Below are 52069 nucleotides of genomic sequence, written 5' to 3' on the forward strand. Positions count from 1 at the left end.
CAGTTGCATCGTCGTCGTCCCGTTGCGTCTGTGCGATTGTCGCAGGATCAGGCGGAGTTGTTCAGAGTTTCCTTAGGCTTTTCCAGCGAGCTTTGCGATGCATCCAGCTGCGTAAGTCGCTGAAGTTATTGCCTCGATTCACCCCTGGACGGGACACGTCTCATAAACGATAGATGCACCACATTTGGATGATTCCGAAAGCATTGACCAAGATTCGGCAAGCGCTCTACCTTTTTCGCACCGCATACCTGCGGCAATCAAAAAACGACAGATAGGGGAAGCTATATGGGAAAGTTTACGGAGACCGCTCGCAACATCCTCGCCGGCGCACTTGCGCGTTTCGGACTGGAGGTTTTCACGGAGCACGCGACTCCATGGCAGGAAGGCTTCTGGATCGACCGGGAGCCGGGGCGCTTCCTTTGCATCGGCATGGGGCGCCGAGTGCTGTGGATTGCACCGCTAGTGTCCGTCAGCGCTGCTCCGTGAGCCCTGCATCCGTCGCCTCTTTAGGCAATTAGCTACCAGAAGGAGCTACGTCTATGGCTCCTCGGTTTGCGGACCTGGCATCTGGCGGCGCTATGCCGCCTTCGTCTTGAATGGGACCACCACGGCGCCAGTATCTGCACGCAATCCATCCAGATAATCAGCCCAGCCCTGCATCATCTTTCGGCGTTCTGCGAGGTGCGCGGTACGATTGTAAGCGCGGCCGTTGGGGTCTCGTACTGCGTGCGCCAGCTGATGCTCAATGAAGTCGGGTCGGTAGCCCAAGGTTTCGTCCAACAGAGTGCGAGCAGTTGCTCGAAAGCCGTAGACGGTCATCGTGTCGCCGTCGTATCCCATACGGCGCAGGGCGGCTGTGAGGGCGTTGTTGCTCAACGGGCGGCGAGGGGAGTTGCCGCCTTTGAAGACGTACTGCAGGTGTCCGGTAAGCGGGTGAAGATTCCGCAGAATCGCGACTGCCTGGCTGCAAAGGGGCACTAGATGCGGCTGGCGCATCTTCATTTTCTCGGCAGGGATGTTCCACTCGGCCCGATCCAAATCAATCTCTGACCACTCGGCATGTCGTAGTTCTCCCGGGCGCACGAATAGCAGCGGAGCAAGGCCGAGGGCTGCCCGAGTCGTCGCATCGCCCGTGTAAGCGTCGATTGCCCGCAGTAGTGCGCCCACGTCCTTGGGGTCGATGATGGCCGCGTGGTGCCTCCCCTGCGGGGATGCGAGTGCACCCCTTAGGTCTGCCACTGGATTTCGGTCAGCACGGCCGGTGGCGATGGCGTAGCGCATGACCTGACCGCAATTCTGCATGATGCGGTGGGCCGACTCGACGGCGCCTCGTTCCTCGATCCTATGGGCCACTTTTAGGAACTCTGGTGCGGTCAGTTCTGCGACCGGGCGTGAACCGATCCACGGGAAAACGTCATTGCCCATCCATGCGATGACTTTGACCCGATAGCTCTCAACCCATTTTTGCTTACCCAGCCATTCACGCGCGACGATCTCAAAGCTGTTTGCTGCTCGCTCACCGGCTGCGGCCTTGGTGGCCTGTCGCTGCGCGCTGGGATCGATGCCTCCGGCAACCAGTCGCCGGGCCTCCTCTCGGCGTTCGCGAGCGGCCGCCAGAGTGACATCTGGGTACACGCCCAGGCTGATGGTCCGGCGCACGCCTGCGATGCGGTAATCCAGGCGCCAGCCGTGACGTCTGCCTTCCCCAATCAAGAGATAGAGGCCGCCACCGTCCCGCATCGCCTTGTCGCCGGGTTTGGCCTTACGGATCAATAGATCGGTGAGGGGCTTAGCGATAGAGCGGGCCATGACAGTAGGCGAATCTAGAGCAAGGGAGTTACTGTCAACCCTACTGTCACCTACTATCGGACTTCAAGAGGTCGTGTCGGACGATGCTGGACACAAAAAAGGCCGGAACCTTTGATTTCTCTAGGGTTTCCAGCCTTTGTTGTACGTCGCTGGACGTATAGATGGTGGAGGTGGGCTCTACCGCAGATTCGACCTAACGTGTTGAAATTACAAGCGTTGGCCTATCCGATTACGGCCAGATGCCCCCACAGATACCCCCAGCTCAAGCCGCCTTGTCCCGCTGGGCGATTTGCTGGTTGATCCAGTCGGCGACCTCGGACTCCACCCATACCGACGAAGTGCCAAGGTGGAGGGGCTGCGGGAAGGTCTTATCTCGGATGCGGCTGTAAAGGGTGGACTTGGACATGCCGACGCGCTCAAGCACATCGCGCAGCCGGAGAAGCCGCTGGGTGGTGGTTGGGGTGTTGCTCATCGGGTCGTCTCCGGTTGATTGGTGTTGCAGATAGGGCAGGGGTGCCCACGGCGGGCTTCGGTGTCGTTCTCGAAGGACATCCAGTCGCCGCAGTGGCCACACTTAGGGCAGACCATGTGGGCCAAGGTGATGTGGCCGTCATAGCCGAAGTCGTCGCCGTGCATCATCACGCGCGGCTTTGCCCGGGCAGGCTTGGTGCCGGGGAAGAGGTCAGCCATTGCAGCCTCCCAGCACTCCCCGCTCTGCGCTGCGCAGTGCTCGCGCCAGCTTTGGCGCCCACCAGGCCGGCCTGCCGATGATGGTGCCAGCGGGCATCTCACGCTCAAGCCATTGCACGAACAGCTCCGGCACGCCCGCGGCAGCAGGGGCTGCCTGCAGCTCGGAGAGGGCTTCCAGCATCTCGATCCAGTTGCGGATAGCGACCGGCGCATGGCCTTGCGTGACTTCGCAATCCTCTGCGACGCCAGCATAGTTGCGCATCGACGCGATGATGTCGGACAGAGTCGGCGTCTCGGGGGTGATGGTCGGGGTCATGCTGCTTTCTCCTGTTTCGCCAGCGCGGCGCGAAGCTGCTCGGCCTGGCCCTGGCATGTGTTGATGGCTTCTGCGCAGATGGCGCGCAGAGCCTGGTTCTCGGCGGTGACCCGCTCGATGTGGTCGGCGGCCATGGCCAGCTGCTGCCGGAGCAGATCCTTGGCCGGCTGTTTCATCCGGCGGGGCTCGCGCGGGAAGAGCTGGGGCTTCATGCGGCCCGGTCCTGAGGCTGCGGTTCCATCGTTGCAAACAGATCCGGCATCGCCATTTCGCGCTCGGCGGCCTGCAGGTACTTCACCCCGTCCATGAAATAGGCCGTGGACAGCTCGGCGGCGCGCCCCTGGCGGCCCAGCTTCAGTGCGCGATATGGCACGGTGAACAGACCACCGAACGGATCGAACACCAGCTCGCCGGTGTTGCTGAAGCGCTGGATCAGCCGGTCGACGATGTCGAACTGCAGCGGGCAGATGTGGTTTTCCAGGCCGCGCCGGGTCTGCTCGCCGTTGAGCGTCAGCATGCGGTTGACGTCGTGCCAGACGTCCGGGTCATGGCTGCCAGGCGCCAGCGACATGAAGGTCGACGGCAGCGCGCCGCGCGCTTCCAGTTCCTCGCCGATGCGCACATGCGTCTCGTAGTCGTAGACCTCGCGCAGCGAGTACTCGGTAAACAGCTTGGCCAGCTTGTCCGGGCCGAGCTGCGCCAGCTCGTCGGCGGTCAGCTGCCGGCGGCCGCTTGAGCGCCAGAACGCATGCGCATCGACCTGCCAGCGCGCCCGCGTGTAATCCGCCTTGTGCTTGCGCACCGGCTCGTCGGCGTAGCCGCGGCTGCGATCGGTCTGCGGCTTGTGCAGCAGCACGATGTACTCCGGCGAGCCGACGCCCATCTTCGTGCCGTCCTTGCACTGCTCCGACCAGCCCAGGCGATAGGTCTGGTTGTTCTCGCGCACCACGTCGGTCACAACCGTGATCAGGCCCATGTAGTCGAAGCCGTGCGAGCGGTAGTGGAAGATCGCCTCGGCGTGGAACGGGCTGACCGTCGGCACGCCGGCGCCGGTCACCGCGCCGAACTGGATACGGTCTTTCACGTGGATGGCGGCGATGCGGCCGGGCTTGAGGATCCGCAGCAGCTGCGTGCTGAGGTGGTCCATCTGCGCCCAGAAGTGCGCGTTGTCGTCGGTGTGCCCGAAGTCGTTGTAGCTCGGGCTGTACTCGTAGTGGTTGGCGAACGGGATCGAGGTCACGATCAGGTCGACGCTGTCGTCGGCCATGCCGCGCGTCTCCACCACGCAGTCGTTGTTCGCGACGGTCCAGCCGGTACCGCTGGCTTCGATCCGCTCCACGCCGATCGAGCGCTGAAGTACTTGCGCCATGGCGGCCTTGCTCAGGCCGTATTCCCTGATGATCTCGCTCATTTTCTCTACCATCTCATCGTGGCGCGCCCACTTCGCTTGCAGGTTGGCCAGCACCTCGCGCTCGCTCTCGGCGTAGACGATCCACACCTCTACCGGGTGAGCCTGCTGGTACCGCTGGATGCGGTGAATGGACTGGATGAAGTCGTTGAACTTGAAGCCGATGCCGGCATAGACCGACAGGTGGCAATGCCGCTGGAAGTTGCAGCCGCTGCCGGCGATGACTGGCTTGGCCGATAGGATCGGGATCAATCCTTCGCTGAAGTCGATGACCGCCTGTTCGCGCTCGTCGAGATCCTGGTCGCCATAGATGCTTACCGCTGCCGGGATGGCCGCCTGCAGCGCATGCCGCTCGGCTTCCAGGTCGTGCCAGATCAGCCAGTGATCATTGGGTCGCGCGGCGATGACCTGCTGCACCGCCTGCACGCGCGCGGCCAGCGTGTCGCGCTTTTCCTTCGCAGCATCCTTCAGGCCCATCGCGGCATCTCGGAACAGCTTGCCCTGGCCGTCTCGCTCGGCACCGGCGCTGGCGTGGTCCACCGGCACCTCAACGTAGTGCACGGTCAGTTCCGGCAGGTCATAGCCCTCATCGCTGTAGCCCAGGTCCGATGGCTTCTGCAGGAACAGCCCCCAGCTCGCGACCCATAGCCAGAACTCCCGCTCCTTGTGCGGGTACAGCGTCAGGTTGTTGGCCTGAGTGCTGTCGCGCTTGAACCAGCGGGTAAGGGCCTGGCCGGTGTCCATCACGCCCAGGAAGCCGGCGTAATGGATCAACTCTTTGTACCGGTTCGGGCTGGGCGTAGCAGTCGCGACGAACCGGTACCGGACGTCATCGAACAGCGTCAGGAACTGCTGGTAGGTCTTCGACCCGAAGCTGCGCAGCACCGACGCCTCGTCCAGGCTAGCGGCGGTGAAGAGGTTGGGATCGAGCTTGCCGTCTCGCACGCTCTCGTAATTGGTCAGGTGGATGCCATCGAAGGCAGGATCCACTTCGGCGCTTGTGCGCACGAAGCGCGTCTGCAGGCCCAGCTTGCCGGCGTCGCGGCGGAACTCTTGCCGCACGCCCAGCGGCACCACGATGCCAACGGCGCCGCCGGCATGTGCGTGCGCCAGCCGCATGATCTCCAACTGCTGCATGCTCTTGCCGAGGCCGAAACGCTCGAATAGGGCGCGCCGTCCGCCGGAGCATGCCCATACGACGCTATCGCGCTGGTGCGGCTTGAGGATCGGGTGCACCTCGTCTGGCGACACGTCGAAGCCGAGCGAGGGGGCTACGCGCACCTTGCGCTCGAGGAACTCGCGGTAGGGGTCAGTCATGCCGCGAGCTCCTGCTGGGCCCAGGTGTGCGCCCGCTGGATGCTTTCGCCGATCCAGCGGATCACCGGCACGGCGAAGCTGTTGCCCAGCATCTTGTAACGCGGGCCATCGGCCATCAGCAGGGACCAGCTCCCGTCCTCTTCCTGGCGCCAGCGCGACTCCGGCCGATCCTTGGTGATTTTGCGGGCTTTGTGCCGGCCAGGCAGCGGCACCAGCGTCCAGTCGTCCTCAGCGCCCTGCAGGCGCTCGCACTCGCGCGGGGTGAGCCGGCGAACCTGCATGCCAACGAGGGCGCCATTGTGTCTGCGCGGACCATTGTTGGCATCCAGAGTAGCGTGCACTTCGTCGATGCGGACGCCAGATTGCGACGACTGGAATGCGACTGCCACCTGTCCGCCAGCGTTCGCATGGCTGTTGGCATGTCCCATGGCGCGCAGTGTTGGCGCAACATCATCTGAAACGCTGCGTGCTGGGTCGCTGTCCTTGCAGCCGAATGCCGTGACCGGGATCAGTGGCGTGCCGCGCCCAGTTCCATCTTCGCTTGCATCGAAGCCTTCAGCCCGAAGTGTGTGCGCAACCTCCTGCACGAGGAACGTCTCGCTTTCGAAGTCGAGCCGACCGCTGGCGCTGGCGCAAGCATTCAAGCATGTGCCAACGTCGATGGGGCCGGACGTGTTGTTACCACCGAATGCAATCAGCTGGCCGCGCTCTGGGTCGTTGACCCCGCCACGGCGGCCAGCGCTTGCCGTAAGGCTTCCGGCAACGCTTTGCCGCGCTTCCCGGCTCGGCGCAGAATCCCCTCGCAAGCTGTCGCGCTCAAGAAGTACTGGTGGCCGACCGGCCCAATCTCCAGTATCGAGGACAGCGAACACGCGACGGCGCCGCTGCGCCACTCCGAACCACTGCGCATCAAGCACGGACCACTCGACGAGGCCGTTGTCGCCCAGTGCCACGCCTTCGTTGCTCCAGCCGTCGGCGGGGACAGTGAGCTCGGATCCTGCCAGCGCGCCAACCACGACAGCAAAGTCTCGGCCCTTGTTACTGCTGAAGGCGCCTGGGACGTTCTCCCAGACCAGCCAACGGGCGCCGCAAAGATGTCGAACTGCATTGAAGATCCTGAGTTGATGGTGGAACAGGCCGGACCGGGCGCCGCCCAAGCCCGCACGTTTGCCGGCCACTGAAAGGTCCTGGCATGGGCTGCCGCCGATCACGACATCCAGCGGACCCAGGGCCCGGACCTGTTCGTCGGTGATGTCGGTGACGCTGCCCAAGTTGGGAACGTGCGGCAGGCGGTGGCGCAGCAGTGCGCACGCAGCCGGATCAATCTCGGCGACACCCTTGCAGCGCCAGCCGAGCGGCGACCACGCGAGGTGCGCGGCCTCCATTCCCGAAAAGAGCGACAGGTAGTTCATCCGCCCCGAGCCTCCCGCTGCGCTTCGTCGCGCAGTTCTTGCAGAGCGGGCACGTGCGTCAGCCGCACCAGCTCGTCGGTCTTGCCGGCCTCGCGGGCACGGGCCAGCGCCCATTCCAGAGCAGCAAGGCGGTCATTTGGATGCATGGTCATGCGGTAACTCCCATGGCGGCCAGGTCGATCTCGTCCACGCGGTCGCGCAGTTGCCGGCGAGCGCGGCGCAGCTGCTTCGCGACGTGGGCCGGCTCATCCTTGGCGGTGAAGGTCAGCGCATGCATGTGCAACGCGCTGGTGTGATCGCGGCGGAACATGCGCCAGGTGACGAATGCACCGTCGCTGGTCGGGAAGCGGCCCCAGGAAAAGCCGCCGTTGCGCTTCGGCGCGCGGCGCGTGAGGTGGCGGGTCATACGGTCGTTCCTTGCGCCTGCGCGATGGCGGCGCGCAGCGAATCGACCGCCGCGGCGTAGCGTTCGCTGTAGGTGGCTTGCTCTGGCGAGCCGAAGACGGTTTGCTCGACCTCAATCATGGCGGTCGCTGCGGCGAGCAAAGCCGGCGCGGCGGCGATCAGGTTGGCGTCTGCAATGGTCTCGAGATCACTTTCCCGAGAAACCAAAAACAGAACACGTCCACAAGGCGCTTCGACGGAAACTTCGTGAGTCATCACGTGGGCTGCCCAAGGCCCGGCAGTGTGCTTCGCAGTGCTCATGCAGCATTCCTCAGCAGGTGAGTGCGCTGCACCGGGCCATGCCACAGCGCAGCGACGTTGTTGAGCCGGATCTGCTCGGGATCACGGCGGATCGGCGCGAGCTTGGTCTGCGCCCGCTTGATGTCGTTCCGGCAGAGCACGCACACGTTGACCACGCGCCCGTTCTGCACCGGAAACTCGGAATCGCTGAGCGACCTTTCACAGCTGGAGCAGACGCGCGACATCAGGCGGCCTGTCTGTAGCTTTCGGCGGCCGCGCGCGCGAACACCTGCTGCATCGCGGAGAACATGGCCGGCAGTTCTGCCGCGTCGTACAGCTTCGAGGCTCGTTCGACGGTCAACGGTAGGAAGCCGAGCTGCGCCAAGCCATCGGCGGTGATCGTCAGCGGTGCGATCTTCGCGTTGATGTCGCCAAGCTTGATGCGCACGACCTGGGCCGGTGCCGGCGCGGCCAATGACTTGACCGCTTGAGCGAGGGCAGGGGACAGGGCAGCGGGAGCCGCCACCACCGGTGCCGACGCGACCACCGGGGCGGGCGCAGCAACAGCGGCGGGCGCCCGCGCAGCAGCAACACGCGCTACCTCGGCCTGGGCGTCGGCGCGACGCTGCGCTTCCTCGCGCTCCTGCTGCTCGCGCGCCAGCTTGGCCGCTTCCTCCTGACGGATCTTCTCGCGCTGCGCTTCCAGGCGCTGCTCGTCGACACGCTTCTGCTCCGTGATGCGCATGGTGATCAGGTTGCGCAGATCCTCCGGCGACTTAGTGGCGCACAGCTGCACGCGGTCATGGAACAGGCCGGCGAAGGTGCCCATCTCCATTTCCAGCACGCGCACGTTCGCGCGCACGCGCTCGGCCTGCTGGCTGGCGGCGATCTTGGCGTTGGCGGCAGCGGTACCGACGGCATCCTGCATGCTGCTGATCGACTTCTTGCCCTTGATCACCGCGCCGATGTCGGCCTGCAGCGAAGCCGGTACCGTCAGCGCATGCGCATCGAGTCCCGCGTTGATGGACGCGTAGTGATCCCGCACCGCCTGCACGCCGTTGGCGACGATCTGGGTGCGGCGGTTGTCCTTCTCGACCTTGACCAGCTTGTCCAGCTCCAGGCGAACGCGGCGCGCTTCGGCGGCGACGTCGTCCATGGTCCGGAACACCGCGTCGATGTCGGCGGTCTGGCCGAGGATCTGCTGCTTCGTTGCCTCCAGCCGCTCTTCGACGCCCTTGCACCACTTCACCGTCTGCTCGGCGTCGGCGAAGTCCTCATCCGTCTGCAGATCGCGGTTGATGCGCGAAAGCACAGACATTGCCGAGCCACGGAACTCGGCCAGGTTGGAGGCCGTGACCATGCCGGTCACCGCGATGTGCAGCGCGGGGAGATGCTGGGGAGCGCGGCCGACGGCAGGCGCAATGGCCGGCTTGTCTTCGTAGGAGCAGACGTCCCGCTCGAACTGATCCCAACCGGCCACGATGCGCTGGCGCAACTCGAGGTTTGGCACGTACCAGCAGTGGCGTTCTTCGACCAGGTTGCCGTCGGCGTCCCATTCCGACGCCATGAACAGCACCCGCTCGCCGCCGGATACCGCCAGTTGCTGTTCCATCTGGATCTGGTGGTAGATCGGCAGGTCGGCGCCGGTGCAGCCTTCGGTCATGCAAGCGCGCAGCGTGGCGTTCAACATCTTGTGCTCGAAGAGCGCGTCGCCCAGCAGCGTGAGTCCGTCAAACGACGCGGATAGCTTCCCATCCACGCCGACGCACGGATACAGGTCTTCGCCAACAATCGCCTCTGCCAGCGGTCGCGCGAGCGCCTCGAAGCGATGGCCATCATCGAAGATCTGCTGCAGGAACCAGCTGATTTCCGATTCAACGCCGGTCGCGCGAACCTTGAGGAGCTCGCTGCGGGTGACGGACGGGAACTCGCCCAGCATCACCGGCGCCTCGCTGGCGTTTAGGTGGGTAGCACGGTGGGCATGCCATTCCGGCGTGCCCTGGATCAGGTTGACGGTCTTCATGCTCAACGCTCCTTCGGGGCTTCGATGGCCACGTTCACGCTCCACTTGGACGTGAGGCTGCTAATAAGGCTGTCCACCAGCACCTGCGCTATCGCCGTGTGCTTGGTCTTCAGTTGCTTCTCAATGGCTTCCTTGATCTTCGGGCGCATGCCCTCAGCCATCTGCCCTACAACGTCGCGCGTGATCTCCTGGATCTTGTTGCGAGCGATGACCTCGACCAACTGGTGCGTGTTGTAGGACGAGTAGGAGTCGACCTTGCCCTCGGAATTGACCTTCTGAGAGAGCGCTTGCTGCACAGCCATCTCAACGAGCTTTGCACCGTCGCCGAGCGCGGCCGTTATTGCGGTGCTGATCGCCTGCTTTATGTACGGCTCAAGCACACTGTTCGGAATCGGGAATTGCATGTTCTCTGCCATGTTCAGCGCTCCACTGCGGTCTGGGTGATGCCGCCGGCAGCGGCAGCGACGTCGCTCTGCGCCTCACCCTCATCGGTCGGCGGGTTACGGATTTCGTCAAGCTGCTCGGCGGTGAACGTCGCCTTCGTCTGCAGCATCGCGATGAGGTCATCGGCGGTCTTCTTGCCGCTGGCGACGATGTCCCACCACTTAGGCAGGTTCGCGGCGAAGTCCGTTTCCGAGTAGGCGGGCAGCTGCTTTTCGGCCTGGCCCTCGATCGCGGCGCGGCCATGCTCAGCAGCCACTGCACCTGCCTGCGGGATGTCCATGATTTCCTCGGCAATCGCCATGCCGCGCAGCACGTCAGTGAACACGTCACGGAGCGCGAACGCGCGGGCGCGCATCTGGCGCATACGCTTCGGGTACTGCGTCCAGGGGCCTTGCTTGCCGACCAGGCCAGCCTTCTTTGCGTCCTCCATGCTGAAGGTCACCAGAGCTTCCTTCTCGCCCTTCCGCTTCACCTTGCAGTGCGCCGTCTCGTTGACGTCCCATTCCTCCACGAACTCGCACACCGGCGAGTTCCGAACCAGCGCAAGCACCGCATCCCCCCAGAGCGCCGCGCGGCCGTTGATGACAGCGATGTTCTGCAGCGCCTGAAGCGGCTTAAGACCCAGCTCCGCGCCCCACTGCATGGCGATCAGGCAATTCGCCGGCTTGCCCTTGAAGTCCTTCGGCACGAGATCGCTCTCCGCGAGGTAATCGGCGAAGGTGAGCGCCTGCTCAAACGTCTGCGGGCTGAGGTCAAACTGCTGGCGCGGCCGGGCGATCTGCGTGCCCTGCTGCTGTGGAATCGTGGCGACTGCGTTCATGGGCGGTCCTTGGGTGGAGAGGTGCCGGCATGGGCGCCGCCGGCTGGCGATGAATTTGGGTGTCCCGTATCGCCGGGACCACGCGGGCCTTTGCCTACCTAGACAAACCACGGACTCGAACCGCACCTCGTCGCTACCAAGCCGTCGGCCAACCATCCGGAATCGAACCGGCACTTACTGGGTGGAGGGGCCGGTGCTGATCTCCGGCTTTCGTGACCGCCTGCGTGGCCGTCGCCCGCAGTTTTGGTAGCTCGTCACGTCGAGTCCCACGGCGCGCATCAGCCTGCGCATTCCCTCCATTGCGGAGCGGCCTGGTCTTCGATACGCAAGACATGGACGCTCGTTGATCGCAAGCCGCTCCGCGATGGATAGGTGCCGGGTACGTCTCCGGCGCGGGACTCTCACCGCCGTGTTGTCCAGGGAAGGCAAGGCCTATAGCGCCTCGCCAACCGCGTTCCCCTGCTGTGCTTTTACGTCCAACGAAACTACCCAAGGGCTTCCAGACGGCCGGTCTTTCCCGACTGCATAGGCTTGTGGCCTCCCGCTCCTTCTTGCGCACGTATCGGCGGTGCGGGCGGTTCCCTTCCTGCCTTTAACGTCTGACCTTCGAGGGTCAATGCGCGGTGCGATCGCGTCCGTGGACACCTGCCACGGATCAGGGTTCGGGATCAGGCCGCGTCGGCGAGCGGGCGGTCTTCGACCTTGCGGTAGGGCCAGCGCACCGGGTCGGCCTTGATCACCTTGTTGAAGTGGCCACCCTTAGACTCGGCCGCCTGCAGCGCGGCGTAGTCCTCGGCGGTCACGTTGTCGTAGTGGTAGAGCGAGGTGATGTCGCCCTTCCAGTTCTTGAAGCGCACGGCGAGGGTCTGGCTGTCAGCGTCGTGGCCGATCGCCGCGATCTGGCGGCTCTCGACATCGATCAGCGGAATGCGGGCGGGCGCGTTCATGCGGCAGCCTTCTGGCCGGCTTCGGCCAGGCGTGCGACTTCAGCAGCGGCCGCGGCGGCGTCCTGTGCATCCAGCGTGTCGCTACCTTCGGTCAGATCCTCGGCAACGGCGCCGGCGCGCTTCGGTGCGATCAACGTCAGCAGCACGTCTTCGCGGATCAGCGCTTCCGACAGCTCGGCCAGTTCCTGCGGCTCCACCTCGGCCGATGCGGTGAACGACATGGCCAGGCTGCCGCCTTCCTTCGGCTCGATCACAAAGCGCTTGAGCTTCACGTCGACCAGCACAATCGGCTCACCGGCTTGCAGCAGGCCGGCCAGGTGCATCTCGAAGCCGGTGAACTCGTGGCTCAGCTTCAACGGCTCCAGCGCCGGATGCTTCACCGCGGTCAGACCATCGCCGCCGATCTGCGGCAGATCCTGCTGCTCGCCCTTCGCCGGCTTGCGGAACAGGTCGTGCCGCAGCGTCGAGTCGAACGAATCGAGCGCTTCATTGCTGACGCTCAGGACGAACTTGATGTCGGCGGCCAGCTGGCGCTCTTCGCCGTGCCGCTGGATGCGTTGGTTGACGTTGGCGATGGACGCCTCGTGCCTTTCGAGCTGAAACATTGGATACCTCGTCGGTGGTGCCGGCGGACCGGCGGGGATCAGCGGATGCCGCGGCGCGGCTGTTCGGGGAAATCAGGTGAGGGGTCGGCAACTGGCAGCGGCTCAGCGCGGTGCGCACGTGCCCTGGCATTGCTCCAGCTCTGCGGCAGGTGCAGCGACAGCACGAAGCCGACAACCAGCACCGCTGAGCAGATCGCGTGCGCTCCCTGTTCGTAGGCAAAGATCGCCAGCGCGGCCAAGAACAAAATCGACTCGCCGAGGAACAGGAAGCGGTAGTAGTGGCGGCCGGTCACGAGAACACCGCCTGGGCCAGCAGCGTCAGAACCGCGCCGATGAGCATGCAGATCAGGGCAAACGGCACGTCCTCGCACAGCATGTGCCGCTGAAATTCCTTCTCGTCCATTTTGTCCATCACGCGGCCTCCGGGCCGTCGCCGATCATGGTTGCCGACTCGCCGGGCTCGCGGACGTGCTGCGATGCCTGCACGCGCAGGGAGCGCACGTTGTCTGGGCGGAAGGTCCGAGCCAGCTGGCCGGCGACCACCGGGCCGTACCCGCGCTCCGTAGCGATCGCGCGCACCAAGTCGGCGCCGCGCGCAGCGGTGGGGAAGGGGATGACGGCACTCATGCGGCACCGCCTACGCGGGCCAGGGCAGCGGTAAGCCGATCAACTGCAGCTCGGTAATCCTTGAGTGGGGCAGCTGCCAATCGCGCAAGCCCCTCAATCCCTGAGGCTGCGGCGATCAACTCGGCAATGGCGGCATCTGCTTCAAGCAGGTTCTCTACCATCCCGGTGTCGCCGCTGGCGCGCAGGTCGGCGATCGTGGCGGCGATCACGCCGCGGACATCGACAGGGGCGCTCATGCCGCCACCCGCCACGGCATTACGGCGACCGGCGCCGGCTTGGCTTCGTACACCGTCAGGTAGTGCTGCACCGCCTCGACGCGCGAGCAGTCCACGTCGTCCATGCGGCCGTTGATCAGCTGCGACAGATAGTCGGTCACGGCGTTGCGCAGGATCTCGGCAGCGCCTTCGTCGTTGCCTTGGGCCAGGTGGCCGGCGATCAGGGCCAGCTGCTCGGTCGTCAGCTCGCCCAGCGCCTCGCTCAGTACGCTGCCATCGCGGTGCAGGGCCAGCGCCAGAACGTCGGCGCGCTCGTCGGACAGCTCATGCCGACTGCAGGTCGCGCAGCCGCATTGCGGGTGGTACGGGTGGCGATTGACCATGGCTCAGGCCTCCCCACGCTGGGCGGACTGGCCGCTATGATCTGAAGGCGAATTCGCGCCAATGGAGGAAGCGCTATGCCTGTCTGGGCACAATGGGTCACGTTCGCGGCTGCCGTTATCGGCTGCGCGGTCGCTGTCTCGAACTTGGCTATCAACTACGTGCGAGGGGCTCGTAGCCTTCGAATCAGCATAAAGATTCAGCCACGCCAAGATGAAGTTAGCCGACTTCAAATCAAGGTCGTAAACCGTGGCGGTGTGGCGGTGACCATCGCGGATATAAGCGTGGTAGGCCGCGGGCGCGGGAAGCGCAAAGCCTATGGCTTGTGGGTCGAGTACGGGGATAAGTTTGCAGGTGCCGTCATCGAAAAGGGCACCGCACGCACTTTCCGCATCGATCCCGAAGCGCTGAACGAACCACTGGACGTCGGTGCAAACGTGGTCCAAGTCACCACTGCGGATGAGCGCGTCTACAGTTGCCGCTTCAGGGAGCTGCTTGACCTCAAGCACGAGCTGCAATGCGTAGTCGTGGAGAACCCCAACGTGCCGTGGCAAGGAAGACGTGTGGTCCGGCGCGACTCGCCTATGAGCAAACCAGCCGACGCAACCGGCAGCCGCTGCAGTGATGGCATGCGGCAGTACGGTGAGCAGTGAAATTGCATTGGACATCCTGGGTCTCCAAGCCACTTCCCGGGACGGGGTCCGGGTTCGGTGCGGCGTGGAGAGACAATACAACCTAGGTTGTCAGTTGGCAACAACTAAAGTTGTAAAGATGCAATGAATACTGTGAATCGATTTGAGCCGATCGATAGGTAAAGCGTAAATATCTCCAAGAACATGCGGTTGTGGGCTCGGCCTGCGCCTTGGGCGCCAGGGCCGGCCTTCGACTAGAAGCTACCTCACCTACTTGCAGGCAACGACCGCGTTGCGTCCCTTCTTGAAGTTAGCGACGTTTAAATCGTTCTGCTGTCGGTACTGAACCCGAGAACCCGATGCTTGTCCCGTCACGTGGACTGTCACCGGGACGTTTCCGCCGACAGGCACCATGACCACCGAAGCAGTTCCATCGCGCATCGTTTTTGATTGCGGCCAGATCTCTGCAAAAGCAGGCTCTAAACAGCCTAGATAGGTCGCTGGATCTTTATCTGAGGTGATGTCGATCAGGGGAGGGCGCTCTGTCGTGCTGCTGTAGGTAGAGCAACCCGATACGCCTAAAGACACTGCACTCAGCAACACAAAGAACTTTGCACGCATATTCCCTTTCTCCCTAACCGTAGCGCGACCTGAGCAGGCCCGCGTCCTCAAATGCAATCCCCTCGCGCATGCAATCCTGCGCGCGCTCAAGGTCCCTGTGAAGCTGCACCAGCGCATCATCCCCCAGACTCTCTAGTCCAGAGATTCCAAAACAGGCCTGGTCGATTAAGACCTGCATGGGGAAACCCCAACGACGTCGAATATGTCTAATCATCCTGCGATGCGACTCGCGCTCGAGTGCATCCATCTCTTTTCCAGGTGAGAGTTCCGTATTGGAGACCACCGCAAATCTAGGTTTGGTGCCGTCCATGGTATGCAGTTCCTTGCTCCTAGCGGCCAGACGCCGCGCCAGATCCTCGAATTGCTTTTTCTCCATCCGTAACTCCCCTCAGTCGCTTCGCCAAAATCTTTGTCAGGTCAAGCACGTTGCTAGGACGGGAAGCGTCCGAGTAAGTGGCGACGACCTGGTAGGCGATCTCGAGTATGACCGGATCCTCGATGAAATCAGGCGGATCGCCTCGAACTTCAAGCAGGTTCCGGGCAACAGAGACCGTTAACGCCATTCTGTCGAAGTCGATTCGCTCAGGCTGAGACGGAGCGATCTGAACAGCGTCGCCCAGCATCGGCCCATCTTCCGAAGCAAGCCACTCGGGCCTGACTCGGCATGCGACGGCTATTTCGGTGAGTTTGCGGGAAGTCTTGGATTGCCCAGAGAGCAGCTTCTGAATTGCTTGCTGGCTGACGTCGACACGCTTGGCTAGCGCGTCCTGAGTGAGCCCTGCGTGCTGCATGGCTTCTGCAATTCGGTCTCTAAGTTCCATCACCGAAGCGTGACAACAGGCGTTGTAGCTCGCAAACAACATTGGTTGTTGACTAATACAACCAGGGTTGTATTCTGGGTGCATGGACACGCCCCCCCTAGAGCGAGCAGTAGAAGCAGCCGGCGGACAAAGCGCCCTGGCCCGACTCCTTTCGACAGACTTGCGCGCCGTGAAGCAGGGCCATGTCTGGGCTTGGATTAATCGAGGCCACGCGGTACCCGCAGAGTTCGTGATGAAGATCGAAGCGGCCACCGGCGTCTCGCGCCACGACCTTCGCCCGGACGTCTTCGGTCCGCCGCCGGCCAACCCCGCAGGGGAGGTGGCCGATGCTGCCTCCCGGCAGGAGGCCGCCTGAGATGTCACCACAGGATCGCAGTGACCTACTCGCCGTCTGCATCGTGGCCTTCGTTGTTGGCACCAACTCTTTCAGCCTCGGCATGGTCGTCCAGAACCATTTGGGACAGCCGCTCTGCGGCGACGAAAGTCGCGCAGAGCGCGAGCATGAACGCGGAAATTCCCATCCAGCTCCAGACAGCGGAGTCAAGAGTGGAGCGTATGGCGTCAACGCCAGCGCTGCCGCCGGCCGTCAGGATTTTCTGGTGGGTTTGGAGATCGGACTTGACCAGCATGTTCGCCGTGCCCAATCCAGCGACACCGAAGACGCTGGCACTCAGGCCTCCGAAGGTGATCCGAATGAAGTAGTCGGAAATGCGCAGACAAACGCGCGGCTTCTTCACCGCCAAGGCCGCCAGTCCTCCCGCGAGCGGGATACAGATGGCCACAGTTAGCTGGATCCAATTCATTTGTCCGTCTCCGGTCGATGTGGTGGTTGGCACCTCGCATCGTACCGGTGGGCGGGCGCCCACCTAGCTTCCCTTCCGTAGCAGCCGAACGTCCATCCGTTCGTTGACCCACCGCAGCGCGAAAACGCTGCCCTTCCATCGAATGATCGTCGTGACATTCGACGCCCGTTTCCTCGCTGCTCTGAGCCGTTTCTGTAGTGCGTCCATGGCGCACATCCTGGCCGGGGCAGGTGTCCTAAACCACGTTCAGGTATCCCGCCCGTGAACATCGCAGATGCAGCACACAAGACCGTTCTGGACTACCCCGGCGGCAGCGTGGCCCTGGCCACCCGCCTCATTTCAGCGAACGACCGCGGCGAAGAGAAGCCCATGTCCGCCGCCGTGCTCCGCAGCAAGGTCAATCCCAACACGCGCACGCACCATCTCACCCTGGCCGAGGCCAGCGAGATCATGGGACTGACCGGCGACTACCGCATCCTGCACGCGCTGGCAGCCGAGCATGACTTCGTTGTCCAGCGCGCTGACACGCCGGTGGCCGGCGACATGATCGCCGCGCTGCTGAAGGCGTCCTCGCTGAAGGGCATGCTCTCGGCCCTCATCGCAAAGGCCATGTCCGACGGCCGCATCACCCCGAACGAGGCGAAGAGCATCGCAGACCTGTGCGGTGACCTGCAGGCGATGGTGGCCGAGGTCGCGCAGCAGGCCTGGTCGGCGGCCAACCAGAGGGCTGCAGCATGATCCTGCAGCTGATCGAGGACTGGCGCCGGGAGCGCCGCATCCGCCGCTTGGCCGAGCAGCTGAGGAAGGCGCAGGGCGCCGGCAAGAAGGGCCTCGCACGCGCCTACTGGCTCGACATGAAGCGCGAATGCGAGGGCCGTAGCGGGCGGCAGGTGAGGCGCATGGAGCGGGCAAGGGGGATGTCGTGAGTACCGACGCTCGCCTCAGCATCGGTCTGCCAGGTCATCCGAAGACGAAGAAGCTGATCCGCCGTCTCGGACCTGCTGCCGGCTGGTCGCTGGTGTGCCTGATCCTCTGGGCACGCGCAAACCGGCCAGATGGTGACCTCAGCGGGATGTCGGCTGAAGACATCGAGCTTGCCGCAGATTGGGCAGGGGACAACGATGCGTTGGTGCGCGAGCTGGCGTCCGTAGGCTTCCTGGACGGCGAGGCGGACGCCTATCAGCTGCACGATTGGGCAGAGCATCAACCGTGGGCAGCTGGCTCCGAGGCGCGCGCGGAAAAGTCGCGATGGGCTGCGCTGTGCCGCCGCCACGGCCGCACCGAGGCTGCCCGGCTAATGCCCGAGTACGCATCACGTCTGCTACAAGCAGTACCCGAGCATGACGAAGGCGTGCCAGTAGCAGAAGAATACCTGCCACTAGCAGAATCTGGCACTGCCCCGTCTCCGATACCGTCTCCGATACCGTCTCCAAGAGCAGAAGCTTCCTCGCTTCGCTCGGAGTCGTCCGCGTCGCTGACGCTGACCAGCGATCCAGCCGCGCCTGCAGACCTGAAATTCCGGAAGGCGCAGCGGATCCAGCAGATCGCCGAGGAAGCCCAGGCAGCCTACAACCGCCTGCTGGCCAAGCCCAACGGCGAGCTGACCGCATGCACCGTGCTGAACAAGCCGCGGCTCAAGGCCGTCGAGAAGGCCCTGCCGACTGTCCGGGCGATCTGCCGGCAGCTCTACGGCAACGAGCGCGTCACCGCGGAGTTCTGGACAGCGCTGTTCGAGACCGCTGCTGACGACGAGTTCCACTCCGGCCGCAAGCCTGGCGGTGCCGGTCACGAAAGCTGGAAACCCGACTTCGAATATCTGCTGCGCGAGAACGTCATCGCGAAGCTGTTCGATCGAGCGATGACGGAGAACGCAGCGTGAGCATGCACGACGACATCGAGCGCATGGCCGCCGAATATGGCACAGAGCGCGGAGAGCGCGCCGATCAGCTCCAGCAGCTGCGCGTGCCGCCGCACAGCGTGGAAGCCGAGCAGGCTGTGCTCGGTGGTCTGATGCTGGTCAACCGCGCATGGGATGACATTGCCGACCTGGTGGAGGAGGGCGACTTCTACCGCCGCGACCATGTGCTCATCTTCCGCGCTATCCGCGAGATGGCGACCGCAAACCCGCGCCGCCCCTTCGACGTTGTGACGCTGGGCGATTGGTTCGAGGCTCAGGGGCTGCTCGACCAAGTCGGCGAGGGCGCATATCTGATCGAGCTCGCCAACACGACGCCGTCGGCGGCCAACATCCGTGCGTATGCGGAGATCGTGGCGGACAAGGCGCGGCTGCGCCGCCTGATCCAGGTCGGCACCGACATCGCCAACGCAGGGTTCAATCCGGAGGGGCAGAGCAGCATCGAGCTGATCGGCAGCGCGCAGTCGCGCATCGGCGCGCTGATGGACAGCCAGCCGTGCGAGCTGGAATCCGTGGCTCCCGTGATGGATCGCGTGTTCGAACGCCTGGGCGAGCGCTCCCGCGACGGCGGAGGCATCCATGGCATCACCACAAGCATTGACGACCTGGACACGCTGCTGGGGGGGCTGAAGCCGGGCGGCCTGTACGTCCTGGCGGCGCGCCCGAAGATGGGCAAGACCACGCTGGCGCAGAACATCGCCGAGCACGTCGCACTGCACCTGCGCAAAGCGGTTGCGGTCTTCAGCTTCGAGATGCAGGCCGAGGAGCTGGGCGACCGCATGCTGGCGTCGGTCGGCGGCATCGATGGCAACCGGATCCGCTCCGGCGACCTGGACGACGTGGACTGGACCAACGTCACCAGCGCGATGCGCAGGCTGCGCGCCGCGGACATCTTCGTCAGCCGACCGCGGCGGGCAAGGGTGGAGCACGTCAGCTCGCAGGCACGCCGGCAGCACGCGCGCAAGCCGTTGGGGCTGATCGTCATCGACTACCTGCAGCTGATGGAAATCCAAGGAGACAACCGGGCCAGCGGCGTCGGCGATATCAGCCGCGGCCTGAAGCTGCTGGCCGGTGAGCTGGGCGTGCCGGTGCTGCTGCTCTCGCAGCTCAATCGCAAGCTGGAGGACCGCCCCGACAAGCGCCCGCAGCCTGCGGATCTGCGTGACTCCGGATCGATCGAGCAGGACGCCGATGCGGTGATCTTCATCTACCGCGACGAGGTGTACCACCGCGACAGCCGCTGGAAGGGCACCGCCGAGCTGCTGGTTCCGCTGCAGCGCAGTGGCCCGCCTGGCGAGGCGCGCGTGCTCTACATGCCGGAGCGCTTCAAGTTCCAGAACCTGCCCGAGTACTGGGAGCCGGCGCCGCTTGAAAGCGACGACGGCAAGCCGGTCCCGCGCTCGCGCGGCTTCCGCAACCTCAAGCCGCGCACTCCGCGGCAGGACGTGGACGCATGACCATGACCAAAGCCGCGAAAAAGGTACGGGCGAAGCGTGCCGCGCGCCCGATCTACCTGGTGGTGCGCAAGCTGATCGACCCCGACACCGGTGAGCTGGTCGGCGCGCTGGTGCCGGCCAACCAGATCGATAGCCGGCTGCTGCGCGAGCGCCGCTTCAACGTCGGCCGCGAGATCCGCGCGGAACTGAAGCAGCCGCGTAACCCAGCATTCCATCGCATGGTGCATGCGCTCGGGCATCTGATGGTGGACGGCATCGAGGGCTTCGAGACGCTGACCGCGCACGACGCGATCAAGCGCGTGCAGACCGAGGCGGGCGTGTTCTGCGAGCCGTTCGAGATCGACCTGGGGCCGCTGGGCAAGGCGTCCGTCGCGCAGCCGCGCTCCATCGCATTCGACGAGATGGACGAGGGCGAGTTCGGCGAGTTCTTCCGCGGCATCTGCGACCACATCGACAAGCGGTACCTGCCTGGGCTGACCGACACGCTGCGCGCCGAATACCTGCTGATGGCCGGCGAGCAGAGGAGGGCGGCATGAAGGCCGTACAACACCTCGTCAATGTCAGCGGAGGCAAGGACAGCACCGCCACATATCTCAAGGCGATCGAGTCTGGCCGGCCGTTCCGCGCCGTGTTCGCCGATACCGGCAATGAGCACGAGGCCACGCTGGAGTATGTCGCTCGCTTGGCTGACCGAACCGGCGGACCTGCCGTTGAAACGGTGCGGGCCGACTTCACCCGCCAGCTTGCGCAGCACCGCGCCTACATCCTGGAAAAGTGGCCAGCGCAAGGCATCTCGGATGCGATCGTGGAGCAGGCCGCCGCGCTGCATGAGCCTACCGGCAACCCGTTCCTCGACCTGTGTATCTCCAAGGGCCGCTTTCCAAGCCGGATGGCGCAATTCTGCACTGAAGAACTGAAGACCATCCCGATCACCACGCAAGTAGTCGGCGAGATGCTGCGTGCAGGCCCGGTGCTGCAGTGGCTCGGCATCCGTGCGGACGAGAGCCGCAACCGAGCGAAGCAACCACGCTTCAATCGGCACGAGTCCGGCTGCATGGTCTGGCGCCCCATCTTCCGGTGGACGGTGGCCGATGTGTGGGCCCAGCACCGGCGCCACGGCATCCCACCGAATCCGCTTTACGCCCAGGGGATGGGCCGCGTCGGTTGCATGCCGTGCATCAACTGCCGGAAGAGCGAGCTACGCGAAATCGCTTCGCGATTCCCGGATCAGATTGACCGCATCGAGCAATGGGAATCGATCGTGGCCTCGGCGAACAAGCGCCGGTCGGCGACTTTCTTCCCCGCGGTGACGGACCCGACCGACCGCGACCGCCCGGGCGAGTACTCGCGCATTCGCACGCTCGTCGAATGGGCGCAGACCGATCGCGGCGGCCGTCAGTTCGCCATGTTCTTCGATGACCAGGCGGGCGGCGGCTGCACCTCAGACCTTGGCCTGTGCGAATTGGCGGAGGCCGCATGAGGCGCGCAATCAAGCCGGCGACACGCGCCGAGCAGGCCTACCAGGACGCCGCGCGCGCGCTCGGCTGCGTCGTCTGCCGCTGGCGCATCGCCGCCGGCCTGCAGCGCGCCATCCAGTGCGGCCACACGCAGATCCATCACCGCAATCTCGGCGACCTGCATGGCCAGCGCCAGATCGGCCAGCACGCGGTCGTCGCGCTCGGCGCCTGGCACCACGACGGCGACCAGATGCCCGGAATGACCCGCGACCGCATGCGCGAGGTCTTCGGACCCAGTTTCAAGCACCACGCCCGCGAGTTCCGCATCTGGACGTTCGATGTCCTGGGCGGCCGCGGGACTGAAGCCTGGCAGACCTACCAGGACCAACTACTCAACATCACGAGGGCGGCATGAATCAGATCGAATACGAAAGGGCCGTGGACACAGGCCGGCGGGCGCGCCAGGCGGGCAAGAAGCGAGACCAGTTACCTCAGTACGGCGCTGGCAGGGACGGCGAGTTGCTGCGCGATGCATGCCAGGAAGGCTGGGATGCAGAAGAAGAGAGCAGGAGGCAGGCGGCATGAGCATCCAGCAATCAGCGAAGCTGATCTCGAACGGCGATCAGCGCGTGGAGAGTCTGACCAAGCGCGAAGAGTTCGCGAAGGCGGCGATGCAAGGGATCATCGGATGCGCCTATCACCAGGATGGCTACGAACGCGTGTCGCGATACGCCGCGATGCATGATATGCAAGTTATCCACTGGGTCGCGCGCGCATCAGTGGAGCTGGCGGACGCGCTGCTAGCCGAACTGGAGAAGCGGGCATGAACTTGCTCACCGACGAGATCAACGAAGTGACCCGCGCCGTCATGAAGAAGCTGATGGCCGTGAAGGTGAACCATAGGGTGCATGTGGGCTTGGATGGCAATGTGGAAACTAGGCGCGCCGACTGCGTGCGAAACGCCTTGCCGGTGCGGACCTTGCTCGGCACCTACAACCATCGGATCACGCACGCAGAGTTGCGCGACGACCTGCTGGATAGGCGCGCGCAGCTCCAGTTGCAGGTGGCGGCATGACCTTTCGCGTAGTGTTCGGAATTGACCCCGGCATGACCGGCGCCGTTGCCACACTGATCGACGGCGAGGCTGGCCCGATCCTGGACATGCCGGCAATGAGGGTCGGCAAAAAGCAGGAAGTCGATGCGCGTGCGATCGCGGTCTTCATCCGCGAGGTCCGCAGCCAGCACCCCGGCGCGGTGTTCGCCGGATGTGTTGAGCGGGTGCGGGCGATGCCGCCGAAGGACGGCCGGCAGGCGGGCGCGCAGTCGTCGATGAACTTCGGCGAGAGCTACGCCAAGGCGAAGGCGGTGCTCGAGGTGATGGGCATCCCCTTCAGCCTGGCCGAGCCGCAGAGCTGGAAGCGCCATTTCGGGCTGATCGGTCAGGACAAGGACGCATCGCGGCAGCTGGCCATCCGCCGCTTCCCGTCCGCCGCGCCGCAGCTGCAGCGCAAGAAGGATGACGGCCGCGCCGAAGCTCTGCTGCTGGCCCTGTGGCACGAGCAGAAGAACCAGCCTGGAGCCCTCGCTGCATGACGCTCAACCCGACGAACCTGAGCCGGCCTGAGGCCTACTACGAGAAGCTGCTGCGGAAGCGGTACGCGGCGGCAGTGCGCAAGCGCGGGCTGTGCGCGTTCTGCAGCTGCCGCGATCGGACGCTGGGGATCGTGCACTGCCAGGGCAACGAGAGCCGGCAGATGGGGATGTGCCAGGACGACGGCAGGCTGCCGCAGTTCCGGCTGGATGATGAAACGTTGGAGGAATTTCGCCATGCGGCGTAATGAAGATCCGCTGCTCGCTGAGCTGCGCCGGTGGGGATATGCCCACGCAAACCGCTACACCCTCAGCCGCGCCGACCGCAGCCGGCACGTGCTGGAAAACGCCAGGGACTACGCGCCGAAGACGGTGGAACAGGCCTTCTGCGAGCTGGTCGATCGCGATGGCCGGCAGCGGCGGCGATTTATGGCCGAGCAAGCTGGGCTGGCCGGCATCCGCGAGGTGCCGGCCTGGGCAGTCGATCCGGTGCGCGCTCGGAACGATGCCGACCGGCCGCACGACAATCCGGAGATTGCCATCGACATCGGCATCCCCGACGACCTGCGCTGGATCGACCGGGCGCTGGCATCAATGAGCCGGCAATTCCTGCTGCGTTCGATCGTGGTCCGAGTGGAATTCACGGTTGCCGCGAGTCAGGCAATCAAGGCCAGGATGGCCTGCGCCGAGTTCGAACGGGAGATGGCAAAGCGCATAGGTGTGGCCTTGCCAGCCATGCCAATGGGAGGGAAGCCCGCTCTGACAGCGCGCCAGTACCGGCACGAGCTGGATGCCGGTGTCGTATGGATGAGGGGAGCGCAGCAGCTTGCCGCTTGACAGCGGCGGCACATAAATGAAAGATATCGGCACTGTCAATAACTCCCTCTCAAACCCGGCCAAGCGCCGGGTTTTTGCGTTTCTGCGGGTCCGGATCAGCCAAACGGGGGCTGATCTGGGGCAAGCACCGGAACCTGCCGGTGGCCCGCGCCAGTTCGCCAGATCCCCTCGCCAGATCAAGCAATGCGACCCGCTGGAGCGCGGGACGGGCATCTACAACCGGGGCGAGTTGCCAGATGGGCGCTGGGCCGGACTGTAAATCCGGCGTCTGAGACTCGCGTGGTTCGACTCCACGTCGCCCCACCATTTCAAGCCGTAGCGGACTGGGAGTTCCCGGTCGCGGCCTGCCGGCATCGTCGCGAGACGCCCGGGAATCGGCTGTGTAAGGCAGCTGCCGGAGCCGTAACCGGCCAACTATTCACCTGGAGATAGCACATGGCGGTCATCACGCCCGAGCAAGCTGGTGGCGTGATCTATGCGCTGATTGATCCGGTGTCCGGCCATGTCTTCTATGTGGGCCGGACAACGCAGACGCTAGAGAAGAGGCTTTCAAATCACCTTGCTGCTGCAAAGCGCTGCCCAGATCGGCCTGTATGTGCTCGCATCAACGACCTGAGAGGAGAGGGGTTGAGGCCGGCAGCTCGCGTACTTGAGCTGCTCGCGCCGACTTCTGATTGGCAGGCGCGCGAAAAATGGTGGATCGCCTATCACCGAGAAAGGGGGCCGCTTTCTAACCTAACTGATGGTGGGCTTGGCTGGAGCGGTCACAAACATAGCGAGGCAGAGCGACTTCGGATTGGTATTGCTCATCGGGGGAAATGCATTTCCAAGGAGCAGCGTCAGAAGCTCAGCGCTGCGCGCCGCGGTTCTCGGCCCAGCTCAGCGACCCGGGCGAAGCTGTCGAAGGCGTCTCGTGGCCGAGTGGTTTCTGAAGCGACCAAGAAGCGTCTGAGCGAGGCAAAGCGTGGCAAGCCACTCCCCTCGCTTGCCGGTGCAAAAAATCACAGGGCGGTCCTGACAGAGAGCGCAGTTCGGGACATTCGCACCGGTCGGCTTGGCCAAAAGTCAGTAGCAACCCTTTTTGGGGTGTCCCGCTCGCAGTTCTACAGGGTGAAGCGGGGTGAACAATGGAGTTCGATAGTATGACCAGCGCCCCTCAAATCACGCCGGCGGCAGCTGGCGGCACAAATGTATGCGCTTTCCTATCAATGATCGCGTGGTCGGAGGGTACCGATAACGGGCGGCAGCCCACCAAGGACCGCGGCTACGACGTGCTGGTGGGCGGGGGGCTGTTCCAGGGCTACGCCGATCACCCGCGCGTGCTTGTGAACCTGCCGAGGCTGGGCATCGCGTCCACTGCCGCCGGCCGGTACCAGCTGCTGCGCCGCTACTACGATGCGTACCGCAAGACGCTGGGTCTGCCGGACTTTTCACCGCTGAGCCAGGACAAGATCGCGCTGCAGCAGATTCGGGAGCGCCGTGCGCTGCCGCTGATCCAGGCCGGCAAGATCACCGAGGCCATAGCGCGGGTTTCGAACATCTGGGCTAGCTTCCCTGGCGCCGGCTACGGCCAGCACGAGCACAAGATGGACAACCTGCTGGCCGCTTACGCGCGAGCCGGCGGGAAGGTTGGGAGCGCATGACGATGCCCGATCTGGACGACGCAGGCCTGCTGCAGGCCGAGCGCGAATCGCTGGATGAGGCCGTGGCACTACTGAAAGAGGTGTGGGGGCTGACGCAGCGGCCGCGCCGCGACGGCCGCAATGTGATGCGCCTCGGCTACGGCCGGGCTATCGAGTTCCGCGACCAGAGCGAGCAGGTCGCCACCATGGAGCTGACCGAAGACCTCATGCAGGCGCAGCACCTGCTGCGCGGTAGGGTCTTCGAGCTGCTGAGCGTCCACCCGGAGATGCGCCCCTCGCTGCCTTACATCATCGCCATCGCCGACATCATCGGTGCCGAGGCAGTGCGCGGTAGCAGCGAGTTGTGGGCGGCGGCCCGCAAGGGCGACTGGGTGGAATTCGGGGCGGTGATCCAGGAATTCCGATGGGAGACATTCACGGCGGCGACGGAGCGGGATAAACGCGCCGTCAGCCGGCTGGTGATGCGGCTGGTCATGGGGGCATCGGCGGGTGGCGCATGAGCTGGGCAACCCGAAACATCGGCGCGGCGCGCGTCGGAATCGCGGTCTTCGTCCTGTTCCTGGTGGGCATGGCCATGGCCGCGCTCGTCGCGGTCGCCATCCCGCAGGAGAACAAGGATTCTTTCGGCATGTTGGTCGGCGGCCTGAACAACGCAACCGGCATGGTGATCGGCTACTTCTTCGGGATGGCCCGACGTGGTCCGGGGGGCTGACATGGCCGACAACTGGGACCGCGGCCTGCCGCCGCCGAACGATCCGCCGGGCTGGCTGATCACCGCGCTCTGCGGCGTGTTGCTGGCCGCGCTGGCCTGGATCTGGGTCACCTACACCAACACGAGGGTTTGATATGGACGACAACAGCATCGAACAGGAAATCCAGGCGAAGGGCCTGACCGCATCGCGCGTAACGCCGACAGATATCGAGGCGGAGATCAGCGGCGAGTACTTCTTCACCGCAGCGGAAGGCGTGCAGGCTGCTGGGCACAGCAACCCGGAGGCTGTCGTGGCCGGCATGCATGGCGAGCTGCGACTGCTGACATTCTGCGTGTTGCGCCTGCGTAACGGCTTCACCGTCACCGGTGAGTCGGCTTGCGCCAGCCCGGAGAACTTCGACGCCGAGTTGGGCCGCAAGATTGCGCGCCAGAATGCGGTCGCGAAGATCTGGCCGCTGCTGGGCTTCCGGCTGCGCGACAAGCTGGCGGCGCAGGACGTGCAGGAGCGGAATCGGGCGAGCCATGATCTGCAGTGGATCGGCCAAGGTGGTATTGCGTGCGTCCGCTGCATGACGATGGAGCAGATGGCGCACGAGCAGTCCTGCAACGACGCGCAGGTGCGCTGACCATGAACCGCATAGCGATCGCCCTCATCGCCGCGCTGGTGTGGTCGGGCGCCATGTTCGGTGCCGGCTGGGCCTGGCGCGGCGACCGCGCCGAGGGTGCCGCGAGCGAGCAGAAGGCAGGGGCCGCCCTTGGCGCACTGGCCAGTGAGCAGGCCGCCCGATCCTCCGAACACCAACAGGCCGAGGCACTGGCCAATATTGGAGCCAAGCATGAAGAAGACCGGCAGGCGGCCCAGGCCGTCCCTGATGCTGTTGTGGCTGACCTGCGCAGTGGTGCTCTCCGGCTGCGGGACGGCTGGGCGAGCTGTGAAACCCAGCGCCTCACCGAGGCTTCCGCCGGCGCCGCCGAACGTGATGCGGCCGCCGAGCGCCGAGACGAGTTTGCGGGCGCTGTTGTTCGAGTCGGACGCGACGCCGACGACCAGCTCCGCGCCTGCCAAGCCGTAGTTGCTGCTGACAGGGGCAGTCCAGATGTCTCTGCCAGCGGCGAAGCAGCGCCCCGACAAGGTGGGAAATGACCTGGGCGGCCACTTGAAGAATTACCGATTCGATAGTTGCCATGTTGCTCCTGAGTGGGTTGTGGCTGCGGGCAGAGAGGCGAGTGCCTGTGTGCTATAGGTGTACCGAAACGCAGCCAGGCCACTTTCGGTGGTTGGCTTTTAAGGATCCACCGGCTGGATTTCCTAATTGCCCTCGATCAACCTCACCACGTGTGACCCATGGCCAAGAACAAGCCCGGGCGCCGTGGGGCGCTCACACCGAAGCAGCAGCGATTCGTTGCTGAATACCTGAAAGATCAGAACGCCGCGCAGGCGGCGATCCGCACCGGCTACAGCGAGAAGACGGCCAAGCAGCAGGGCTCGCGCCTTCTGACACTCCCGGCCATCGCTGCCGCGGTGCGTGCTGGGCAGAAGCGGGTCGCCACCAAAGCCGAGGTGACGGTCGACAGCCTGATGGTGGAGCTCGAGCAGGCGCGCCGGCTGGCGCTGAGGGAAAAGCAGGCCAGCGCGGCCGTCACCGCCACCATGGGCAAGAGCAAGCTGGCCGGCCTGCTGGTGGAAAAGCGACACCACACTGGATTGATCGGCACCTACGACCTGACCAAGCTCACGGACAATGACCTCGACCGCCTTGAACAGATCCTCGGTCCGCTTGCCGACGCTGGCGGAGATCCGGGCGGAGAAGGCGAGGCGGTCGACTGAGCGGGAGCGGCAGCGGATCGCGGAGAACGTCGAGATCATCCGCGCCAGGTCGCAGTCGCTGGAGGGATTCATTCGCGAGCACTGGCACGTGCTTGAACCGACCCGGCCGCTCAAGATCGGCTGGGCACTGCGGGCGATGTGCCTGCACCTGGAGGCGGTCACAGAGGGTCGCATCCAGTTCCTGCTGATCACCGTGCCGCCGGGCATGATGAAGTCGCTGGTGCTGGTGTTCTGGACTGCCTGGGAGTGGGGTCCATGCGGCCGCGCCGACCTGCAGACGCTGGCCACCTCCTACAGCCAGCCAAACGTCCTGCGCGACAACCTGAAGCTGCGGCGCCTCATCGAGAGCGACCAGTACCAAGCGGCGTGGCCGCTGAAGCTGCGCGGCGACCAGAACGCCAAGGGCAAGTTCGAGAACACCGGCAACGGCTTCAGTGAGGCCCGACCCTTCAGCTCGATGACGGGCGGACGCGGCGACCGGGTCAAGGTCGACGATCCGCACTCGACCGAAACAGCCGAGAGCGATGCCGAGCGCAAGACCGCCGTCCGCATCTTCCGCGAGGGCATCACCGACCGCCTCAATGACATCACGTCGTCGGCCATGGTCATCATCATGCAGCGCCTGCACCAGCAGGACATTGCAGCGGTGGCGATGGAGCTGGACCTGGGCTTCGTCCACCTCAACCTCCCGATGGAGTTCGAGGAGGAGCGGACGGACAAGGACGGCAAGAAGACCGGCGGTCCGTGCCGCACTTACGTCGACGGCAAGCTGTTCTTCGAGGATCCGCGCACCCAGGAGGGCGAGCTGCTCTTTCCGGAGCGCTTCCCCCGCGCCGAGATCGAACGGCTGAAGCGCGCCAAAGGCACCTACGCGTATGCCGGCCAGTACCAGCAGCGGCCAACACCGCGCGACGGTGGCTCGTTCAAGCGGGATTGGTTCGAGGTCGTGGAAGCGGCGCCGGCCATCTCGACCGCGCGCAAGGTTCGGCGCTGGGACTTCGCCGCCACCGATCCGAAGGAGAAGACCAGCAGCGATCCCGACTACACGGTCGGCCTGCTGCTGGGCGAGGCTGGCGGCATCTACTACGTGCTCGACGTGGTGCGCGACCAGGTGTCGCCCGCTGGCGTGGAGCGGATGCTGACGAACACCGCGCGGCAGGACGGCAGAACGATCAAGGTGCGCATCCCGCAGGATCCTGGCGCCGCCGGCAAGTCCAACGCCGCGCACCAGATCAAGCTGCTGGCCGGCTGGGACATCAAGGCCGCGATCGAGTCCGGATCGAAGGAGGTCCGCGCAACACCGGTGGAGGCACAGGCCGAGGCCGGGAACATCAAGCTGGTGAATGGCCCATGGGTGGCCACCTTCCTCGACGAGATCGCCGAGTTCCCCAACGCCAAACACGACGACCAGGTCGACGCGCTCTCTGGCGCATTCGCTGAGCTGGTCACGGGCAGCACCTACAACCTTGGAAACGCACTCTGATGGGCAAGCTCGCACAACTGAAAGACGGGCTGGTCAATCTCGTGGCCAACCTGGGGACCGCTCGCGACAAGGCGGCGGCCTCGGTCTATGGCCTGCCGCTGCTGTCCGATGTCGAAGCGTCGAACGCGTACCGCGGCACCTGGCTGGCGCGCAAGGTGATCGACATCCCGGCCATGGACAGCTGCCGGAAGTGGCGAGGCTGGAGCGCCGACCAGGAACAGATCACAGCGATCGAGGCGGAGGAGAAGCGGCTCGGCCTGCAGCAGAAGATGCTGGCCGCGATGACGTGGGCGCGTCTGTACGGCGGCGCGGCGCTGTATCTGGGGACCGGCTCCGCCGCCCCCGGCGAAGCGTTGCAGCCGGAATCGATCGGGAAGGGCGGCATCCGCCACGTCAATGTGCTGGCGAAGCGAGTGCTGCAGGCGGGGGAGTTGGATCGGGATCCGGAATCGCCGGGCTATGGCCTGCCGGCCTACTACACCCTCACGACCGATCGGTCTGGCCAGATCAACATCCATCCGTCGCGCCTGGTCATCCTGCACGGCGCGGCGCGGCCGGATCCGGAAGTGGATGGTGGTGGTGAAGCAGGGTGGGGCGATTCTGTGCTGCTGGCGATCAGCAGAGCGATCAAGGATGCAGACGCCACCGCCGGGAACATCGCCTCCCTCGTGTTTGAGGCGAAGGTCGACGTCATCAAGATCCCCAACTTCATGTCGATGTTGGCCGATCCAGCCTACGAGGAGCAGGTGTTGCAGCGACTGCAGCTCGCGGCCATGGCCAAGGGCATCAATGGCGCGTTGTTGCTCGACTCGGAGGAGGACTACAGCCAGAAGTCGACCAGCTTCGCGGGGCTCAACGACATCTTGATGGCTTTCATGCAGTTGGCATCGGGCGCATCGGATATCCCGATGACGCGCCTGCTCGGGCAATCGCCTGGTGGGATGAACTCCACCGGCGAGAGCGACCTGCGCAACTACTACGACCGCATCAGCAGTAACCAGGAGCTCGTGCTCTCGCCGGCGATGCAAATCATGGACGAATGCCTGATCCGCTCCGCCCTCGGCGCACGCCCTCCCGAGGTCTTCTACAACTGGCGAAGCCTGTGGCAGACCAGCGACACCGAGCGCGCCACCAACGGCAAGACCACGGCCGACACGATCAAGACGATCGCTGACACCAAGCTGGTGCCGGATGAGGTGCTGTCCAAGGTGGCGGTGAACATGCTCACTGAGGCCGGCGTGGCCCCGGGCCTGGAATCGGAGATGGACGACTTCGTGGCGTCCAATCCCAGCTGGCAAGAGGAGCAGGCGGAAGAGGAGCTGGCGGCCGCTCAGCTTGCTGCCAGCGCACCTCAAGGCGAATCGGAAGATGACGCGTAGCCCGCACCTACAACTGCAATAGGAGAGCGCGCCGATGGCGTTGCAGAGTCAGTACCCGACGACGATGGAGCCGGGTCTACCCGGCGCGCTCGTGGACATGCGGCGTGCCGCGCTCACGTACCGCAACGCGGAGGATGCAGGCGGCATTGCATTCGGGGTTCCGGTCTACCAGGGGCTGGGGCGCAAGGGCATCACGGCCAACGGGACAGCGGCAAGGTTCGTTGGCTTCACGGTGCTGGACAGGTCTGCGACAGGCCCCAACGGATATCAGCAATACGACGAGGCGCTCGTCGCGCTATGCGGGGCGGTGTGGGTCGTGGCGCCGGCATCTGCGGTTGTCGGCGCGCCCGTGGTGTTCGCTGGTGTGAGTCTGCCCGGTGCCTTCTACGCGACTGCGGGTGCCGCTGGTTCGCTGGTGGTGGTGGAGTTCTTCAAGGCGGAAGAGACTGGCTCTCCAGTTCCGGTGCAGCCCTCTGTCACCCTTAGTGGCTCGCCGACGGTGACCGAGGGCGGGACGCTGGCGTTCGTCGCCATTGCCTCACCTGCGCCATCGGCAGACTTGGTTGTTGGCCTGGGCTACGCCGGTACTGCCACTCGCGGCACCGACTACACCGCGCCCAACAGCGTCACCATCCCGGCAGGGCAAGTCAGCGCGCCGATCACGATCACCACCATCGACGACACTGCCGTGGAGAGCAGCGAGACCGTCGTAGTGTCGCTGGTGGCCGGCTCGGGCTACACGCTGGGCGCAACGACCAGTGCCACCGGCACGATCACCGACAACGACGCTCCGGCAGCTCAGGCGCTGCGCTACGCGTCAGCCGGCAACGTGGTGCACAACGGCGGCGAGACGCAGAGCAAGCGCGGCGTGCAGATCCGGTGGCCCTACGTGCTGGGCTCAGGCGACCTGACAGAGCTGCGGATCCTGCTGGACAACTGGAGGCTCGCCTACAGCACGAACCAGATGATCAACGCCGGCAACACGCTGCCAATCCAGGGCGCGTCGCTGGAGATCGGTGGCGTGATCCGCCCGATCACCTTCGGCGGGCAGCAGAGCGTGACGCTCGCCGATGGCGCGAACGATGTGACCAGCGATGCACTGGTGCCGAGCGACTTCAGCCTTTCGACGTTCGCGCGCGGCACTATCGCCTATGTGAAGCTGCTGGTGATGTTCGACTCGGCATCCGCATCGTTCCTGTGCAATAGCTCGGCGCGCGCGGTCTCGCAGTCCGGCGCGCGTGTGGCATGGTTCGATCCGACGGTCACTACCAGCAGCGACGTCTATGCCGCTGGCCAGTGGACCGCCACCGGCACTGCGGTCACCAGCCGCAGCAACGGCTACGTGCCCAAGCTGATCGGCCGGCACGCGAGCGCCGCGAAGGTGTGGGTATCGATCGGTGATTCGATCACGCAGGGCACCGGCGACGCCGGCAGCACGTCGCGCATCGCTGGGCTGGGCTGGATGTCGCGCGCCACGCGCGATGCAGGTGACACCGATGCGAGCCAGATCGCCTTCATGAATCTTGCCGTGCACGGGAGCGCCAGCACGCTGCCGGTTGCCGATGCGCGCTACACCACCCTGGCCAAGTACGCAACGCATGCCGTGGTGATGTACGGCACCAACGATCTGGGCAACAACGGCACGGGCGCCACGCTGGCCACCATGCAGTCAAGGCTGGGCGCGGTCTATACGCTCCTGCGCAACAACGGAATCCAGAAGATCTTGGCCGGGCACCTGCTGCCGCGCACCACCTCGACCGACAGCTGGGCAACGGAGGCAAGCCAGACGTATTCGGGCGGCGCTGGCGGCTGGGACAGCACCGGCGTGCCGGCGCAACTCAATTCGTGGCTGACGTCGCAGGTCGGTACCGGCGTGGACGCGGTGCAGCACTGGCCCTCGATCCGTGGCAGTGATGACTTGAAGTGGCTGGTCAACGGGAGCGCCGGTTACGCCACGACCGATGGGACGCACCCGAACACCGCGGCATACAGCCTCATGGGCGCAGACATCCGCGCGCAAATGGCCGCGCTGTAAGAGCACACGAACCACCACGGCCGCCGGCGAGGCGGCCTTTTCATTGGAGCCACGCATGTTCCTGACAGATCGCGTCTCGGTGTCGAAGCCACGGCGCACCGCGGATGGCTACCTCGTGGCCGACGCAAAGGTGGCGCGCACCGGCGTGCAGGACTACCTGGGCAGCGAACTGGGCCGGCCTGACATGCCCATCGTGCGGCTGTACCGGCCGCCGGAAGAGGTGTTCGCGCAGGACGCGATGCACAGCTACGCCTACAGGCCGCTCACCGTAGAGCATCCCGCGCAGATGGTTGACGCCAGCAGCTGGAAGGCGGTCTCCGCCGGGCAGACCGGCGCGGAGGTCGTGCGCGATGGGGAGTTCGTTCGCGTGCCTCTGGTGCTGATGGATGCCGCAGCCATCGCGGCCTATGAGTCGGGTAAGCGCGAGCTGTCGATGGGGTACACGGCCGAGATCGTGTTCAGCGATGGCGTGACGCCCGATGGCCAGGCCTACGACGCAGTGCAGACCAACCTGCGCATGAACCACCTCGCCCTGGTCGATCGAGCCCGGGGCGGATCACAGCTACGCATCGGGGATGGGCGCGCCCCCGGTGGAAAGGATCGCGCCGACAACCCAACGAGGAACAACACCATGAGCAACACCAACACCCGGACCGTCATGGTCGATGGGCTGCCGGTCGAGTGCACCGACGCCAGCGCCATCGCCATCGACAAGCTGCAGCGCCAGCTCTCCGACTCCAGCGCAGTTGCCGCGCGCCAGGCGACCGAGCACACCACAGCCCTGGCGCTGAAGGATGCGGAGATCGCCAAGCGCGACGCCGCCATCGACGACCTGCAGGGCAAGGTACTGGACGCCGCTGCCCTGGATGCGCGCGTGCAGGCGCGTGGCGACCTGCTGGCCACGGCCAAGGCAATCCACGACACCGACTACCGCGGCAAGAGCGATGCGGACGTTCGCAAGGCTGCCGTGGTCGGCAAGCTCGGCGACGCCGCCATTGCCGGCAAGACCGACGCCTACATCGAGGCGCGCTTCGACATCCTGGCCGATGGCGTAACGGCAGATCCAGTCGTGAAGGCCCTGCGAGATGGCGGCGGTCGCGGCGGCAGCGGCGGTGGCAATCAGGGCACCCCGGTGATGGACAACGGCTGGGCCGCCTCGGTGGCGAGCCTGGATTACCGCACCCGCAACCAGAAGGAGGGCTGATTCATGCCTTTGCAAACCAACTATCCGGATACCCAGCCGATCGCCACCGCCGGTGCGCAGGCAACCATGCTGCCGGCGACGATCATCTCGCGCGATGTCGAGGACGTCGCTGGCATCGGCTTCGGCAAGGCCGTCGCGCAGGGCGCAGCGGCCAAGGGCATCACCATGTTCGGCGGCGCCAACCTCAAGTACGTCGGCATCACTCTGCTGGACCGCTCGGCCACCGGCCTGGATCTGTTCCCGCAGCGCGCATCGGCCCGTGTCATGACCAAGGGCGACGTGTGGGTTGTCGCTGCCGTGGCGGTTGCCGCCGGTGACGCGGTTTACCTCACGTCGGCCGGCCTCTTCACCAACGTTGCCACCTCCAATACCGCCATCACTGGCGCCCGCTGGGACACCAGCACCACCGCGGCAGGCCAGTTGGCCGTCGTCCGTCTCGGCTAAGGAGCCTGAGCTACATGAGCGCATTCCCACTGTTGGACGCCCAGGTCACCCTGGGCTTTCTGGTCGCGCAAACGACCATCATCGAGCCGGGCGTGTACCGCACCGTCTACCCGGACATCCAGTACCGCGACCTGATCCCGGTCGACACCTCGGGCAGCGAGTTCGCTACCTCGGTGACCTACTACTCGCAGGATCAGTACGGCAAGGCCGACTGGATCAACGGCAACGCCGACGACATCCCGAAGGCCGGCACCAACCGCTCGCAGTTCCAGACCGGTGTGCACACCGCAGGTATCGGCTACGGCTATGGCTGGGAGGAGATCGGCCGCGCACAGCTGCTCGGCATCAACCTGCCGACCGAGGATGCGGCGGTAGCTCGCCGTGCATCCGAGGACATGGTCGACCGCGTTGCTCTGTACGGCGATGGCAGCAAGGGCTTCAGCGGCCTGTTCAACGCCGCCGTCGTGATCCCGGTTGCAGCTCCCACCGGGGCATGGGGCACCCTGCTGGCCGCCGGTACCGCTACCCCGGACCAGATCGTGGCCGACATGAATGCGTCGATCCTCAACGTGTTCAACGGCACCAACACCACCGCGATCGCCGATCGCCTGCTGCTGCCCTGGTCGAAGTTCCTGCTCATCTCCACCAAGCGGATGAGCAACGACAGCGACATGACCATCCTGCAGTACTTCCTGGCCAACAACGTCTACACGGCGACCACCGGCCAGCAGCTGATGGTGCGCGGCCTGCGCGGCTTGGACACGGCGGGCGCCGGCGGAGTGGCGCGCATGATCGCGTACCGCTACGACCCCAACGTGCTGAAGCTGCACATGCCGATGCCGCATCGCTTCCTGCCGGTGTTCCAGAGCGGTCCGCTGCGCTGGGACGTGCCGGGCGTGATGCGTCTGGGCGGCTTGGACGTGCGCCTTCCCAAGCAGGTCGTCTACGTCGACGGCATCTGATCCACCACGGCCCCGCGCGTCACCGGCGGGGCCACACCGGAGCACCCACATGCAAATCAGCAACAACCACACCTCGCCGCTGACCCTGCCGGACGGCACCACGCTGGTCCCGGGCTCGCCGGCGACGGTACCGAACTGGCCCGCCCTCAAGAAGAACGCTGTGGTTTCGGCCTGGCTGGCAGCCAACGTGCTGAGTGAGTCGAAGGACGACACCGAGCCGTTCCTGCTGGGCACCTTCAACCTGCCCGACACCATCGAGCTGATCGAGGGCGGCGACAGCGTCACCCGCGACGACGTCGTGCAGCATGCCTTCAAGGCCTCGGCCTTGTCCCTGGAAGGCTGGAACTCGCTGCCGGAGCTGGAGCGTGAGGCGAACATCAGCACCGCACTCGACACGCTGAAGGCAGAAGCCGCTGCAGCCGCACAGACGGTGGTGGATGCACAGACCGCAGCCGATCAGAAGAAGGTCGAGCTCATCGCCAAGCTGGAAGCCGGCGGCATCAAGCACGACAAGCGCTGGGGCGTGGACAAGCTGCAGGCCGCGTTGGACGACGCCGAGAAGGCCAAGGCCGCAAAGAACGAGGAGTGATCATGGGGCTGCGCGAACGGATCAAAGCGCTGCCCCTCATTCCACGTGGGAGCATTACCCGCGCGGACGTGATGTCCGTGGTGAGCTACGACGCTGAGACCGGCCGGTTCACCTGGAAGGTCACGACGCGAGGCCACGGGAAGATGATCCATCCGGGCGACGCGGCAGGGTGGACACGCGATGGCTACAGGATGCTGCAGCTATTCGGCCACACCTACCGCGCGCACAGGGTGGCGTGGTTCCTGATGAGCGGCGCGTGGCCTCCTGAGGGGCGCGAGGTCGACCACGAGAACCGTGATCGCGGCGATAACCGCTGGAGCAACCTTCGGCTGGCCACTCGCTCCGAGAACAACATGAACTCGAAGGTCAGGCTCGACAATACATCGGGCTTCAAGGGCGTGCATCGCTCCCGGACTGGCAAGTGGTTCGCGCGCATTGCGCACAACAAGCGTGTCATTGGCCTGGGCACCTTTCGGACCAGGGAAGAGGCTGCAGCGGCTCGCGCGGCTGCAGAGAAGAGGCTGTTTGGTCAGTTCGCATCGTCGTGAGGAAAGCTCCATGTATGGAACCATCGAGGGCGCTGATGCGTACCACGCATCGCGTGGGAACGTCGCGTGGTCTGCTGCATCGGAGGTCGATCGGCTGAGTGCTCTGGTGCGCGGCACCGACTATCTGGATCAACGCTACCGCGTGCTGCAGCTGTCGGGGCGCTGGGAGTCGATGTTCCCCGGCACACGGACAGCCGGGCGGGGCCAAGAGCACGAATGGCCCCGCACCGGCGCCGTCGATTACGACGGCAACGTGATCGCCGTCGATGAGGTGCCGAGCGAAGTGGAGCGGGCAACGTACGAGGCTGCACTGCGGGAGCTGGCCAGGCCGGGAAGCCTGTCCCCCGACTTCGTGGCATCCGAGGCAGTGACCCGGGAGAAGGTGGGGCCGATCGAGGTGACCTACACTGATAGTGGGGCTAGCGGGCAGCCAGCCAACCGGCCGCTGGTGCCGGCCATCGACGAGATCCTGGCGCCACTGCTGCGGATGCCATACATCGGCCCTGCGGTGTTCGTCGTATGAGCGCCTTCTACGACCGGCTGCAGGCCACGGCCACGCGATTGATCGACCGCTACGGGTTCGCCGCCCAGCTGCAGCGCGCAGGTGCCCCGACAGGACCGCCACACAACCCTCAACCGGGCCCAGCCACTCGGCACGACTGCCAGGTGGTGGAGCTGGAATACAGCCTCACCAACCGCGATGCCACCTTGGTACTCAAGGGCGACAAGCTCGGCCTGATCAGCACCGCCACCGATATCGTGCCCGCGCTGAGCGACCGCATCGTGCTGGGTAACGATCTGTTTACCTTTATTGACCTGCAGCCTCTGTCCCCTGGTGGGCAGGTGCTCATGTACGAATTCCATGCGAGACGCTGATGGCCACTGCAACCGCCCGCCAACTTGACCAGCTGGCGACGCGGCTGGAGCCGGCGATCCGTGACGCGTTCCTGCGGGCCATCCGGGAGGTGACCAGCCAGGTTGGCGTCCAGCTCATCACCGATCTGCTGCAGGCCGGGCGGGTCGATGACGTGCTGACGGTCATGGGGCTGGATGAACCGCGCTTCGCCGATCTGGCAGAGGCGCTGCGCAGTGCCTACAGCGCCGGTGGGCAGCAGGGCATTTCTGAGCTGCCGAAGCTGCGCCTGTCGCTGGATCCGATCATCACCGGTAACTACCGGCCGCGGACAGCGGTGCAATCGCCAGCGCTGCGTCCGAAGTTCGACATGCGGAACCCAGCAGCAGAGCGTTGGCTGCGTGAGGCATCGTCCAAGCTGGTCACCGGCATCGTCAACGACCAGCGTGAGCTGATCCGCGACGTGCTGGTGCATGGCATGACCGCCGGGCAAAACCCTCGGCAGAGCGCCCTGGACATCGTTGGACGCGTTGGCACCAATGGCAGACGCAGCGGCGGCGTGGTGGGGCTCACCGCTCAGCAGGGGCAGTTCGTCACCAACATGCGGCAGCAGCTGGCCAGCGGCGACCCAACTGAGATGGCCAAGTACTTCGGCCGCCAGCGGCGGGACAAGCGCCTGGACGGCATCGTCAAGCGCGCCATCGCCGCCGGCAAGCCGGTGTCGCAGGCGGACATCGACAAGATCGCCGGCCGCTATGCCGACAGGCTGCTGCAGCTGCGCGGCGAGATGATCGCCAGCACCGAATCGATCAGCAGCATGAACGCCGGCCGGGAAGAGGCCTACCGGCAGCAGATCGAATCGGGTGCGCTGGCGGCCGAGAACGTCATCGGCACCTGGTCGGACACCGGGGACAACCGCACGCGGCACACGCACAAGGCCATGAACGGGCAGCGGCGGATGTTCGGAGAGCCATTCCAGTCGCCGAGCGGCGCGCTGATGAACTACCCGGGCGATACGAGCCTCGGCGCCGGCCCGGATGAAATCGCGGGCTGCCGCTGCACGAAGCAGTTCCGGATCGACATGACAGCGGAGGTGTTGCGTGGCAAGTAAGTTCGGGGGGCAGGTGCGGGCCTTCGCGGAGAAGGCGAAGCAGCGGCAGACGGCGATCTTCCGCGAGTCCGCGCAGGCGGTGATGGACCAGGCGAACACGCCCGAGGGTAGAGGCGGGCGCATGCCGGTCGATACCGGCTTCCTGCGCAACTCTGCGGTCGCGTCTAAAGACGGGCCGGCCACATCCGAGAGCGGCGCTCCTGCGCTGGTCTTCGCTACGCTGCAGCTGGGCGAGTCGGTGTGGGCCGGCTGGACCGCTGCGTACGCGCTGCGCATGGAGCACGGGTTCAGCGGCAAGGACAGCCTGGGCCGGCAGTACGAACAGGCGGGCAACGGTTTCATGCGCGCCGCCGCGCAGAACTGGGACTTCATCGTCAACGAGGTCACCGCGAAGGTGAAGGCGCGCATCCCATGAGCAGCACCGATATCTACGACGCCTTCGCAAGCCTGGTCGGCGCCTTCGCCGCAGCGCAGGGCCTGCCGTGCTCCTACCCGGGCCTGGCATTCACTCCGCCGGCGGATGGCGCATGGCTGGAGCTGCAGTGGTTCCCCAACGAAACGCAGAACTACGGCATGGCCGACGATGGCCCGTCGCTGCTGCAGGGCTTCGGCCAGCTGTCGGCGTGCTACCGCCCCGGCAACGGGATCATGGTGGGCACGCGCATAACCGATCGGATCATCACCGCCTTCGCCAAGGGCACGACCTTCGCCGGCATGCGCGTGTACCGCATGCCCTGGATCTCAACCATCATCCAAGACCCGGAGCGGCACATGCATCCGGTGACCATCATGTGGCGCGGCTTCCGCTGACGCCGTTCAATAGCACGGCATAGGGTCGCTCCCGAACGGTGGACTGTCTCCATCCGCCTTGCCGTGCGCCTTCTCTGGAGACGCATCGGAGCATGCACATGCACAACATCATCCAGCTGGCCGTGGTGGCCGGCGAACCGCGCGTGGACAGCCGTGAGATTTCTGAGCATCTGGGTGTAGATCACCGCAGTGCATTCCGTCTGATCACGCGTTACGCCGAGAGGTTCAGGCAGTTCGGACTACTGCGATTTGAAATCGCGAAACCTGCTGGAGCTTCTGCTGCCGGCCGTCCGCAGAGCTATGCGCTGATCAATGAGGATCAGTGCTATCTGCTGCTGGCACTCAGCCGAAACACAACGCGCGTGCTCGATCTCAAAGTGGCGCTGGTTCAAGCCTTCGGCGACTGTCGGCGCAACGGCGCGGCACACGCGCTGAGCTACTGGCAGCAGCTGCAGAAGGTCGACGCAGACGACCGCGAGTCGAAGGCAAAGGCATCGGCGGGCTCGCGGGCCATGCTGGAGCGCCGCCGTGCTTTGCCTGATCTGCGGGCGCGGCGCCTAGCCCTGGAATCCAAGGTGGTGCCGCAGCTGTTCGCGGCCTGATACACCGAACCCATTCAACACCCCAAGACCCCCGCCCCGTGGCGGGTTTTTTTATGCCCAACGCGAGGAGATATCAGCAATGGCTGAGGCACAAACCAACAGCGGATCGAAGCTCTACATCTGCGCCACTCCGCAGAACAGCGACCTGACCAAGACCCAGTTCGAAGCGCTGACCTTCGTCCAGGTGAAGAAGGTCGGCAGCGTCGGTGAGCGCGGCTTGACCACCAACATCGTCACCTACGACACCTGGGACACGGCGGTATCGCTGAAGGGCAAGGGCATCTCGAATGCCGGCGATCCCGAGGTGGAGATGGCGCGCGACCTCGCCGACCCCGGCCAGATCGCAATGCGTGCTGCTGGCCAGCCGACCGTCACCAGCGCCTATGCGCTGAAGGTCGAGCGTCCGTCCGGCGAAATCGAATACCTGCGCGGCCTGGTCACTGGCCCCCGCACGCCAGGCGGCCGTAACGAGGACTTCGTGCTGCACGTCTACTCGCTGGCTCTGAACCAGGTGCCGATCGAAGTGCCGGCTCCGGTCACCCCGTAACCGAACAGCAGGGGATAGGGCGGCCGCCCGATAAGCCGGACCTGATCCGGCCGGCTTCCCCTGCTTCACCTCCCGGATCGATCGCAAAGGATCACCCATGACCGAATTGACAACCATCGTGGCCGCCGAACGCGCCATCGACATCAAGCACCCCGCCACCGAGGTTCCTGTGGGCCTGCGCATCACGCTGCTGCCCGACACCCACCCGAAGGTGCGCGAGGCCAGCCGCAAGGCGCTGGACGACCGCCTGCAGGGCAAGGGCAAGGTCACCGCCGCCAAGATGGAGCAGGGCCGCACCGACATGCTCGTCGCCTCTGTGGGCGGCTGGGAGTGGCTGGGCGACCTGACCTTCCACGGTGCCAAGCCGCCGCTCACCGACGAATCCGTGCGCAAGGTGCTGAAGGAACTGCCGTGGATCGGCGACCAGATCGACATCGCTCTGGGAGAGCGCGCCGAGTTTTTTCGCAGCGCTGAAGGTCCGGCTCGCTGACGCCACGTATCTGACCGTTCGGTACGACATGCCGGACGCGAAGGGCGAGACACGGCGCGCGCGCAATGCGCGCTTCGATGAGCCAGCGCCGGACGTGGATATGCCGGAAGAGGCGGCCCACGTCTGGGATTGGTTCTGGATGCTCTCTGGCCGGCGCCGCAGCGGCCCTGAGGCACTGTCCTATGCCGAGCTGCGTGCGTGGCAAGAGCTGGCCGCCTGCGATGTCCTGCCGCAGGAGGTGGCAATGCTCATGGCGATGGACGACGCCTACCTGCGCGCCGTGCGCGAAGAACAAGCCGCGGCCCGTGAACGGCCGCCCGAATCGGGCAATACCTGGAGCTGATTGATGGATATCGCCGAACTTGGCTTTCGGGTCGATTCAAGTGGCCTGGTCGAGAGCACAAAGGCGCTGGACCAGAATGCAGCTGCCGCCGTCAAAGCCGGCGGCGCCGCCGAAAGGCTCGAGCGCAGCTATCAGGCCGCCGCACGCACGATCGAGCGCTCGGCGAGGTCTGCTGGCACTGCTAGCGCTGCATCGGTCACCGCGACCACCTCCGCGTCGAAGTCGGTTGAGACTTTCACGCAGCAGCAGGAGAAGGCCGCAGTGAAGACTGCGGCCTTGGCCAATGCGGTAGACAGCGGCGCAATCTCGGCCGGCCAGTACGCGGCCGCGATGCGCATGCTGCCGGCTCAGATCACCGACATCGTGACCGGGCTGGCCAGCGGGCAATCGGCATTCATGGTGGCCATCCAGCAGGGCGGCCAGTTGAAGGACAGCTTCGGCGGCATCGTGCCTGCGAGCAAGGCGCTGGCGTTGGGCCTGACGGGTCTCATCAATCCCCTGACGCTGGGCGCCACCGCCGGAGGTGCTCTGGCCCTCGCCTGGTATCAGGGCAGCGAGGAAGCTCACGCGTTCGAGGAAGCAATCATCCTGACCGGCAATTCCGCCGGCCTCACCGCCAGCCAGCTCGCCGACATGGCACAGGCGATGAGCAAGATCGCGGGATCAACCACCAGCAGCACGAGCAATGCGCTCGCGCAGGTCGCTGCAAGCGGTCGATTCACCGCCGAGCAGATCGAGCTGGTAGGGCGCGCTGCGGAGCAGATGCGGATTGCCACGGGGCAGTCGATCGACGCCACCATCAAGCAGTTCGTCAGCATCGCGGATGGTCCCGTCGAGGCGGCAGGAGCGCTCAACAGGAGCTTCCACTTCCTAACCGAAGAGCAGTACCGGAGCATCGTAGCGTTTGAGGAACAGGGTGAAGCTGCCCAGGCGACTGCGGTACTGATGGAAGCCTATGCCGGTTCTATCGATCAACGCGCTCCTGCTCTCGTAGAGAACGTCAACTGGATCGGCGCTGCTTGGCGTGACGTGAAAAAGGAGATGTCGGAGGTTTGGGACATCTGGCGCAATATCGGTCGCGGCGACACCGTTGCAGATCAGATCGCGGCACTGCAGCAGCAAATCGCCTACACGCGTGATTCGGTAGCCAGCGGCTTGTCGTCCAAGACCCAGGCCGACATCGACAAGATGGAAGCCCAGCTCCTGAAGCTTCGCCAGAGCGAGGTCACCGTGCGCTGGTCGGGCATCGATAGCCCAGCTGACGTTGCCGAAATGGATCGCCAACGCACTGCATCGGCGCAGTGGGAGCAGCGCCTGGCGATGTACGACAAACAGAAGCGCGCCGAGCTGGAGATTGCCGAAATCCGTAAGGACGGATTGGCGTCGGGCCAAAGCGAGGCGGCCATCGAGGCAACCATCACCGCCTACAAGAAGCAGCAGGCGGATATCGATGCGCGGCGCAAACCAAAGGAAAAGACCAGCGATAGCGCGGCAGAGAGCCTGCTCGCCAGCATTGAGCGCCAGATCACCGCGAACCAAGAACTAGTCAGTACTGGTGAGAAGGTAACGCAGAGCCGGCGTCTGGAGATCCAAGCCCAGCAGCTGCTCGATGATGGGTCGAAGTCGCTCACGCAATCGCATCGCGCTGAGCTGAAGGCTTCCATCCCGTTGCTTCAGCAGAGCGATGCCCGGGCAGTTGCCTACACGAAGGAGACGCTGGCCGCCGAAGCTCTGGCGCGACAGAAGGCGATCCTGGACCAGGCATCCGCCAACCGGACGCGCGCCAATGAAGTGGACCTGCTGCAGTACCAGTTCGGCACCGATGGCGCCGAGCGCATGCGCCGCGAGCTGGACATCATGCGCGAGTACCAGGAAGAGCTGAAGCGGCTGGGCAGCCGCGATGTGGCTACCGACAAGGAGTCGTGGGATGTGCTGGCGGCCCGCGCCCAGGCCTACCGCGACCAGGAACTGCAGCGGGAGCAGGCGTTCCAAGATCGTCGCATGGCGATGCTTGGCGACTGGCGTTCCGGCGTCGACCTCGTTTGGAAGGACTACGCCTTCGCCGCAGCCAATGCATCGGAGCAAGCGGGCTCGTTCCTGTCCAACAGTCTGAGTTCTTGGGAGGACCAGTTTGTGCAGCTTGCACAGACCGGAAAGCTCTCCTTCAGCAGCCTGGTGGACTCGATGATTGCCGACCTCGCGCGCTATGCCGCAAAGCAGGCTGCGGTCGGTCTGCTCGGCTCCGTTATGGGCGGGCTGACGGGCGGCGGTGCAGGTGGATCGTGGACCGGTACCGCCGCAGGCGCGGGCAGCAACCTCAACTTCGGCAGCAATGCCGGGTCGTTTGCCGGTGGTGGCTGGATGAGCTTCGGCGGCGGCCGCGCGAATGGTGGTCCGGTTGCGCCGGGCTCGCTGTACGAGGTGGGCGAAGGCGGCGATCCGGAGCTGTTCCAGCAGGGAGGCCGCAGCTACCTGATTCCAGGGAATCGCGGCCAGGTGGTGCCGGCAGCGCCGATGGCGTCGGGCGGCTCGGGTTCGGGTGGAGGGGTGGAGGTCAACGTCAAGGTCATCAACGCGCCGGCGGGGACGACTGCGACTGCGACGCGCAACGATCGAGGCGGAGTGGATGTCGAGATGTTGATCGGTGCCGTCGACAAGGCGATTGGAGGTCGAATCGCTGCCGGAACTGGCGCCACCTATGCGGGGATCAAGGGGCGTCTAGACGTCCGGGATAGGCGCTGATCGCCTGTCCCGCCTCACCTAATCAATGATTGAAGGACTGAGTATGGCCTTTAAACTTTCAACGGGGGAGGGTGCCTAGTGGCCAGCTTCCCCCCAAATATTCGACTGTTGGCAGGCGATCTTGGCGAGGAACCAGAACCGTCCGTGCAGCGCACCGAGATGGAACGCGGGCCGGCCAAGCAGGCGATCATCAACACGCGCGTGATGGTCGAGTTGCCAATCACCATGGTGTTCCTGACGGCCGAATCGATGGTCGCGTTCGACGACTTTTACTTCGACGAAATCGGCCGCGTGGGCTACTTCGACATGGTGCACCCGCGCACGCGCAAGCTGGTCTCGGCGCGCTTCAAGGGTGGTGCCGTTGGCCGCCTGCAGGCCGCTAACGCAGAGTTTACGCAGGGCACCAGGCAGGCTGTTCTGGAGTTTCGCCGATGAGTAATTTTCTTGAACGCCGTCAGCGCGTGACGGATATGGATGGGCCGCTAGAGCTGCTGGAGATGACCGCGCCCTCGTTCGGCGCGGTGCTGCGCATCGTCAACGACACGCAGGATTGGGTGAGCAACGGCAACACCTATGTCGGTTATCCGTTTCGCTTCACGCCGCCAGCTGACCAGGCCGGCCAAACGCCACGCGCACAGCTCGAAGTGGACAACGTGGGGCGCGGCATTACCGAAGACCTCGAGCGCATGCAGCCGAACGAGATGGTGATGTGCCGCTACCTGATCACCGATCGCACGCAGCCTGACGTCATCGCGCGGCGGTTCTATCTGCCGCTGACCCAAGTGCGCGCCGCCGGTCCGCTGATCACCGCGCAGATCGGCGTGGATTTCATCATGCGCCAACAGGCAGTGAAGCTCCGCGCCAATCCACACACGATGCCGGGGATTTTCTGATGCGCGTCAGCGAGGTGGAGCGTTTCCTCAACATCCCGTACGACGCTGACAGCTACGACTGCGCAGACCTGGTGGTGCAGGTGCAGCGGGAGCTGTTCGGCCGGGTGGTGCAGATGCCGGCGCGGCGCCCGCGCGGTGCTGCTGGCCAGCAAGCCCTGGGCGAGCTGTCCCGGGCTTACGCCGTGCCCACCGATAAGCCGGTCGACGGCGACCTGGTGCTGATGTTCGACAAGGGCCAGAGCCGGCCCGGACACGTGGGCATCTTCTTCTACCTAGCCCACGAGGGCTGGGTGCTTCACACAACCAGCGCGCTCGGCAGCAGCTGGCTGCACCGGGCGCGCGAGCTGCCGGATTACGGCGCACGCATTGAGGGGTATTACACATGGGTCTGATGACCACGCCTGCGAGCAACGGCCAGCTGGTGCTGACGCCGCACCCGGTCACCCTGGAAGGGCAGCGCCATATTGCGATGGACCTCCAGCCGGGCGAGCGCCTGTGCGAGTTCCTGCATCGGCACGTGATCGACCTGGATCAGGGCGACTGGTCGGTGTCGATCGGTGGGCGCGTCGTTCCGCGGCATCTGTGGGCCTACGTCTATCCGAAGGATGGCCAGGTCATCGAGGTACGCGGCGCAGTTGGCAGGAACGCGCTGTACATCGTGGCGATGATCGCGCTGACCTACTTCACCTTTGGTATTGCCGGTGCTGGCGGTGCCGCTGCTGCTGCGTTTGGTGGTGGGACTGCCGGCGCAATCTTCGCATCAGCAGTGTTTGTGGCCGGCTCGTTGGTGATCAACAAGGTGCTGGGGCCGAAGGTCGAGAGTCCGACCGGCCCGAGTACCGCCGGCACGGTTTACAGCCTGGCAGCGCCGCGGAACCGCCTGCGCCCGTATGAACCGGTGGGCCTGCTGTTTGGTCGCATGCCAATCGCCCCCGACTTCGCCAGCAAGCCCTACACGTTCTACGAGGGCGATAACCAGTACATCGGCATGGTGCTCACGCCGGGCATCGGCGTGGGCCGCGTGGGCGTGTTCACCAATGCCGGCACACCGCTGTCCAGCTACGAGGGCGTGAGCGTCTACCACTCCGGCTATAGCCAGATGCCGGATGAAACCATCCCGCTTTACAGCAACGTAGACACCACCGATGGGGGCGAGCTGCCGGATACGGCCGATTTCGTCACCCGCACCACCAGCTCCGACACCGTGCGCATCCAGATCAACCTGGAATACGTCCTTGGCGGCGTGGGCACCTCGGGTAAGGCCTACAACGTCTCCGAAACTGTGCAGGTGCAGTATGCGCCGGCCGGCACCGGCATCTGGGCCACCCTGGCCACGCAGACGTATACCGGCGACAAGCTGGACGTCAGCAAGCGCGCGACGCTGTCGGCGGACGTGGCCAAGGGCCAGTACGACGTGCGCGTGCGCATCCTCGGCCTGGGCAACTACAGTGGCGACAACACCCAGCGCAACGACTTCCAGTGGTCGACGATGGGCAGCGTGCAGGCCGATACCGCGACGTACGCCGGCCTTGCGCGCAGCGGCATCCTGATGAAGGGCACCGGCCAGCTCAATGGCCAACCCGATGAGTTGGTGGCCGAGCACATCGCTGCGCCGATCCCGGTGTGGCGCAACGGCTCCTGGGTCAACGAAGAGACCAGCAACAACGGCGCCCACATCCTTAAGTACGCCCGCGGCTATTACGACCAGAACGGCAGGCTCATCGCCGGAATGGGCAAGAGTGACGAGGAGATCGACATTGAGTCGCTGCAGGGCTTCATGGGCCACTGCGAGGCAAACGGCTACACCTACGACTACTGGCTGACCGAAGAGCGCAACCACGACGAGGTGCTGCAGGCGATCGCGCTGGCCGGCATGGGGCAGGTTACCTGGGCCGGCGGTCGACTTTCTGTGGTGTGGGCCGCCGATGAGCAGCCGCTCTCTGGCGTGGTCAACATGGCGGAGATGAAGAAAGGCAGTTTCAGTGTGGACTACACGTTGGCCAGCGCTGCCGACGGCATCGAGTACAGCTATTTCGACAGCACGACCAAGAAGGTCGAAACTCTGCGCGTGCCGGCGCCAGGCGTTGAAACGATGCTCAGCCCAGCGCGTCTGACCGGTGAGGGCATTGGCCGCGAAGCGCATGCGGCCGAAATGGCGCGCTACCACCTTGCGCAGAGCCTGTTCCAGTACAAGGACATCGGCTTCGCCCAGGACCTGCAGTACCTGTCATATCGCCGCATGTCGATGCTGTCGATCTCCCATGATCTCACGCAGTGGGGCTTCGGCGGCCGCATCGTCGCGGCTGAGCGTAGCCCGCTGCTGGGCACGATCACGCTGACGCTGGACGAGCCGGTGCCGCCGCCGGATGCGCGCAGTGCCTTCATCGGTCTGCGCATCCCGGGCGAAGCGGTCTACCGCACGTTCCGCGTGCGCAGCTTCACGGAGGCGACCGACACCATCCAGCTGGTCGAGGAATGGCCGGACGATGCGCCGCTGCCGGGCGAGGGCTATGCGGACGCGATGGTGCAGGGCGGCTGGCAGGACAACCCGGCGCATGACACAGTGTGGATCTACGACTTCAAGTCCACGCCGGGACTGCGTGTGCGCGTCGTGGCGATCGAGCCGGAGAGCGATCTGAAAGGCGCCAGCATCAGTGTGGTGCCGGAGTCGCCGGAGTTCTGGGCCTACGTCAAGACCGGCCAGTACATCCCGCCGGAGAGCGGCTCGTCGTTGGCCACACGCCCGATCGTCAGCAACCTTGCGATCAGCGAAGACCAGGTCACTACCGGCGATGTCACCGCGACGGATCTGGTTGCCACTTTCGACATCTCGGGCCCTTTCGATCACGCTGTGGTGTACGCCTCGGCGTCGGACGGCAATGGCGAGCTGGTGGAAGTGGCGCAGACGCGCACCCGCACCGCGCGGTGGCGCATCCCGCGCGCCGGCACCTACACGATCAACGTGCGCCCGTTCGGCCCGGAGGGCCAGATGGGCGTTGGTGCCTCGCTGATCTACACGACAATCGGCGCCGACGCGCCGCCGGTGAATTACGACCTGTTCGACGTGGAGGAAATCTCCGGCGGCATCCGGCGCTATACCTGGGGCTTCTGGAACGACACCATCCAGTCCGCAAACCTGGCTGGTGCAGAGATCCGTTACACCGCGGCGCCGGAGCAGGGCGCTCCGGTACCCGCGTGGGATGCCATGACGCCGGTCGGCGACAGCGGCTACCACACCGGAGCGTTCGACTCGCCCATTCCTGCCTCGGGCACGTGGGTCTTCGCGATCCGCGCGCGCAACACCAATGGCACGCTGTCGGTGGCGGCCAAGTACATCACCAAGACCCTGGGCAAGAACCTGGGTGAGCTGCAGGAGGAAATGCAGCAGGCCATCGATCAGACCACCGAAGAGATCCGCCAGGGCTTTCTGGAAGCGGTGGCGCGCGATCAGGAATTGGCCCAACAGCTGCTGGAGCAGGCCAACGAACTGGCCAACCTGCAGGCATTGGTGGAGGCGCCGGAGTGGGTAGACCAGGCGTGGCCGGCCGGCTCGATCGTCAAGCACGCCGGCGGGCTGTACGTGGCCAAGCAGGACGTCCCGGTGGGCACTGCCATCACCGATACCGCGTATTGGTCCTACATCGGGCAGTACGCGAGCCTGGCCGAGGCGGTGGGTGCGATCGGCGTGGCGATGCAGCAGGTCACCACCGACGTGCAGCAGATCGAGCAGGAGCTGCAGGTCGTCGCGCAGGACGTGAGGGGCGTTCAGTCCAGTCTGTCCGGCAAGGCGGATGCATCGGCGGTTCAGGCGATGAACACGCGCCTGACCCAGGCGGAAAACAACATCTCGTCGCTGTCGCAGCTGATCAGCACGGTGCAGTCCACTCTGTCTGGAAAAGCTGATTCCAGTGCGCTGCAGGCGCTGCAGACACGGGTCACGCAGGTTGGCAATCAAACCACGGCGAATAGCACGGCGATCACGCAGGTCTCCGCGTCCGCTAGAAACGGGGAAAATTTCATCAAGACGACAGTGTTTGAATCCGGGTTGGGTACTTGGATCAGTCCCGCATACACCGAAGCTGCGAACGCAGGTATCCAGCAAAACTCAACCACTTATCGCGGAGCGAAGCTGGTGCTACCCCCTTACGTTGGGTCATACGAAAATTTTTGGACCGACGTCACTCCGGGGGACGTGCTTGATTTATCCGCCAACGTCTACAACAGCGCGGCTGCAGTTGCAGTGTTTGGTGTGCACGTCGTTGATGCGTCGGGCAGCAACGTCGCATGGCTAACTACCCCGCCAGTCAATGTTGTAGGTAGTTGGGCGAAAGCTTCGTCGAGCGTGGTTGTACCCCCAAATGGCCGACTAGTGCGTGGTTTCATTAACAATCAAGGTGACAACTACGCTCTATTTACTCAGCCGAAGGTCACACGCCAGTCCGTCAGCGACTCTGTGAACGCATCCGCGACACAATCTCTGATGGCGCGAATGACCGTTAACGAAAATGGCGTTGCCAGCTACCAGGCGTCATGGACGCTGGTGTTGGATGTCAATGGACGAGTGGCGGGCGCACGATCGGTCAACAACGGCCAGACGGCAACCCTGGACTTTGCATTCGACAAGGTACGCTTCATCGATGTGGATAGGGGGCAGGGCCGTAGTGAGATCGTCAATGGCAAAATCTACTGCTATGCGCCCAACGGCGTGCAGGTGGTGGCCATCGGAGCTGGGGTATGACGACGTTCCTGCGGGTCACCGATCCGGCCACCAACGTCGTGCTGCTGCAGGTCACCGATCAGCCAGACTCTGACCTGCTCACCCAGCACATGGGCGCGGTTGGCATTGCCAGCGGGGCCAACGGCTCGGTGGCGGTGCCGATCACCGGCAGCGCCAACCAGCTGTATTACTGGTTTGTCGCCGACAGCAGTGCAGGCAACACGCTGCTGCCGATCCTGAGCGACAACGGAAATACGATCAACTGGAGCTCGCCTGATTCGGCGAACTCTCCCCGCGCTGGCGGTACGTTGTACTACGGGAGGTTTTAATGGCATTCGTCCGGATCAACGCAGGTCCCAATCGTGTCGTGATCTCCGAAGATTGGAAGAATCTGGCGCTGGCATCGAAGCAGACAATTACACCCTCTGGCTCGGGTGTTCTGAAGACATGGAGTTTGACGGTCTCCGGTACGAATCCTGTGCTCGCGTTCCTCGGAGAGAACAATGCAGCGTTGATGCAGAGATCGCAGAGTGGAGGCAGCTTCACTTTTACCGGATTCACAACCGGCGGAGGCTTCACGGCATATGTGTTCGATGAACCCAACTTTGGGCAGCGAAACTACTTCGTCGTGCGTAACCCGGCGAACAATCAAGTGGTTTTCGACGCGACTCTCAAATACATGAAGGTGCGCGGGCTACTGCAGGGAAACGCAAATCAAGGCGGATCGATCACGCTGCCAGCGGGCCGCACGTATGCGGCACTTGCCGGATCGGCAGGCAACATCATCATGGTCGCAGGCGGTGTCGTCGGCGGCGGTCCGCAGTGGTTGGTCAGCGTGGTCTTTAGAAGAGGTGTCGTCAACATCAACGGCAACGTTGCAAGCATCAGCGCCATAAACACTGGCGAATTTCAACAGACCGGCGCGAATAACTCTCCTCAGCCACCCCCTGGCAACTACGGCCAGGCCTGGGTGCGCGCTCCCATCCTCGACGTCACTGGATACTGACCATGCTCATCAGCGAAAACCCCATATTCGGCACGCAGACCCGTATCGTGTCGCCCCGCATCGAGATCCGATGGAGCCCGGCCACGAACGATGGCCCGGTCGAGTTCCACCTGGAGCAGATGACCACGAAGCCGCATCCCGATGGCTGGACTCAGACGTTGGAGCGCTTCTTCCTGCGCGTGCTCACGGTGCAGATCAGCGACTTGATCGGCCGCAGCTACGACATCACCGCGCCGGCCACGACGGAGGTCGAACCCGCGACTGGCGCGGCCGTGAAGGTGGCTGGCGAGACGGTCACCGAGCCCGGCGTGCATCTGCTGCTCGGCATCAAGGCAGCCACGCGCGCCGCGTACGATGCAAACGTGGTGACGCCGGACCCGGATGCGGATCCGCTCGCGCAGCAGATCACGATCATCTGGAACCCGATCAACGACACCGGCACCGTGACATTCCAGGTCGAGGACCGCGGCGCGGCCCTGGGTGTGCTGGCGGCGCCGATCGCCGACTTGATCGCGCCGACATACGCCATCCGCTATCCCGGCGCCGGCACGACGCAGGAGCTGCCCGGCTGGAAGCTGCAAGCCCTGATCGAGGCGGCAACGAACAGCGCGATCGCCGCCAGCCTGGCGAGCGCCGAACCCCAGGCTGCGTGACCCCGGTGGCCAGGGTGACTCAGTGGCCACCCTCGGCGATCTTGCGCACACCGCTGCGGTCCTGGAACTTGATGGACCACGGCGTGATCAGGTAGCCCGGCCGGCGGTAGTAGATCGCCGGGATGTGATCCTCGCGCGCGTCCTTGGCGATACCGTTGACGAGCAGATAGGGCGCGGTCGTCTTCGGGACCTCGCACCAATCCTGCCTCCCGTCGGTCTTAAGCTTGACGGCGTACGGACCGGTGCCGGTGATCTCGCCGCAGACGACGGATCTGGCGCTCACCGAAGCAGCTCGCGCGCGCGGCGCGATACGAATCACGAAAGCGTCCAGGCTTTCGCCGACGGCGGAGACCTCGCTATGCAGCTCCGTACCGCGGCCGGACATCGCCGGGGGCTGGCCAGCAGCGATAGAAGGAAGGGCGGCGACAAACAGCGCCAGGGCGGCGGTGGCAAGTAGTGGACGCATTACGATCTCCTGATCGGCTACACCGGCCGCTGCCGGCGGCGCGAGAGTGTCTCGACGCGAGAGCATCATGCGCCGCGCGTGCCCAGGAAAAAACGTTCATTTGCAGGCCTGGCGCACAGCAGCAGGGTGAGGAAAAATCCGACCCCTCCGTGCGGCCCTGCCCGATATGTGCAAGCCC

At 64.7% G+C, this 52069-nt stretch carries 74 protein-coding genes, 1 tRNA gene and 1 pseudogene; 50 read left to right on the forward strand and 26 right to left on the reverse strand.

Translation table 11 applies throughout. The features are described 5' to 3' along the window. Window positions 1-576 precede the first annotated feature (576 nt). The 21 genes from LL962_RS16600 to LL962_RS16695 all read right to left on the reverse strand — a co-directional run bounded on the left by LL962_RS16600 (window position 577) and on the right by LL962_RS16695 (window position 13700). Entirely contained in the window at window positions 577-1809 is a 1233-nt protein-coding gene (locus tag LL962_RS16600) for a tyrosine-type recombinase/integrase (RefSeq protein WP_228317679.1), read from the reverse strand. A gap of 262 nt (window positions 1810-2071) precedes the next feature. Continuing rightward, window positions 2072-2281 carry a helix-turn-helix transcriptional regulator gene (locus LL962_RS16605; protein WP_104605280.1) on the reverse strand — a complete coding sequence of 70 codons (210 nt, stop codon included), beginning with the start codon at window positions 2279-2281 and terminating at the stop codon, window positions 2072-2074. Continuing rightward, the gene (locus LL962_RS16610) at window positions 2278-2499 is read right to left on the reverse strand and encodes a hypothetical protein (protein WP_104605282.1); all 222 of its coding nucleotides are present in this window, start codon (window positions 2497-2499) and stop codon (window positions 2278-2280) included. Before LL962_RS16610 ends, LL962_RS16605 begins: the two co-directional genes overlap by 4 nt. Continuing rightward, the gene (locus tag LL962_RS16615; RefSeq protein WP_104605284.1) at window positions 2492-2815 is read right to left on the reverse strand and encodes a hypothetical protein; all 324 of its coding nucleotides are present in this window, start codon (window positions 2813-2815) and stop codon (window positions 2492-2494) included. Before LL962_RS16615 ends, LL962_RS16610 begins: the two co-directional genes overlap by 8 nt. After that, window positions 2812-3027 (reverse strand): hypothetical protein, encoded by a 216-nt coding sequence (locus tag LL962_RS16620; protein WP_104605286.1) that lies wholly within the window; start codon window positions 3025-3027, stop codon window positions 2812-2814. The genes LL962_RS16615 and LL962_RS16620 overlap by 4 nt, the downstream gene beginning before the upstream one ends. Further along, complete coding sequence (locus LL962_RS16625; RefSeq protein WP_228317680.1) at window positions 3024-5540, reverse strand: DNA methyltransferase; 2517 nt, start codon at window positions 5538-5540, stop codon at window positions 3024-3026. Before LL962_RS16625 ends, LL962_RS16620 begins: the two co-directional genes overlap by 4 nt. Next, window positions 5537-6952 (reverse strand): DNA cytosine methyltransferase, encoded by a 1416-nt coding sequence (locus LL962_RS16630; RefSeq protein WP_228317681.1) that lies wholly within the window; start codon window positions 6950-6952, stop codon window positions 5537-5539. The genes LL962_RS16625 and LL962_RS16630 overlap by 4 nt, the downstream gene beginning before the upstream one ends. After that, window positions 6949-7104, reverse strand: a complete 156-nt coding sequence (locus tag LL962_RS16635) for a hypothetical protein (protein WP_016850478.1) — start codon at window positions 7102-7104, stop codon at window positions 6949-6951. Before LL962_RS16635 ends, LL962_RS16630 begins: the two co-directional genes overlap by 4 nt. After that, window positions 7101-7358, reverse strand: a complete 258-nt coding sequence (locus LL962_RS16640) for a hypothetical protein (protein ID WP_016850479.1) — start codon at window positions 7356-7358, stop codon at window positions 7101-7103. Before LL962_RS16640 ends, LL962_RS16635 begins: the two co-directional genes overlap by 4 nt. Next, the gene (locus LL962_RS16645) at window positions 7355-7657 is read right to left on the reverse strand and encodes a hypothetical protein (protein WP_043088983.1); all 303 of its coding nucleotides are present in this window, start codon (window positions 7655-7657) and stop codon (window positions 7355-7357) included. The genes LL962_RS16640 and LL962_RS16645 overlap by 4 nt, the downstream gene beginning before the upstream one ends. Beyond that, window positions 7654-7827 carry a hypothetical protein gene (locus LL962_RS16650; protein WP_228317682.1) on the reverse strand — a complete coding sequence of 58 codons (174 nt, stop codon included), beginning with the start codon at window positions 7825-7827 and terminating at the stop codon, window positions 7654-7656. The genes LL962_RS16645 and LL962_RS16650 overlap by 4 nt, the downstream gene beginning before the upstream one ends. A 53-nt stretch (window positions 7828-7880) precedes the next feature. Further along, window positions 7881-9659, reverse strand: a complete 1779-nt coding sequence (locus LL962_RS16655; RefSeq protein WP_228317683.1) for a hypothetical protein — start codon at window positions 9657-9659, stop codon at window positions 7881-7883. Window positions 9660-9661: 2 nt separating this feature from the next. Further along, the gene (locus LL962_RS16660) at window positions 9662-10075 is read right to left on the reverse strand and encodes a hypothetical protein (RefSeq protein ID WP_228317684.1); all 414 of its coding nucleotides are present in this window, start codon (window positions 10073-10075) and stop codon (window positions 9662-9664) included. Between the two features lie 2 nt (window positions 10076-10077). Further along, on the reverse strand, window positions 10078-10923 hold the full coding sequence (locus tag LL962_RS16665; protein ID WP_228317685.1) for a hypothetical protein: 846 nt from the start codon (window positions 10921-10923) through the stop codon (window positions 10078-10080). A gap of 668 nt (window positions 10924-11591) precedes the next feature. Continuing rightward, window positions 11592-11870 carry a KTSC domain-containing protein gene (locus LL962_RS16670; protein WP_228317686.1) on the reverse strand — a complete coding sequence of 93 codons (279 nt, stop codon included), beginning with the start codon at window positions 11868-11870 and terminating at the stop codon, window positions 11592-11594. Then, window positions 11867-12475, reverse strand: a complete 609-nt coding sequence (locus LL962_RS16675) for a hypothetical protein (protein ID WP_228317687.1) — start codon at window positions 12473-12475, stop codon at window positions 11867-11869. Before LL962_RS16675 ends, LL962_RS16670 begins: the two co-directional genes overlap by 4 nt. 38 nt (window positions 12476-12513) lie before the next feature. Beyond that, a complete protein-coding gene (locus LL962_RS16680) occupies window positions 12514-12768 on the reverse strand; it encodes a hypothetical protein (protein ID WP_228317688.1) in 255 nt (84 codons plus the stop codon). After that, window positions 12765-12887: a hypothetical protein gene (locus LL962_RS20920; RefSeq protein WP_255626387.1), complete on the reverse strand. Its 123-nt coding sequence runs from the start codon at window positions 12885-12887 to the stop codon at window positions 12765-12767. Before LL962_RS20920 ends, LL962_RS16680 begins: the two co-directional genes overlap by 4 nt. Then, a complete protein-coding gene (locus tag LL962_RS16685) occupies window positions 12887-13102 on the reverse strand; it encodes a hypothetical protein (RefSeq protein ID WP_228317689.1) in 216 nt (71 codons plus the stop codon). Before LL962_RS16685 ends, LL962_RS20920 begins: the two co-directional genes overlap by 1 nt. After that, a complete protein-coding gene (locus LL962_RS16690; RefSeq protein WP_228317690.1) occupies window positions 13099-13338 on the reverse strand; it encodes a hypothetical protein in 240 nt (79 codons plus the stop codon). Before LL962_RS16690 ends, LL962_RS16685 begins: the two co-directional genes overlap by 4 nt. Further along, complete coding sequence (locus LL962_RS16695) at window positions 13335-13700, reverse strand: hypothetical protein (protein WP_228317691.1); 366 nt, start codon at window positions 13698-13700, stop codon at window positions 13335-13337. The genes LL962_RS16690 and LL962_RS16695 overlap by 4 nt, the downstream gene beginning before the upstream one ends. Window positions 13701-13775: 75 nt before the next feature. On the opposite strand from LL962_RS16695, the gene LL962_RS16700 reads away from it, so the two are divergent. Continuing rightward, on the forward strand, window positions 13776-14351 hold the full coding sequence (locus LL962_RS16700) for a hypothetical protein (RefSeq protein WP_228317692.1): 576 nt from the start codon (window positions 13776-13778) through the stop codon (window positions 14349-14351). A gap of 249 nt (window positions 14352-14600) precedes the next feature. Here the strand turns inward: LL962_RS16700 and LL962_RS16705 are convergent, their stop codons facing one another. Genes LL962_RS16705 through LL962_RS16715 form a run of 3 tightly spaced genes read right to left on the reverse strand, consistent with a single transcriptional unit; the run spans window position 14601 to window position 15856 of the window. Next, a complete protein-coding gene (locus LL962_RS16705; RefSeq protein ID WP_228317693.1) occupies window positions 14601-14951 on the reverse strand; it encodes a hypothetical protein in 351 nt (116 codons plus the stop codon). Between the two features lie 13 nt (window positions 14952-14964). Further along, window positions 14965-15261 carry a hypothetical protein gene (locus LL962_RS16710; RefSeq protein ID WP_228317694.1) on the reverse strand — a complete coding sequence of 99 codons (297 nt, stop codon included), beginning with the start codon at window positions 15259-15261 and terminating at the stop codon, window positions 14965-14967. Window positions 15262-15280: 19 nt separating this feature from the next. Beyond that, the gene (locus LL962_RS16715; RefSeq protein WP_228317695.1) at window positions 15281-15856 is read right to left on the reverse strand and encodes a helix-turn-helix domain-containing protein; all 576 of its coding nucleotides are present in this window, start codon (window positions 15854-15856) and stop codon (window positions 15281-15283) included. On the opposite strand from LL962_RS16715, the gene LL962_RS16720 reads away from it, so the two are divergent. Continuing rightward, window positions 15855-16127 (forward strand): YdaS family helix-turn-helix protein, encoded by a 273-nt coding sequence (locus LL962_RS16720; RefSeq protein WP_228317696.1) that lies wholly within the window; start codon window positions 15855-15857, stop codon window positions 16125-16127. The genes LL962_RS16715 and LL962_RS16720 overlap by 2 nt on opposite strands. A gap of 25 nt (window positions 16128-16152) precedes the next feature. On the opposite strand, the gene LL962_RS16725 is transcribed toward LL962_RS16720, so the two are convergent. Then, complete coding sequence (locus LL962_RS16725; RefSeq protein ID WP_228317697.1) at window positions 16153-16575, reverse strand: hypothetical protein; 423 nt, start codon at window positions 16573-16575, stop codon at window positions 16153-16155. Between the two features lie 261 nt (window positions 16576-16836). On the opposite strand from LL962_RS16725, the gene LL962_RS16730 reads away from it, so the two are divergent. From LL962_RS16730 to LL962_RS16960, 48 genes and pseudogenes are all read left to right on the forward strand, one after another. Then, window positions 16837-17313 (forward strand): phage regulatory CII family protein, encoded by a 477-nt coding sequence (locus LL962_RS16730; protein WP_228317698.1) that lies wholly within the window; start codon window positions 16837-16839, stop codon window positions 17311-17313. Continuing rightward, a complete protein-coding gene (locus LL962_RS16735; RefSeq protein ID WP_228317699.1) occupies window positions 17310-17501 on the forward strand; it encodes a hypothetical protein in 192 nt (63 codons plus the stop codon). Before LL962_RS16730 ends, LL962_RS16735 begins: the two co-directional genes overlap by 4 nt. After that, entirely contained in the window at window positions 17498-18454 is a 957-nt protein-coding gene (locus LL962_RS16740) for a hypothetical protein (protein WP_228317700.1), read from the forward strand. Before LL962_RS16735 ends, LL962_RS16740 begins: the two co-directional genes overlap by 4 nt. 2 nt (window positions 18455-18456) lie before the next feature. Further along, window positions 18457-19833, forward strand: a pseudogene (dnaB, locus tag LL962_RS16745) (replicative DNA helicase); the annotation flags it as partial. Window positions 19834-19943: 110 nt separating this feature from the next. Then, a complete protein-coding gene (locus tag LL962_RS16750) occupies window positions 19944-20483 on the forward strand; it encodes a DUF1367 family protein (protein WP_228317701.1) in 540 nt (179 codons plus the stop codon). Beyond that, window positions 20480-21427: a phosphoadenosine phosphosulfate reductase domain-containing protein gene (locus LL962_RS16755; protein WP_228317702.1), complete on the forward strand. Its 948-nt coding sequence runs from the start codon at window positions 20480-20482 to the stop codon at window positions 21425-21427. Before LL962_RS16750 ends, LL962_RS16755 begins: the two co-directional genes overlap by 4 nt. Beyond that, complete coding sequence (locus LL962_RS16760) at window positions 21424-21819, forward strand: hypothetical protein (protein WP_228317703.1); 396 nt, start codon at window positions 21424-21426, stop codon at window positions 21817-21819. Before LL962_RS16755 ends, LL962_RS16760 begins: the two co-directional genes overlap by 4 nt. Next, on the forward strand, window positions 21816-21989 hold the full coding sequence (locus LL962_RS16765) for a hypothetical protein (protein WP_228317704.1): 174 nt from the start codon (window positions 21816-21818) through the stop codon (window positions 21987-21989). Before LL962_RS16760 ends, LL962_RS16765 begins: the two co-directional genes overlap by 4 nt. Then, window positions 21986-22231: a hypothetical protein gene (locus LL962_RS16770; RefSeq protein WP_228317705.1), complete on the forward strand. Its 246-nt coding sequence runs from the start codon at window positions 21986-21988 to the stop codon at window positions 22229-22231. Before LL962_RS16765 ends, LL962_RS16770 begins: the two co-directional genes overlap by 4 nt. Then, window positions 22228-22479, forward strand: a complete 252-nt coding sequence (locus tag LL962_RS16775) for a hypothetical protein (protein WP_228317706.1) — start codon at window positions 22228-22230, stop codon at window positions 22477-22479. Before LL962_RS16770 ends, LL962_RS16775 begins: the two co-directional genes overlap by 4 nt. Continuing rightward, window positions 22476-22997 carry a hypothetical protein gene (locus tag LL962_RS16780; protein ID WP_228317707.1) on the forward strand — a complete coding sequence of 174 codons (522 nt, stop codon included), beginning with the start codon at window positions 22476-22478 and terminating at the stop codon, window positions 22995-22997. Before LL962_RS16775 ends, LL962_RS16780 begins: the two co-directional genes overlap by 4 nt. Then, window positions 22994-23242 (forward strand): hypothetical protein, encoded by a 249-nt coding sequence (locus tag LL962_RS16785; RefSeq protein WP_046735406.1) that lies wholly within the window; start codon window positions 22994-22996, stop codon window positions 23240-23242. Before LL962_RS16780 ends, LL962_RS16785 begins: the two co-directional genes overlap by 4 nt. Next, window positions 23232-23831, forward strand: a complete 600-nt coding sequence (locus LL962_RS16790; protein ID WP_228317708.1) for a hypothetical protein — start codon at window positions 23232-23234, stop codon at window positions 23829-23831. The genes LL962_RS16785 and LL962_RS16790 overlap by 11 nt, the downstream gene beginning before the upstream one ends. A 16-nt stretch (window positions 23832-23847) precedes the next feature. Continuing rightward, on the forward strand, window positions 23848-24090 hold the full coding sequence (locus LL962_RS16795; RefSeq protein WP_228317709.1) for a hypothetical protein: 243 nt from the start codon (window positions 23848-23850) through the stop codon (window positions 24088-24090). Next, window positions 24053-24137: transfer RNA gene (locus LL962_RS16800), tRNA-Tyr, on the forward strand. Before LL962_RS16795 ends, LL962_RS16800 begins: the two co-directional genes overlap by 38 nt. Window positions 24138-24266: 129 nt before the next feature. Continuing rightward, entirely contained in the window at window positions 24267-24977 is a 711-nt protein-coding gene (locus tag LL962_RS16805) for an NUMOD3 domain-containing DNA-binding protein (RefSeq protein ID WP_228317710.1), read from the forward strand. Continuing rightward, a complete protein-coding gene (locus LL962_RS16810; RefSeq protein ID WP_228317711.1) occupies window positions 24974-25474 on the forward strand; it encodes a glycoside hydrolase family 24 protein in 501 nt (166 codons plus the stop codon). The genes LL962_RS16805 and LL962_RS16810 overlap by 4 nt, the downstream gene beginning before the upstream one ends. Next, a complete protein-coding gene (locus LL962_RS16815) occupies window positions 25471-25974 on the forward strand; it encodes a hypothetical protein (protein WP_228317712.1) in 504 nt (167 codons plus the stop codon). Before LL962_RS16810 ends, LL962_RS16815 begins: the two co-directional genes overlap by 4 nt. After that, entirely contained in the window at window positions 25971-26186 is a 216-nt protein-coding gene (locus LL962_RS16820) for a hypothetical protein (RefSeq protein ID WP_228317713.1), read from the forward strand. The genes LL962_RS16815 and LL962_RS16820 overlap by 4 nt, the downstream gene beginning before the upstream one ends. A gap of 1 nt (window position 26187) precedes the next feature. Beyond that, window positions 26188-26319 (forward strand): hypothetical protein, encoded by a 132-nt coding sequence (locus tag LL962_RS20925; RefSeq protein WP_255626390.1) that lies wholly within the window; start codon window positions 26188-26190, stop codon window positions 26317-26319. 1 nt (window position 26320) lies between these two features. Next, a complete protein-coding gene (locus LL962_RS16825) occupies window positions 26321-26812 on the forward strand; it encodes a Gp49 family protein (RefSeq protein WP_228317714.1) in 492 nt (163 codons plus the stop codon). Between the two features lie 2 nt (window positions 26813-26814). Next, the gene (locus LL962_RS16830; protein ID WP_228317715.1) at window positions 26815-27330 is read left to right on the forward strand and encodes a hypothetical protein; all 516 of its coding nucleotides are present in this window, start codon (window positions 26815-26817) and stop codon (window positions 27328-27330) included. 201 nt (window positions 27331-27531) lie between these two features. Beyond that, window positions 27532-28014 carry a terminase small subunit gene (locus LL962_RS16835; RefSeq protein WP_228317716.1) on the forward strand — a complete coding sequence of 161 codons (483 nt, stop codon included), beginning with the start codon at window positions 27532-27534 and terminating at the stop codon, window positions 28012-28014. Next, window positions 27929-29497: a phage terminase large subunit gene (gene terL, locus LL962_RS16840; protein ID WP_228317717.1), complete on the forward strand. Its 1569-nt coding sequence runs from the start codon at window positions 27929-27931 to the stop codon at window positions 29495-29497. The genes LL962_RS16835 and terL overlap by 86 nt, the downstream gene beginning before the upstream one ends. Further along, window positions 29497-30876: a DUF1073 domain-containing protein gene (locus LL962_RS16845; RefSeq protein ID WP_228317718.1), complete on the forward strand. Its 1380-nt coding sequence runs from the start codon at window positions 29497-29499 to the stop codon at window positions 30874-30876. The genes terL and LL962_RS16845 overlap by 1 nt, the downstream gene beginning before the upstream one ends. A gap of 34 nt (window positions 30877-30910) precedes the next feature. Continuing rightward, window positions 30911-32911 (forward strand): structural cement protein Gp24, encoded by a 2001-nt coding sequence (locus LL962_RS16850; RefSeq protein ID WP_228317719.1) that lies wholly within the window; start codon window positions 30911-30913, stop codon window positions 32909-32911. After that, window positions 32838-34115: a DUF2213 domain-containing protein gene (locus tag LL962_RS16855; protein ID WP_228317720.1), complete on the forward strand. Its 1278-nt coding sequence runs from the start codon at window positions 32838-32840 to the stop codon at window positions 34113-34115. Before LL962_RS16850 ends, LL962_RS16855 begins: the two co-directional genes overlap by 74 nt. Before the next feature lie 3 nt (window positions 34116-34118). Beyond that, window positions 34119-34559, forward strand: coding sequence for a structural cement protein Gp24 (locus tag LL962_RS16860; protein WP_228317721.1), 441 nt, complete (start codon window positions 34119-34121; stop codon window positions 34557-34559). A gap of 14 nt (window positions 34560-34573) precedes the next feature. Then, the gene (locus LL962_RS16865) at window positions 34574-35521 is read left to right on the forward strand and encodes a DUF2184 domain-containing protein (protein WP_228317722.1); all 948 of its coding nucleotides are present in this window, start codon (window positions 34574-34576) and stop codon (window positions 35519-35521) included. A gap of 49 nt (window positions 35522-35570) precedes the next feature. Continuing rightward, window positions 35571-36110, forward strand: a complete 540-nt coding sequence (locus LL962_RS16870) for a hypothetical protein (RefSeq protein WP_228317723.1) — start codon at window positions 35571-35573, stop codon at window positions 36108-36110. Between the two features lie 2 nt (window positions 36111-36112). After that, window positions 36113-36658: an HNH endonuclease signature motif containing protein gene (locus tag LL962_RS16875; RefSeq protein WP_228317724.1), complete on the forward strand. Its 546-nt coding sequence runs from the start codon at window positions 36113-36115 to the stop codon at window positions 36656-36658. A gap of 10 nt (window positions 36659-36668) precedes the next feature. Further along, complete coding sequence (locus tag LL962_RS16880; protein ID WP_228317725.1) at window positions 36669-37181, forward strand: DnaT-like ssDNA-binding protein; 513 nt, start codon at window positions 36669-36671, stop codon at window positions 37179-37181. Further along, window positions 37178-37534, forward strand: coding sequence for a hypothetical protein (locus tag LL962_RS16885; protein WP_228317726.1), 357 nt, complete (start codon window positions 37178-37180; stop codon window positions 37532-37534). Before LL962_RS16880 ends, LL962_RS16885 begins: the two co-directional genes overlap by 4 nt. Next, entirely contained in the window at window positions 37534-38622 is a 1089-nt protein-coding gene (locus LL962_RS16890; protein WP_228317727.1) for a phage minor head protein, read from the forward strand. The genes LL962_RS16885 and LL962_RS16890 overlap by 1 nt, the downstream gene beginning before the upstream one ends. Continuing rightward, window positions 38612-39037, forward strand: a complete 426-nt coding sequence (locus LL962_RS16895) for a hypothetical protein (RefSeq protein ID WP_228317728.1) — start codon at window positions 38612-38614, stop codon at window positions 39035-39037. The genes LL962_RS16890 and LL962_RS16895 overlap by 11 nt, the downstream gene beginning before the upstream one ends. Beyond that, window positions 39034-39432 (forward strand): phage tail terminator-like protein, encoded by a 399-nt coding sequence (locus tag LL962_RS16900; RefSeq protein WP_228317729.1) that lies wholly within the window; start codon window positions 39034-39036, stop codon window positions 39430-39432. Before LL962_RS16895 ends, LL962_RS16900 begins: the two co-directional genes overlap by 4 nt. A gap of 98 nt (window positions 39433-39530) precedes the next feature. Continuing rightward, a complete protein-coding gene (locus LL962_RS16905) occupies window positions 39531-40034 on the forward strand; it encodes a Rha family transcriptional regulator (protein ID WP_228317730.1) in 504 nt (167 codons plus the stop codon). Between the two features lie 79 nt (window positions 40035-40113). After that, a complete protein-coding gene (locus LL962_RS16910) occupies window positions 40114-40581 on the forward strand; it encodes a hypothetical protein (protein ID WP_228317731.1) in 468 nt (155 codons plus the stop codon). A gap of 97 nt (window positions 40582-40678) precedes the next feature. After that, window positions 40679-41071, forward strand: a complete 393-nt coding sequence (locus tag LL962_RS16915) for a hypothetical protein (protein ID WP_228317732.1) — start codon at window positions 40679-40681, stop codon at window positions 41069-41071. Window positions 41072-41099: 28 nt separating this feature from the next. After that, entirely contained in the window at window positions 41100-41414 is a 315-nt protein-coding gene (locus LL962_RS16920) for a phage tail assembly chaperone (RefSeq protein WP_228317733.1), read from the forward strand. A gap of 3 nt (window positions 41415-41417) precedes the next feature. Continuing rightward, window positions 41418-44156 (forward strand): phage tail length tape measure family protein, encoded by a 2739-nt coding sequence (locus LL962_RS16925; protein WP_228317734.1) that lies wholly within the window; start codon window positions 41418-41420, stop codon window positions 44154-44156. Window positions 44157-44234: 78 nt separating this feature from the next. Continuing rightward, the gene (locus LL962_RS16930) at window positions 44235-44591 is read left to right on the forward strand and encodes a hypothetical protein (protein WP_146092847.1); all 357 of its coding nucleotides are present in this window, start codon (window positions 44235-44237) and stop codon (window positions 44589-44591) included. Next, window positions 44588-45049: a DUF1833 family protein gene (locus LL962_RS16935; protein WP_228317735.1), complete on the forward strand. Its 462-nt coding sequence runs from the start codon at window positions 44588-44590 to the stop codon at window positions 45047-45049. Before LL962_RS16930 ends, LL962_RS16935 begins: the two co-directional genes overlap by 4 nt. Continuing rightward, entirely contained in the window at window positions 45049-45441 is a 393-nt protein-coding gene (locus LL962_RS16940; RefSeq protein ID WP_228317736.1) for a peptidoglycan endopeptidase, read from the forward strand. Before LL962_RS16935 ends, LL962_RS16940 begins: the two co-directional genes overlap by 1 nt. Then, on the forward strand, window positions 45432-49787 hold the full coding sequence (locus LL962_RS16945; RefSeq protein ID WP_228317737.1) for a host specificity factor TipJ family phage tail protein: 4356 nt from the start codon (window positions 45432-45434) through the stop codon (window positions 49785-49787). Before LL962_RS16940 ends, LL962_RS16945 begins: the two co-directional genes overlap by 10 nt. Next, on the forward strand, window positions 49784-50095 hold the full coding sequence (locus LL962_RS16950; protein ID WP_228317738.1) for a hypothetical protein: 312 nt from the start codon (window positions 49784-49786) through the stop codon (window positions 50093-50095). The genes LL962_RS16945 and LL962_RS16950 overlap by 4 nt, the downstream gene beginning before the upstream one ends. Further along, a complete protein-coding gene (locus tag LL962_RS16955; protein WP_228317739.1) occupies window positions 50095-50772 on the forward strand; it encodes a hypothetical protein in 678 nt (225 codons plus the stop codon). The genes LL962_RS16950 and LL962_RS16955 overlap by 1 nt, the downstream gene beginning before the upstream one ends. A gap of 2 nt (window positions 50773-50774) precedes the next feature. Then, window positions 50775-51425: a hypothetical protein gene (locus tag LL962_RS16960; protein WP_228317740.1), complete on the forward strand. Its 651-nt coding sequence runs from the start codon at window positions 50775-50777 to the stop codon at window positions 51423-51425. A 19-nt stretch (window positions 51426-51444) separates the two neighbouring features. Here the strand turns inward: LL962_RS16960 and LL962_RS16965 are convergent, their stop codons facing one another. Next, window positions 51445-51891: a hypothetical protein gene (locus LL962_RS16965; protein ID WP_228317741.1), complete on the reverse strand. Its 447-nt coding sequence runs from the start codon at window positions 51889-51891 to the stop codon at window positions 51445-51447. Window positions 51892-52069: the final 178 nt, after the last annotated feature.

Origin of the sequence: Xanthomonas sp. NCPPB 1067 (assembly GCF_020783795.1) — a bacterium.
Taxonomy (GTDB): domain Bacteria; phylum Pseudomonadota; class Gammaproteobacteria; order Xanthomonadales; family Xanthomonadaceae; genus Xanthomonas; species Xanthomonas melonis.

Excerpts from the sequence above, each read along its gene's own strand:
- LL962_RS16915 (WP_228317732.1), top strand. The coding sequence starts at position 40,679 with ATGACCGAATTGACAACCATCGTGGCCGCCGAACGCGCCATCGACATC.
- LL962_RS16790 (WP_228317708.1), top strand. The coding sequence starts at position 23,232 with ATGCGGCGTAATGAAGATCCGCTGCTCGCTGAGCTGCGCCGGTGGGGA.
- LL962_RS16710 (WP_228317694.1), bottom strand. The coding sequence starts at position 15,261 with ATGGACGGCACCAAACCTAGATTTGCGGTGGTCTCCAATACGGAACTC.
- LL962_RS16675 (WP_228317687.1), bottom strand. The coding sequence starts at position 12,475 with ATGTTTCAGCTCGAAAGGCACGAGGCGTCCATCGCCAACGTCAACCAA.
- LL962_RS16795 (WP_228317709.1), top strand. The coding sequence starts at position 23,848 with ATGAAAGATATCGGCACTGTCAATAACTCCCTCTCAAACCCGGCCAAG.
- LL962_RS16830 (WP_228317715.1), top strand. The coding sequence starts at position 26,815 with ATGAACCGCATAGCGATCGCCCTCATCGCCGCGCTGGTGTGGTCGGGC.
- LL962_RS16700 (WP_228317692.1), top strand. The coding sequence starts at position 13,776 with ATGCCTGTCTGGGCACAATGGGTCACGTTCGCGGCTGCCGTTATCGGC.
- LL962_RS16955 (WP_228317739.1), top strand. The coding sequence starts at position 50,095 with ATGGCATTCGTCCGGATCAACGCAGGTCCCAATCGTGTCGTGATCTCC.
- LL962_RS16600 (WP_228317679.1), bottom strand. The coding sequence starts at position 1,809 with ATGGCCCGCTCTATCGCTAAGCCCCTCACCGATCTATTGATCCGTAAG.
- LL962_RS16815 (WP_228317712.1), top strand. The coding sequence starts at position 25,471 with ATGACGATGCCCGATCTGGACGACGCAGGCCTGCTGCAGGCCGAGCGC.
- LL962_RS16630 (WP_228317681.1), bottom strand. The coding sequence starts at position 6,952 with ATGAACTACCTGTCGCTCTTTTCGGGAATGGAGGCCGCGCACCTCGCG.
- LL962_RS16720 (WP_228317696.1), top strand. The coding sequence starts at position 15,855 with ATGGACACGCCCCCCCTAGAGCGAGCAGTAGAAGCAGCCGGCGGACAA.
- LL962_RS16755 (WP_228317702.1), top strand. The coding sequence starts at position 20,480 with ATGAAGGCCGTACAACACCTCGTCAATGTCAGCGGAGGCAAGGACAGC.
- LL962_RS16875 (WP_228317724.1), top strand. The coding sequence starts at position 36,113 with ATGGGGCTGCGCGAACGGATCAAAGCGCTGCCCCTCATTCCACGTGGG.
- LL962_RS16890 (WP_228317727.1), top strand. The coding sequence starts at position 37,534 with ATGGCCACTGCAACCGCCCGCCAACTTGACCAGCTGGCGACGCGGCTG.
- LL962_RS16685 (WP_228317689.1), bottom strand. The coding sequence starts at position 13,102 with ATGAGTGCCGTCATCCCCTTCCCCACCGCTGCGCGCGGCGCCGACTTG.
- LL962_RS16835 (WP_228317716.1), top strand. The coding sequence starts at position 27,532 with ATGGCCAAGAACAAGCCCGGGCGCCGTGGGGCGCTCACACCGAAGCAG.
- LL962_RS16910 (WP_228317731.1), top strand. The coding sequence starts at position 40,114 with ATGGCTGAGGCACAAACCAACAGCGGATCGAAGCTCTACATCTGCGCC.
- LL962_RS16785 (WP_046735406.1), top strand. The coding sequence starts at position 22,994 with ATGACGCTCAACCCGACGAACCTGAGCCGGCCTGAGGCCTACTACGAG.
- LL962_RS16865 (WP_228317722.1), top strand. The coding sequence starts at position 34,574 with ATGAGCGCATTCCCACTGTTGGACGCCCAGGTCACCCTGGGCTTTCTG.
- LL962_RS16805 (WP_228317710.1), top strand. The coding sequence starts at position 24,267 with ATGGCGGTCATCACGCCCGAGCAAGCTGGTGGCGTGATCTATGCGCTG.
- LL962_RS16765 (WP_228317704.1), top strand. The coding sequence starts at position 21,816 with ATGAATCAGATCGAATACGAAAGGGCCGTGGACACAGGCCGGCGGGCG.
- LL962_RS16965 (WP_228317741.1), bottom strand. The coding sequence starts at position 51,891 with ATGCGTCCACTACTTGCCACCGCCGCCCTGGCGCTGTTTGTCGCCGCC.
- LL962_RS16695 (WP_228317691.1), bottom strand. The coding sequence starts at position 13,700 with ATGGTCAATCGCCACCCGTACCACCCGCAATGCGGCTGCGCGACCTGC.
- LL962_RS16780 (WP_228317707.1), top strand. The coding sequence starts at position 22,476 with ATGACCTTTCGCGTAGTGTTCGGAATTGACCCCGGCATGACCGGCGCC.
- LL962_RS16625 (WP_228317680.1), bottom strand. The coding sequence starts at position 5,540 with ATGACTGACCCCTACCGCGAGTTCCTCGAGCGCAAGGTGCGCGTAGCC.
- LL962_RS16640 (WP_016850479.1), bottom strand. The coding sequence starts at position 7,358 with ATGACCCGCCACCTCACGCGCCGCGCGCCGAAGCGCAACGGCGGCTTT.
- LL962_RS16760 (WP_228317703.1), top strand. The coding sequence starts at position 21,424 with ATGAGGCGCGCAATCAAGCCGGCGACACGCGCCGAGCAGGCCTACCAG.
- LL962_RS20925 (WP_255626390.1), top strand. The coding sequence starts at position 26,188 with ATGGCCGACAACTGGGACCGCGGCCTGCCGCCGCCGAACGATCCGCCG.
- LL962_RS20920 (WP_255626387.1), bottom strand. The coding sequence starts at position 12,887 with ATGGACAAAATGGACGAGAAGGAATTTCAGCGGCACATGCTGTGCGAG.
- LL962_RS16850 (WP_228317719.1), top strand. The coding sequence starts at position 30,911 with ATGGCGTTGCAGAGTCAGTACCCGACGACGATGGAGCCGGGTCTACCC.
- LL962_RS16845 (WP_228317718.1), top strand. The coding sequence starts at position 29,497 with ATGGGCAAGCTCGCACAACTGAAAGACGGGCTGGTCAATCTCGTGGCC.
- LL962_RS16940 (WP_228317736.1), top strand. The coding sequence starts at position 45,049 with ATGCGCGTCAGCGAGGTGGAGCGTTTCCTCAACATCCCGTACGACGCT.
- LL962_RS16635 (WP_016850478.1), bottom strand. The coding sequence starts at position 7,104 with ATGACCATGCATCCAAATGACCGCCTTGCTGCTCTGGAATGGGCGCTG.
- LL962_RS16855 (WP_228317720.1), top strand. The coding sequence starts at position 32,838 with ATGGGACGCACCCGAACACCGCGGCATACAGCCTCATGGGCGCAGACA.
- LL962_RS16820 (WP_228317713.1), top strand. The coding sequence starts at position 25,971 with ATGAGCTGGGCAACCCGAAACATCGGCGCGGCGCGCGTCGGAATCGCG.
- LL962_RS16715 (WP_228317695.1), bottom strand. The coding sequence starts at position 15,856 with ATGCACCCAGAATACAACCCTGGTTGTATTAGTCAACAACCAATGTTG.
- LL962_RS16885 (WP_228317726.1), top strand. The coding sequence starts at position 37,178 with ATGAGCGCCTTCTACGACCGGCTGCAGGCCACGGCCACGCGATTGATC.
- LL962_RS16920 (WP_228317733.1), top strand. The coding sequence starts at position 41,100 with ATGCCGGACGCGAAGGGCGAGACACGGCGCGCGCGCAATGCGCGCTTC.
- LL962_RS16810 (WP_228317711.1), top strand. The coding sequence starts at position 24,974 with ATGACCAGCGCCCCTCAAATCACGCCGGCGGCAGCTGGCGGCACAAAT.
- LL962_RS16770 (WP_228317705.1), top strand. The coding sequence starts at position 21,986 with ATGAGCATCCAGCAATCAGCGAAGCTGATCTCGAACGGCGATCAGCGC.
- LL962_RS16935 (WP_228317735.1), top strand. The coding sequence starts at position 44,588 with ATGAGTAATTTTCTTGAACGCCGTCAGCGCGTGACGGATATGGATGGG.
- LL962_RS16825 (WP_228317714.1), top strand. The coding sequence starts at position 26,321 with ATGGACGACAACAGCATCGAACAGGAAATCCAGGCGAAGGGCCTGACC.
- LL962_RS16925 (WP_228317734.1), top strand. The coding sequence starts at position 41,418 with ATGGATATCGCCGAACTTGGCTTTCGGGTCGATTCAAGTGGCCTGGTC.
- LL962_RS16775 (WP_228317706.1), top strand. The coding sequence starts at position 22,228 with ATGAACTTGCTCACCGACGAGATCAACGAAGTGACCCGCGCCGTCATG.
- LL962_RS16905 (WP_228317730.1), top strand. The coding sequence starts at position 39,531 with ATGCACAACATCATCCAGCTGGCCGTGGTGGCCGGCGAACCGCGCGTG.
- LL962_RS16945 (WP_228317737.1), top strand. The coding sequence starts at position 45,432 with ATGGGTCTGATGACCACGCCTGCGAGCAACGGCCAGCTGGTGCTGACG.
- LL962_RS16645 (WP_043088983.1), bottom strand. The coding sequence starts at position 7,657 with ATGAGCACTGCGAAGCACACTGCCGGGCCTTGGGCAGCCCACGTGATG.
- LL962_RS16605 (WP_104605280.1), bottom strand. The coding sequence starts at position 2,281 with ATGAGCAACACCCCAACCACCACCCAGCGGCTTCTCCGGCTGCGCGAT.
- LL962_RS16750 (WP_228317701.1), top strand. The coding sequence starts at position 19,944 with ATGACCATGACCAAAGCCGCGAAAAAGGTACGGGCGAAGCGTGCCGCG.
- LL962_RS16690 (WP_228317690.1), bottom strand. The coding sequence starts at position 13,338 with ATGAGCGCCCCTGTCGATGTCCGCGGCGTGATCGCCGCCACGATCGCC.
- LL962_RS16665 (WP_228317685.1), bottom strand. The coding sequence starts at position 10,923 with ATGAACGCAGTCGCCACGATTCCACAGCAGCAGGGCACGCAGATCGCC.
- LL962_RS16960 (WP_228317740.1), top strand. The coding sequence starts at position 50,775 with ATGCTCATCAGCGAAAACCCCATATTCGGCACGCAGACCCGTATCGTG.
- LL962_RS16670 (WP_228317686.1), bottom strand. The coding sequence starts at position 11,870 with ATGAACGCGCCCGCCCGCATTCCGCTGATCGATGTCGAGAGCCGCCAG.
- LL962_RS16610 (WP_104605282.1), bottom strand. The coding sequence starts at position 2,499 with ATGGCTGACCTCTTCCCCGGCACCAAGCCTGCCCGGGCAAAGCCGCGC.
- LL962_RS16615 (WP_104605284.1), bottom strand. The coding sequence starts at position 2,815 with ATGACCCCGACCATCACCCCCGAGACGCCGACTCTGTCCGACATCATC.
- LL962_RS16735 (WP_228317699.1), top strand. The coding sequence starts at position 17,310 with ATGATCCTGCAGCTGATCGAGGACTGGCGCCGGGAGCGCCGCATCCGC.
- LL962_RS16705 (WP_228317693.1), bottom strand. The coding sequence starts at position 14,951 with ATGCGTGCAAAGTTCTTTGTGTTGCTGAGTGCAGTGTCTTTAGGCGTA.
- LL962_RS16900 (WP_228317729.1), top strand. The coding sequence starts at position 39,034 with ATGAGCAGCACCGATATCTACGACGCCTTCGCAAGCCTGGTCGGCGCC.
- LL962_RS16860 (WP_228317721.1), top strand. The coding sequence starts at position 34,119 with ATGCCTTTGCAAACCAACTATCCGGATACCCAGCCGATCGCCACCGCC.
- LL962_RS16870 (WP_228317723.1), top strand. The coding sequence starts at position 35,571 with ATGCAAATCAGCAACAACCACACCTCGCCGCTGACCCTGCCGGACGGC.
- LL962_RS16725 (WP_228317697.1), bottom strand. The coding sequence starts at position 16,575 with ATGAATTGGATCCAGCTAACTGTGGCCATCTGTATCCCGCTCGCGGGA.
- terL (WP_228317717.1), top strand. The coding sequence starts at position 27,929 with ATGACCTCGACCGCCTTGAACAGATCCTCGGTCCGCTTGCCGACGCTG.
- LL962_RS16880 (WP_228317725.1), top strand. The coding sequence starts at position 36,669 with ATGTATGGAACCATCGAGGGCGCTGATGCGTACCACGCATCGCGTGGG.
- LL962_RS16620 (WP_104605286.1), bottom strand. The coding sequence starts at position 3,027 with ATGAAGCCCCAGCTCTTCCCGCGCGAGCCCCGCCGGATGAAACAGCCG.
- LL962_RS16660 (WP_228317684.1), bottom strand. The coding sequence starts at position 10,075 with ATGGCAGAGAACATGCAATTCCCGATTCCGAACAGTGTGCTTGAGCCG.
- LL962_RS16655 (WP_228317683.1), bottom strand. The coding sequence starts at position 9,659 with ATGAAGACCGTCAACCTGATCCAGGGCACGCCGGAATGGCATGCCCAC.
- LL962_RS16950 (WP_228317738.1), top strand. The coding sequence starts at position 49,784 with ATGACGACGTTCCTGCGGGTCACCGATCCGGCCACCAACGTCGTGCTG.